The organism is Polaromonas sp. P3_B4 (assembly GCF_056402835.1).
Genome location: NZ_JBFUGQ010000002.1, coordinates 504084 through 559400, shown reverse-complemented (window position 1 = coordinate 559400; position 55317 = coordinate 504084). Strand labels below are relative to the sequence as shown.

Annotated in this window: 54 protein-coding genes and 2 tRNA genes (2 of these 56 running past the window's edge); 19 read left to right on the top strand and 37 right to left on the bottom strand. The window is 61.6% G+C overall.

Translation table 11 applies throughout. From position 1 onward, the window contains the following. From aspS to AC1DVV_RS19350, 9 genes are all read right to left on the bottom strand, one after another. Nucleotides 1-1406, bottom strand: the 5' portion of a protein-coding gene (aspS, locus tag AC1DVV_RS19390; RefSeq protein WP_457279652.1) for an aspartate--tRNA ligase. 400 nt of this gene lie to the left of the window's left edge; the window shows 1406 of its 1806 coding nt (coding positions 1-1406); the start codon lies at nt 1404-1406; its stop codon lies beyond the left edge, outside the window. Nucleotides 1407-1458: 52 nt separating this feature from the next. Further along, a complete protein-coding gene (locus tag AC1DVV_RS19385; RefSeq protein WP_457279653.1) occupies nt 1459-2088 on the bottom strand; it encodes a DUF502 domain-containing protein in 630 nt (209 codons plus the stop codon). Beyond that, the gene (locus AC1DVV_RS19380) at nt 2088-2462 is read right to left on the bottom strand and encodes an FmdB family zinc ribbon protein (RefSeq protein ID WP_457279654.1); all 375 of its coding nucleotides are present in this window, start codon (nt 2460-2462) and stop codon (nt 2088-2090) included. Before AC1DVV_RS19380 ends, AC1DVV_RS19385 begins: the two co-directional genes overlap by 1 nt. Nucleotides 2463-2588: 126 nt before the next feature. After that, on the bottom strand, nt 2589-4142 hold the full coding sequence (gene ubiB, locus AC1DVV_RS19375; protein WP_457279655.1) for a ubiquinone biosynthesis regulatory protein kinase UbiB: 1554 nt from the start codon (nt 4140-4142) through the stop codon (nt 2589-2591). Further along, nucleotides 4139-4774, bottom strand: a complete 636-nt coding sequence (locus AC1DVV_RS19370) for a hypothetical protein (RefSeq protein ID WP_477666076.1) — start codon at nt 4772-4774, stop codon at nt 4139-4141. Before AC1DVV_RS19370 ends, ubiB begins: the two co-directional genes overlap by 4 nt. 251 nt (nt 4775-5025) lie before the next feature. Then, nucleotides 5026-6015 carry a Tim44 domain-containing protein gene (locus AC1DVV_RS19365; protein ID WP_477701738.1) on the bottom strand — a complete coding sequence of 330 codons (990 nt, stop codon included), beginning with the start codon at nt 6013-6015 and terminating at the stop codon, nt 5026-5028. Between the two features lie 39 nt (nt 6016-6054). Beyond that, entirely contained in the window at nt 6055-6786 is a 732-nt protein-coding gene (gene ubiE / locus AC1DVV_RS19360) for a bifunctional demethylmenaquinone methyltransferase/2-methoxy-6-polyprenyl-1,4-benzoquinol methylase UbiE (protein ID WP_477666074.1), read from the bottom strand. Nucleotides 6787-6943: 157 nt separating this feature from the next. Next, on the bottom strand, nt 6944-7357 hold the full coding sequence (locus tag AC1DVV_RS19355) for a gamma-butyrobetaine hydroxylase family protein (protein ID WP_477666073.1): 414 nt from the start codon (nt 7355-7357) through the stop codon (nt 6944-6946). Nucleotides 7358-7458: 101 nt separating this feature from the next. Beyond that, on the bottom strand, nt 7459-11391 hold the full coding sequence (locus AC1DVV_RS19350; protein WP_477701737.1) for a DUF3683 domain-containing protein: 3933 nt from the start codon (nt 11389-11391) through the stop codon (nt 7459-7461). A 220-nt stretch (nt 11392-11611) separates the two neighbouring features. Between AC1DVV_RS19350 and ugpB the strand changes: the two genes are divergently transcribed. From ugpB to ugpQ, 5 genes are all read left to right on the top strand, one after another. After that, nucleotides 11612-12925, top strand: coding sequence for a sn-glycerol-3-phosphate ABC transporter substrate-binding protein UgpB (gene ugpB, locus AC1DVV_RS19345; RefSeq protein WP_457279661.1), 1314 nt, complete (start codon nt 11612-11614; stop codon nt 12923-12925). 131 nt (nt 12926-13056) lie between these two features. Further along, nucleotides 13057-13938, top strand: coding sequence for a sn-glycerol-3-phosphate ABC transporter permease UgpA (ugpA, locus tag AC1DVV_RS19340; protein WP_457279662.1), 882 nt, complete (start codon nt 13057-13059; stop codon nt 13936-13938). A gap of 207 nt (nt 13939-14145) precedes the next feature. After that, complete coding sequence (gene ugpE / locus AC1DVV_RS19335; protein WP_457279663.1) at nt 14146-14997, top strand: sn-glycerol-3-phosphate ABC transporter permease UgpE; 852 nt, start codon at nt 14146-14148, stop codon at nt 14995-14997. A 50-nt stretch (nt 14998-15047) separates the two neighbouring features. Then, on the top strand, nt 15048-16067 hold the full coding sequence (locus tag AC1DVV_RS19330; protein WP_457279664.1) for a sn-glycerol-3-phosphate import ATP-binding protein UgpC: 1020 nt from the start codon (nt 15048-15050) through the stop codon (nt 16065-16067). Between the two features lie 42 nt (nt 16068-16109). Next, nucleotides 16110-16865, top strand: coding sequence for a glycerophosphodiester phosphodiesterase (ugpQ, locus tag AC1DVV_RS19325; protein ID WP_477701736.1), 756 nt, complete (start codon nt 16110-16112; stop codon nt 16863-16865). A gap of 150 nt (nt 16866-17015) precedes the next feature. On the opposite strand, the gene AC1DVV_RS19320 is transcribed toward ugpQ, so the two are convergent. After that, complete coding sequence (locus tag AC1DVV_RS19320) at nt 17016-17306, bottom strand: hypothetical protein (RefSeq protein WP_457279666.1); 291 nt, start codon at nt 17304-17306, stop codon at nt 17016-17018. Nucleotides 17307-17443: 137 nt separating this feature from the next. Between AC1DVV_RS19320 and hemA the strand changes: the two genes are divergently transcribed. The 4 genes from hemA to grxD all read left to right on the top strand — a co-directional run bounded on the left by hemA (nt 17444) and on the right by grxD (nt 21384). Then, a complete protein-coding gene (hemA, locus tag AC1DVV_RS19315) occupies nt 17444-18733 on the top strand; it encodes a glutamyl-tRNA reductase (protein ID WP_457279667.1) in 1290 nt (429 codons plus the stop codon). 107 nt (nt 18734-18840) lie between these two features. Further along, nucleotides 18841-19962, top strand: coding sequence for a peptide chain release factor 1 (prfA, locus tag AC1DVV_RS19310; protein WP_477666071.1), 1122 nt, complete (start codon nt 18841-18843; stop codon nt 19960-19962). 90 nt (nt 19963-20052) lie between these two features. Then, on the top strand, nt 20053-20910 hold the full coding sequence (gene prmC, locus AC1DVV_RS19305) for a peptide chain release factor N(5)-glutamine methyltransferase (RefSeq protein ID WP_477666070.1): 858 nt from the start codon (nt 20053-20055) through the stop codon (nt 20908-20910). 141 nt (nt 20911-21051) lie between these two features. After that, nucleotides 21052-21384 carry a Grx4 family monothiol glutaredoxin gene (grxD, locus tag AC1DVV_RS19300; RefSeq protein ID WP_457279670.1) on the top strand — a complete coding sequence of 111 codons (333 nt, stop codon included), beginning with the start codon at nt 21052-21054 and terminating at the stop codon, nt 21382-21384. 45 nt (nt 21385-21429) lie between these two features. Here grxD and AC1DVV_RS19295 read toward each other — a convergent pair whose 3' ends face one another. The 9 genes from AC1DVV_RS19295 to AC1DVV_RS19255 all read right to left on the bottom strand — a co-directional run bounded on the left by AC1DVV_RS19295 (nt 21430) and on the right by AC1DVV_RS19255 (nt 28551). After that, the gene (locus AC1DVV_RS19295) at nt 21430-21702 is read right to left on the bottom strand and encodes a hypothetical protein (protein ID WP_457279671.1); all 273 of its coding nucleotides are present in this window, start codon (nt 21700-21702) and stop codon (nt 21430-21432) included. Nucleotides 21703-21763: 61 nt separating this feature from the next. After that, a complete protein-coding gene (locus AC1DVV_RS19290; protein ID WP_457279672.1) occupies nt 21764-21979 on the bottom strand; it encodes a DNA gyrase inhibitor YacG in 216 nt (71 codons plus the stop codon). 61 nt (nt 21980-22040) lie between these two features. After that, nucleotides 22041-22796, bottom strand: a complete 756-nt coding sequence (zapD, locus tag AC1DVV_RS19285) for a cell division protein ZapD (protein WP_457279673.1) — start codon at nt 22794-22796, stop codon at nt 22041-22043. 45 nt (nt 22797-22841) lie between these two features. After that, entirely contained in the window at nt 22842-23453 is a 612-nt protein-coding gene (gene coaE, locus AC1DVV_RS19280) for a dephospho-CoA kinase (RefSeq protein WP_457279674.1), read from the bottom strand. A 4-nt stretch (nt 23454-23457) separates the two neighbouring features. Continuing rightward, entirely contained in the window at nt 23458-24309 is an 852-nt protein-coding gene (locus AC1DVV_RS19275; protein WP_457279675.1) for a prepilin peptidase, read from the bottom strand. Beyond that, nucleotides 24309-25529: a type II secretion system F family protein gene (locus tag AC1DVV_RS19270; protein WP_457279676.1), complete on the bottom strand. Its 1221-nt coding sequence runs from the start codon at nt 25527-25529 to the stop codon at nt 24309-24311. The genes AC1DVV_RS19275 and AC1DVV_RS19270 overlap by 1 nt, the downstream gene beginning before the upstream one ends. A gap of 80 nt (nt 25530-25609) precedes the next feature. Then, on the bottom strand, nt 25610-27343 hold the full coding sequence (pilB, locus tag AC1DVV_RS19265; RefSeq protein WP_457279677.1) for a type IV-A pilus assembly ATPase PilB: 1734 nt from the start codon (nt 27341-27343) through the stop codon (nt 25610-25612). A 135-nt stretch (nt 27344-27478) separates the two neighbouring features. Further along, nucleotides 27479-27555, bottom strand: a tRNA-Pro gene (locus tag AC1DVV_RS19260). Nucleotides 27556-27567: 12 nt separating this feature from the next. Beyond that, nucleotides 27568-28551, bottom strand: a complete 984-nt coding sequence (locus AC1DVV_RS19255) for a polyprenyl synthetase family protein (RefSeq protein ID WP_457279678.1) — start codon at nt 28549-28551, stop codon at nt 27568-27570. A 184-nt stretch (nt 28552-28735) separates the two neighbouring features. Between AC1DVV_RS19255 and rplU the strand changes: the two genes are divergently transcribed. From rplU to proB, 4 genes are all read left to right on the top strand, one after another. Then, the gene (rplU, locus tag AC1DVV_RS19250) at nt 28736-29047 is read left to right on the top strand and encodes a 50S ribosomal protein L21 (protein WP_122955355.1); all 312 of its coding nucleotides are present in this window, start codon (nt 28736-28738) and stop codon (nt 29045-29047) included. Between the two features lie 27 nt (nt 29048-29074). Beyond that, on the top strand, nt 29075-29332 hold the full coding sequence (gene rpmA, locus AC1DVV_RS19245) for a 50S ribosomal protein L27 (protein ID WP_457279679.1): 258 nt from the start codon (nt 29075-29077) through the stop codon (nt 29330-29332). Between the two features lie 119 nt (nt 29333-29451). Next, nucleotides 29452-30528, top strand: a complete 1077-nt coding sequence (gene cgtA, locus AC1DVV_RS19240; protein ID WP_457279680.1) for an Obg family GTPase CgtA — start codon at nt 29452-29454, stop codon at nt 30526-30528. A 106-nt stretch (nt 30529-30634) separates the two neighbouring features. After that, on the top strand, nt 30635-31771 hold the full coding sequence (gene proB / locus AC1DVV_RS19235) for a glutamate 5-kinase (protein ID WP_457279681.1): 1137 nt from the start codon (nt 30635-30637) through the stop codon (nt 31769-31771). Between the two features lie 32 nt (nt 31772-31803). On the opposite strand, the gene AC1DVV_RS19230 is transcribed toward proB, so the two are convergent. Continuing rightward, entirely contained in the window at nt 31804-32313 is a 510-nt protein-coding gene (locus AC1DVV_RS19230; protein WP_477690021.1) for a CNP1-like family protein, read from the bottom strand. Beyond that, on the bottom strand, nt 32310-33014 hold the full coding sequence (locus AC1DVV_RS19225) for an RNA pyrophosphohydrolase (RefSeq protein WP_457279683.1): 705 nt from the start codon (nt 33012-33014) through the stop codon (nt 32310-32312). The genes AC1DVV_RS19230 and AC1DVV_RS19225 overlap by 4 nt, the downstream gene beginning before the upstream one ends. 160 nt (nt 33015-33174) lie before the next feature. On the opposite strand from AC1DVV_RS19225, the gene AC1DVV_RS19220 reads away from it, so the two are divergent. Beyond that, nucleotides 33175-34917, top strand: a complete 1743-nt coding sequence (locus AC1DVV_RS19220; RefSeq protein ID WP_477666066.1) for a proline--tRNA ligase — start codon at nt 33175-33177, stop codon at nt 34915-34917. 7 nt (nt 34918-34924) lie between these two features. Continuing rightward, nucleotides 34925-35596: a lytic transglycosylase domain-containing protein gene (locus AC1DVV_RS19215; protein WP_477701735.1), complete on the top strand. Its 672-nt coding sequence runs from the start codon at nt 34925-34927 to the stop codon at nt 35594-35596. A gap of 511 nt (nt 35597-36107) precedes the next feature. Here AC1DVV_RS19215 and AC1DVV_RS19210 read toward each other — a convergent pair. From AC1DVV_RS19210 to AC1DVV_RS19190, 5 genes are all read right to left on the bottom strand, one after another. Next, the gene (locus tag AC1DVV_RS19210; protein ID WP_457279686.1) at nt 36108-36548 is read right to left on the bottom strand and encodes an NUDIX domain-containing protein; all 441 of its coding nucleotides are present in this window, start codon (nt 36546-36548) and stop codon (nt 36108-36110) included. Further along, on the bottom strand, nt 36545-37519 hold the full coding sequence (locus AC1DVV_RS19205; protein ID WP_477707238.1) for an ATP-binding protein: 975 nt from the start codon (nt 37517-37519) through the stop codon (nt 36545-36547). The genes AC1DVV_RS19210 and AC1DVV_RS19205 overlap by 4 nt, the downstream gene beginning before the upstream one ends. Before the next feature lie 11 nt (nt 37520-37530). Then, nucleotides 37531-38772: a bifunctional glutamate N-acetyltransferase/amino-acid acetyltransferase ArgJ gene (gene argJ, locus AC1DVV_RS19200; protein WP_477701733.1), complete on the bottom strand. Its 1242-nt coding sequence runs from the start codon at nt 38770-38772 to the stop codon at nt 37531-37533. A 57-nt stretch (nt 38773-38829) separates the two neighbouring features. Further along, nucleotides 38830-41595, bottom strand: coding sequence for a preprotein translocase subunit SecA (gene secA / locus AC1DVV_RS19195; RefSeq protein WP_477701732.1), 2766 nt, complete (start codon nt 41593-41595; stop codon nt 38830-38832). Nucleotides 41596-41807: 212 nt separating this feature from the next. After that, entirely contained in the window at nt 41808-42788 is a 981-nt protein-coding gene (locus AC1DVV_RS19190; RefSeq protein WP_457279690.1) for a M23 family metallopeptidase, read from the bottom strand. Nucleotides 42789-42841: 53 nt separating this feature from the next. Between AC1DVV_RS19190 and AC1DVV_RS19185 the strand changes: the two genes are divergently transcribed. Then, a complete protein-coding gene (locus tag AC1DVV_RS19185) occupies nt 42842-43159 on the top strand; it encodes a hypothetical protein (protein ID WP_477649133.1) in 318 nt (105 codons plus the stop codon). A gap of 124 nt (nt 43160-43283) precedes the next feature. Here the strand turns inward: AC1DVV_RS19185 and AC1DVV_RS19180 are convergent. From AC1DVV_RS19180 to petA, 6 genes are all read right to left on the bottom strand, one after another. Next, nucleotides 43284-43359: transfer RNA gene (locus AC1DVV_RS19180), tRNA-Thr, on the bottom strand. 11 nt (nt 43360-43370) lie between these two features. Beyond that, nucleotides 43371-43922: a ClpXP protease specificity-enhancing factor gene (locus AC1DVV_RS19175; protein WP_477707237.1), complete on the bottom strand. Its 552-nt coding sequence runs from the start codon at nt 43920-43922 to the stop codon at nt 43371-43373. 138 nt (nt 43923-44060) lie between these two features. Then, entirely contained in the window at nt 44061-44672 is a 612-nt protein-coding gene (locus tag AC1DVV_RS19170) for a glutathione S-transferase N-terminal domain-containing protein (RefSeq protein ID WP_007868077.1), read from the bottom strand. An 85-nt stretch (nt 44673-44757) separates the two neighbouring features. Next, a complete protein-coding gene (locus AC1DVV_RS19165; protein ID WP_477666063.1) occupies nt 44758-45513 on the bottom strand; it encodes a cytochrome c1 in 756 nt (251 codons plus the stop codon). Nucleotides 45514-45529: 16 nt separating this feature from the next. Further along, nucleotides 45530-47071, bottom strand: coding sequence for a cytochrome b (locus AC1DVV_RS19160; RefSeq protein ID WP_477666062.1), 1542 nt, complete (start codon nt 47069-47071; stop codon nt 45530-45532). Nucleotides 47072-47199: 128 nt separating this feature from the next. Next, nucleotides 47200-47835, bottom strand: a complete 636-nt coding sequence (gene petA, locus AC1DVV_RS19155) for a ubiquinol-cytochrome c reductase iron-sulfur subunit (RefSeq protein ID WP_457279695.1) — start codon at nt 47833-47835, stop codon at nt 47200-47202. A 291-nt stretch (nt 47836-48126) separates the two neighbouring features. Between petA and mscL the strand changes: the two genes are divergently transcribed. Beyond that, on the top strand, nt 48127-48552 hold the full coding sequence (gene mscL, locus AC1DVV_RS19150; RefSeq protein ID WP_457279696.1) for a large conductance mechanosensitive channel protein MscL: 426 nt from the start codon (nt 48127-48129) through the stop codon (nt 48550-48552). A gap of 280 nt (nt 48553-48832) precedes the next feature. Here the strand turns inward: mscL and pdxA are convergent, their stop codons facing one another. After that, nucleotides 48833-49867: a 4-hydroxythreonine-4-phosphate dehydrogenase PdxA gene (pdxA, locus tag AC1DVV_RS19145; RefSeq protein ID WP_457279697.1), complete on the bottom strand. Its 1035-nt coding sequence runs from the start codon at nt 49865-49867 to the stop codon at nt 48833-48835. Nucleotides 49868-50090: 223 nt separating this feature from the next. On the opposite strand from pdxA, the gene AC1DVV_RS19140 reads away from it, so the two are divergent. Beyond that, a complete protein-coding gene (locus AC1DVV_RS19140; protein WP_457306555.1) occupies nt 50091-51416 on the top strand; it encodes a hypothetical protein in 1326 nt (441 codons plus the stop codon). An 18-nt stretch (nt 51417-51434) separates the two neighbouring features. Here AC1DVV_RS19140 and AC1DVV_RS19135 read toward each other — a convergent pair whose 3' ends face one another. Together AC1DVV_RS19135 and AC1DVV_RS19130 are read right to left on the bottom strand one after the other, a co-directional pair. Next, a complete protein-coding gene (locus tag AC1DVV_RS19135; protein ID WP_477701729.1) occupies nt 51435-52196 on the bottom strand; it encodes a Nif3-like dinuclear metal center hexameric protein in 762 nt (253 codons plus the stop codon). Nucleotides 52197-52230: 34 nt separating this feature from the next. Next, nucleotides 52231-52836 carry a chalcone isomerase family protein gene (locus AC1DVV_RS19130; RefSeq protein WP_457279700.1) on the bottom strand — a complete coding sequence of 202 codons (606 nt, stop codon included), beginning with the start codon at nt 52834-52836 and terminating at the stop codon, nt 52231-52233. A 243-nt stretch (nt 52837-53079) separates the two neighbouring features. Here AC1DVV_RS19130 and AC1DVV_RS19125 point away from each other — a divergent pair, with 243 nt between their 5' ends. Then, on the top strand, nt 53080-54237 hold the full coding sequence (locus AC1DVV_RS19125) for a S1C family serine protease (RefSeq protein ID WP_457279701.1): 1158 nt from the start codon (nt 53080-53082) through the stop codon (nt 54235-54237). Nucleotides 54238-54397: 160 nt separating this feature from the next. Here AC1DVV_RS19125 and tatC read toward each other — a convergent pair whose 3' ends face one another. Both tatC and tatB read right to left on the bottom strand, forming a co-directional pair. Continuing rightward, on the bottom strand, nt 54398-55198 hold the full coding sequence (gene tatC, locus AC1DVV_RS19120) for a twin-arginine translocase subunit TatC (RefSeq protein ID WP_457279702.1): 801 nt from the start codon (nt 55196-55198) through the stop codon (nt 54398-54400). A 70-nt stretch (nt 55199-55268) separates the two neighbouring features. After that, nucleotides 55269-55317 carry the final stretch of a Sec-independent protein translocase protein TatB gene (gene tatB / locus AC1DVV_RS19115; RefSeq protein ID WP_457279703.1) on the bottom strand. Its footprint extends 419 nt past the window's final position, so the window shows 49 of its 468 coding nt (coding positions 420-468); the start codon falls outside the window, past its right edge — the gene reads right to left on this strand; the stop codon is at nt 55269-55271.

Genomic DNA, 55317 nt, shown 5'->3' with positions numbered 1-55317 from the left:
CCGTCCTTGGGTGCGGTGAACGGGTGGTGCACCGCGCTCCAGCGCTGGCCTTCCTCGTCAAATTCGAACATCGGAAAATCAACCACCCACAGCGGCTTCCAGCCTTTGGTGAAGAGGCCGGTTTTCTTGCCGAACTCACTGTGACCGACTTTGAGGCGCAACGCGCCAATGCTGTCGTTGACGACTTTGGCCTTGTCGGCGCCGAAGAAAAGGATGTCGCCGTTCTGGGCCCCGGTGCGCTTGAGGATTTCCGCAATCGCCGCGTCATGGATGTTCTTGACGATGGGGCTTTGCAGGCCGTCACGGCCCTTGGTGATGTCATTGACCTTGATCCAGGCCAGGCCCTTGGCACCGTAGATCTTGACGAACTCGGTGTAGCCGTCGATCTCGCCGCGGCTCATTTCGGACCCGCCGGGAACGCGCAGGGCAACCACACGGCCGCCGGCAGTGGTGGCAGGCGTGCTGAAAACCTTGAAGTCCACCGTGGCCATGACTTCGGTGAGTTCCGTGAACTCCAGGTTCACGCGCAAATCAGGTTTGTCGGAACCGAAGCGGTGCATGGCTTCGCTGTAGGCCATCACCGGGAATTCGCCCAGGTCGGTGTTGAGCACGGTCTTGAAAATGTTGCTGATCATGCCCTGAAACAGGTCACGGATGTCCTGCTCGCCCATGAAGGACGTCTCGATATCGATCTGCGTGAATTCGGGCTGGCGGTCGGCACGCAGGTCTTCGTCACGGAAGCACTTGGTGATCTGGTAGTAGCGGTCAAAGCCCGCCACCATGAGCAGCTGCTTGAACAGCTGCGGGCTTTGCGGCAGCGCGAAGAACATGCCTTCGTTGACACGGCTGGGCACCAGGTAATCGCGCGCGCCTTCAGGCGTGCTCTTGGTCAGCATCGGGGTTTCGATGTCGATGAAGCCGTTGGCATCAAGGAACTTGCGCGTTTCCATGGCCACGCGGTAGCGCAGCATCAGGTTGTTCTGCATGTAGGGGCGGCGCAAATCCAGCACACGGTGCGTGAGGCGCGTCGTCTCCGACAGGTTGTCGTCGTCAAGCTGGAACGGCGGCGTCACGCTCGGGTTCAGCACGATCAGTTCGTGGCACAGCACCTCGACCTTGCCGCTTTTGAGGTTGTCGTTGGTCGTGCCTTCAGGGCGGGCCCGCACCACGCCTTTGACCTGCACGCAGAATTCGTTGCGCACGCCTTCAGCAGTTTTAAACATGTCGGCGCGGTCCGGGTCGCAGACCACCTGGACATAGCCTTCGCGGTCGCGCAGGTCGATGAAAATCACCCCGCCATGGTCGCGGCGGCGATTGACCCAGCCGCACAGGCTCACGGTTTGGCCCAGCAAGGCCTCGGTCACCAGACCGCAATAGTTCGAACGCATTTGGGAAACGATAGCCATAAAAAATCTCGGACTTTCAGCGCCTCGCGCGCAATGTTGCAATTTTCGCGGTTTACAGGGGAGGAGTCAGCGGCCGCGGTACAGGTTTGGAGGGCACCACGACGCCCATGGAAATCACGTAGGTCAAAGCCTCATCGACGCTCATCTGGAGCTCAATGCAGTCGCTTCTTTTCAGCATCACAAAATAGCCACCGGTGGGATTGGGCGTGGTGGGTACATAAACACTCAGGTAATCGCCCTGCAGGTGATTGACCACATCGCCGCCGGGCAGTCCCGTCAGAAAGCCGATGGTCCAGACACCTTCACGCGGCCACTGAACCAGCAAGGCCTTGCGAAAGGCATTGCCGTTTTCCGAAAACACCGTATCGGAGACCTGCTTTACGCTGGAATAGATGGATCGGACGATGGGAATGCGGCTCAGGAACGAGTTGCCCCAGCGGACCAGTTTCTTGCCGAAGAAATTGCTGGCAACCGCGCCCATCAGCAGCACGATCAGCAGCGTCAGCAACACGCCGAAACCGGGGATATGGAAACCCAGCAGCTTGTCGGGATGCCAGGCGCCGGGAAGAATCAGCAGCGTCTGGTCCAGCGTGCCGACGATCCAGTCGAGCACCCACAGCGTGATGGCCAGGGGCACCAGCACCAACAGTCCGGCCAGAAGCCATCGGCGGATCGAAGCCATCACGAGGAAGTCTTGGAAGAGGAGTCGCTGGCCGAAGTCTTGGCGGGCGCGGCCGGCGCGGGAGCGGGGGCTGCTGCGGTGCTTGCCGGCGCGGCTGCACCGGAATCGGCCGGCTTGCTGTCCGAACCGTTGCCGCTGGCAGTGCCGGCTTCGCCGCCGTCGGTCTTGGGTGCTGGCACACCCGTGCTGTTGCCGCCGCGGAAGTCCGTCACGTACCAGCCCGAGCCCTTGAGCTGGAAACCCGCCGCCGTGACCTGCTTTTTGAACGCGGGTTCGCCGCATTGCGGACACACCGAGAGGGGCGCATCGGAGATTTTTTGCAGAACGTCCTTGGCATGCCCACAGGACTCGCATTTATAGGCGTAGATTGGCATAGTGCTTAAGGCTTTGAGGGGCTGTCCCCGGGGTATTCCCGGGAATATCCCGGGGAATTTGCCTGGAAAAGGCTCCCAGATGCAAAGCCCTCAATTATAGGCCGTTGAGACCTTCCCCGGCCGGCCCTAAAACACCCGTACCCGCAGGACAACCTGCATGGCAATCAGCCCCAACACAAAGCCCAAACCGCCATAAATCAGGCTTTGCAGCAGCTTGTTGGTACGCTTTTGCTCATACAGCAGTTCCTCAAGCTCTCGTCGGTTGATTCCGGGGGGCGATTTCAGGTACTGGGACAGCAGGCGCGGCAAACCGGGGAGCAGCTTGGCATAAGCAGGCGCCTCCGCCTTGAGCTGCGCCAGCAATTTTTCCGGACCCACCTGTTCGAGCATCCATTTTTCGAGAAAGGGCTTGGCGGTGCTCCAAAGGTCCAGGTCAGGATCCAGCTCGCGGCCCAGGCCCTCGATGTTCAACAGGGTCTTTTGCAGCAGCACCAGCTGGGGCTGGATTTCGACATGGAAACGGCGCGAAGTCTGAAACAGCCGCATCAGCACCAGGCCCAGCGAAATTTCCCTGAGCGGCCGGTCGAAGTAGGGTTCGCAGCACGCGCGGATGGCGGCTTCCAGCTCGTCCACCCGAGTCTCGGGCGGAACCCAGCCGGATTCCAGATGCAACTCGGCCACCCGTTTGTAGTCGCGCTGGAAAAACGCGCTGAAATTCTGTGCGAGGTATTCCTTGTCGACCTCGGTCAGGGTGCCCACGATGCCGAAATCCAGCGAGATGTACCGACCGAATGTTTCCGGCGCCAGGCTGACCTGGATATTGCCGGGGTGCATGTCTGCATGGAAAAAACCGTCGCGGAACACCTGGGTGAAAAAAATGGTGACGCCGTCGCGCGCCAGTTTTTTCATGTCGACACCGGCATCGCGCAGGCGCTGGGCCTGGCTGATCGGAACGCCTTTCATGCGCTCCATCACCATGACGTCGGGCATGCAGAAGTCCCAGACCATTTCAGGGATCATCACCAGGTCGAGGTTTTGCATGTTGCGGCGCAGCTGGGCCGCATTGGCCGCCTCACGCAGCAGGTCCAGCTCGTCGTGCAGGTATTTATCGAACTCGGCCACCACCTCGCGGGGCTTGAGGCGTTTACCATCAGCAGACGCGCCTTCCACCCAGCCGGCCATCATGTGCATCAGCGCCAGGTCTTTCTCAATGGCAGGCAGCATGTTGGGCCGCAGCACCTTGACGGCCACTTCGCGGCCATTTGGCAAGGTGGCGAAATGCACCTGGGCAATCGAGGCGCTGGCTACGGGAATTTGTTCGAAGCTGGCAAAGATGCGGTCCAGCGGCCGGCCAAAGGCTTTTTCGATGATGGCGACGGCGACGGCGGACTCAAAAGGCGGCACCCGGTCCTGCAGGCGCGCAAGCTCGTCGGCGATGTCGGGCGGAAGCAGGTCGCGCCGGGTAGACATGACCTGGCCGAACTTGACAAAGATGGGGCCCAGGCTTTCAAGCGCTTCGCGCAGGCGCTCGCCACGCGGAGCCTTCAGGTTGCGGCCCAGCGAGACGATGCGGGTCAGCAAACGGATCCAGGGACGTTCGAAACTGGAGAGCACCAGCTCATCCAGGCCAAACCGGAGCACGGTCCAGACAATAAAAACACCTCTGAAGAGGCGACTCATGCAGCAGGTGCTTTCACTGGCTCGGCATCGCCGCCTGCCGCAGAAGGACCCGCCTTGGGCGCCGTTTCAGAAGGTTGGGCGCCGGAGGTTGCTGCCGCGGACGAAGGAGGAACCGACGCAAGAGGTGTACTTGCCAAAAATTGCTTGAGCCCGGCAAAGATTCGCCGCCCGGCATCGGCCACTGCATGCGCAGGAGCATCACCGATCAGCCGGGAAAGGTCCTCTTCGGCATCCCAGCGCAGGTTTTCAGCCAGCCAGCCCAGTTCGGCGGCCAGCTGCACATCACCCTCAATTTTCACCGGCGGCGGCTTGCCGGCCAGCACAGACTGCATCACGGTCAGCGGCGATTCAGTAGCCACAGCCAGCAACAGGTCCGGCTTGGCAGCGGGCTGGGCCCGGTCCACCAGGCCCGCGGGTGTCACCACCAGGTCAATCGCAAACAGGCCCCAGCGCAGATGCACCACGCGCCCCTTTTGCCGCAGCAGACGGTCCTGCGCCTGCTTTTCCTGCATCAGGACATGGTTCAGGAAGAGCACCAGCCGTTGCTGCCCCTCATCCACCACCCAGGCGGGCGGCTGAAAGCGGGTGGCAATGGATTCCAGAAAAGAAAATGGGGACGTCGTGGTATTCATACGTCCCCGATTTTGACAGCAATGTGGCCCCCACGGTCGCTCACTTCGTGTAGCTCCCTGCCCCCCGAGGGGGCCGCCCGCCTGCGGTCCGGCGAAGCCAGTCCCGCGGCTCATGCTGGCTTGAAGAATTCTTTGGGCACTACCACTGGAGGTATTTCACCAGCGGGGGCCGCGGAACCGGCTTTGCCGGGCCGCAGGCGCCGCCCCCTGAAAGGGGGGAACAGGCTACAAGAAGTGAGCCTGGACGGGGGTTATTGGAGAGCTTGCACGCCGGCGACCAGCCAGCCGCTGCCGCCGCTGCGTGGCTTGGTCATGTTCCAGACTTCGCGGAAGGGGCTGGCGCCTGCGGAGGCGTCTTCGCGGATCATGCCGGAAAACTCCACGCTGGCCATGTAGACATCGCTCAGTTCCTCGATGCCCAGCAATTGCGCATCCAGCATCACGACCTCGGTCTTGTTGACCACACCGCCGGTGTGTGACTCGCGGTCGGCGAGCTGGGTCTTGATCTGCTCGAGCATGTCGTCCGTCATCATGGCGCGCAGGTTCTGGATGTCGGAGCGATCCCAGGCATCCTGCAGCGTGACGAAGTTGGCCTTGCTGGCCTTGAGGAAGCCTTCGGCGTCAAAACCGGCCGGAACGCCCCAGGACTGCGCACCCAGCAAGGCCGAGCCGATCATGGAACCGCCTGCGGGCGCTGCCGCATCGTATTTGTTGGCATCAAAAGCCATGCTGCTGCGTTCCCAGGGGCGCGCGGATGCATCGTTGCCGACGTTCTCAGGGCTGTAGTTCTTGGGGGTGGTGGCGTTGCCCGCACCCTGGAAGGCAAAAGGCGCCTGCCCGGGCGCAGAGCCTTGCGCGCCAGCCGCTCCGCCCTTGAATTTGCGCATGATGAAGCCGATCACCAGCATGACCACCAGCGCCAGCAAGGCAAACATGATGATCTGGCCGAAGGCGCCGCCCAGGCCCAGCGATGAAGCCAGCCAGGCCAGGCCCAGACCTGCGGCCAGGCCGCCCAGCATGGCGCCCCAGGGTTTTTTGGGCGCAACAGGCGCCGGCGTTGCCGCAGGGGCCGCCGGTTTGGCGGCATTGGCGCCACCAGGCGCCGCCTCACGCTTGGTCACGTTGGACGACTGCTTGCCAAATGACGAACCACCGCCCAGTCGTTTGGCGTCAGCAGGCGCTCCCCCCAAAGTCAGGGTTAACGCAAGCGCTGCGGAAAAAATTGCCGACCAGATTTTCATATCGTCTCCTTGATCACGGTTTTGAGGCCGTTTGACTTTTCAACACTTGATTCCAACATGCAATGCCACAACTCCGCCTGTCATGTTGTGATAGTCCACATGGCCGAAACCACTTTTATGCATAAGGGCTTTCAGTTCGTCCTGGCCGGGGTGCATGCGAATTGATTCGGCGAGGTACTGGTAGCTTGAATCGTCATTGGCCACCAGCTTGCCCAACCGCGGCAACACCTTGAAGGAATACCAGTCGTAAATCTTTTCCAGCGGCTTGGCGACTTTGGAGAACTCCAGCACCAGCAGCTTGCCACCGGGCTTGAGCACGCGGTTCATCTCGCGCAGCGCATCTTCCTTGTGCGTCATGTTGCGCAGCCCGAAGGCGACCGTCACCACGTCGAAGCTCGCATCGGGAAACGGCAGATGTTCGGCGTCGCACACCAGGGTGGGCAAGCTGACACCAGCATCCAGCAGGCGGTTCCGGCCTTCGCGGAGCATCGCCTCGTTGATATCGGTATGCACCACGCGGCCCGTGCTGCCCACCTTGGGGGCAAAGGCCAGCGCCAGGTCACCCGTGCCGCCGGCGATGTCCAGCACCTGGTAGCCCTCTTTAACGTTGGCCACCAGCACCGTGTAGGCCTTCCACGCCCGATGCAGCCCCATCGACATCAGGTCGTTCATCACGTCGTACTTGGGCGCCACGGAGTCAAACACCCCGCGCACGCGGCGTGCCTTGTCTTGCTCGTCAACGGATTCAAAACCGAAATGGGTACTGCTCATACCATCAATGCTAGAGGGCAAAGGTGTAATTGCTCTCGACAACCCTGAGCTGACATGGGGCATTGCGGCTTATTGCCCGCTTTTATGCTGGAAAAACAACAGTGGCGCGAAATGCCCATTCGCCGCCGCGTCGCGGCCGCGCACCGCTCGCGCGGAATCAGTGGCTTGCACAGCCGTGGCCGCCGGGCGCGGCCATGGGTGCATCGCGCTCAACTCCGGCCGCCTGCAGGCGCCTCTGGTACTCGTCCCATAACTGGGCCTGGTCGGCGCCCAGTTTGTAGAGATAGTCCCACGAGAAGATTCCGCTCTCATGGCCATCGGAAAACACGGGCTTGACCGCGTAATTGCCAATAGGCTCAAGCTCAACCACATTCACTTCGCGCTTGCCAGTTTGCAAAATTTCCTGGCCAGGGCCATGGCCCTGCACCTCTGCCGAGGGCGAATAGACGCGCATGAGTTCAAACGGAATCCTGAACTCGGCGCCGTCGGAGAACGCGATTTCAAGAATGCGCGACTGGCTGTGAACCGTCAATGCGGTGGGCGTGGGTGAACCGGGTTGAAGGCCTGCCATGGGAAATCGCTTTCTGAAAAGAAAAGGCCGGACGCATCAGGCCTTCGTGAGGATTCGGCATTCTGGCAATAAGCCCGTTGACATCAAAGCCAGAAATTGCCCTAGACCAGCACCCGTTCGATGCCACCGTGGTTGGCCGCCTCCACATACGTGGGCAGCCACTCCTTGCCCAGGATCTGATTGGCCATTTCCACGACGATGTAATCCGCCTCGAGCAGGCCGTTTTGCAGATCGTTGCCGTAGCGCGAGAGCCCTTGCAGGCAACTCGGGCAGCTGGTGAGTATCTTGACGTTTCCCGCCTCGGCAACGGCACCCGCCTCGCGAAGCTGGGCTTCGCCCTTGCGCAGCTCTTCTTCCTTGCGAAAACGGATCTGCGTGGAAATGTCCGGCCGGGTAACGCCCAGCGTGCCCGACTCACCGCAGCAGCGGTCATTCTTGAGCACGTTGTCACCCAGCAGCGCCTTGACGGTCTTCATTGGCTCCTGCAGCTTCATCGGGCTGTGGCAGGGGTCGTGATAGAGGTAGCCAGCGCCGGGCTGGTCGGTGCGCAGGGTGATGCCTTTTTCAAGCAGGTATTCGTGGATGTCGATGATGCGGCAGCCCGGGAATATCTTGTCGAATTCGTAACCCTGCAGCTGGTCATAGCAGGTGCCGCAGCTCACCACCACCGTCTTGATATCCAGGTAGTTCAGCGTGTTGGCGACGCGGTGGAACAGCACCCGGTTGTCGGTGATGATTTTCTCGGCTTTGTCGAACTGGCCGCTGCCGCGCTGCGGATAACCGCAGCAGAGGTAACCCGGCGGCAGCACAGTTTGCACCCCCGCATGCCAGAGCATGGCCTGCGTCGCCAGGCCCACCTGGCTGAAAAGGCGCTCGGAGCCGCAGCCGGGGAAATAAAACACCGCCTCGGTTTCCGACGTGGTGCTCTTGGGGTTGCGAATGATCGGGACGTAGTCCTTGTCTTCGATGTCCAGCAGCGCACGTGCTGTCTTCTTGGGCAGGCCGCCCGGCATCTTCTTGTTGATGAAGTGGATCACCTGCTCTTTCACAGGCGCCTTGCCGACCGTGGCCGGCGGCAGCGCCGTCTGCTTGCGTGCCAGCCGGCGCATCAGGTCGTTGGCCAGGCGCTGGGCCTTGAAGCCCACGTCCACCATGGCGCTGCGCATGAACTTGATGGTCTGCGGGCTGGTGGCGTTCAGGAAGATCATGGCGGCAGCGTTGCCGGGCCGGAAAGACTTCTGCCCCATCTTGCGCAGCAGGTTGCGCATGTTCATGGAGACTTCGCCGAAATCGATGTCCACCGGGCAAGGCGTCAGGCACTTGTGGCACACGGTGCAGTGGTCGGCCACGTCTTCGAATTCTTCCCAGTGCTTGATGCTCACGCCGCGCCGGGTCTGCTCTTCATAAAGGAAAGCCTCCACCAGCAGCGAGGTGGCCAGAATTTTGTTGCGTGGGCTGTACAGCAGGTTAGCGCGCGGCACATGGGTGGCGCACACCGGTTTGCACTTGCCGCAACGCAAGCAATCCTTCACGCTGTCGGCAATGGCGCCGATGTCCGACTGCTGCATGATCAGCGACTCATGCCCCATCAAGCCGAAGCTGGGGGTATAGGCATTGGTCAAGTCGGCATGCAAGATCGGCTTAGCATCATTTTTGGACTGAAGACCGCTCCCCTCTTGCGCGAGCAGCTCCTGATTTCGTAGCAGCTTGCCTTTGTTGAAGCGCCCTTCCGGATCGACTTTTTGCTTGTATTCGGTAAAGGGCCGCAGCTCTTCGTCGGTCAGGAACTCCAGCTTGGTGATGCCAATGCCGTGTTCCCCGGAGATAACGCCGTCCAGCGAACGAGCCAGCACCATGATGCGCGCCACCGCCACATGCGCGGTCTGCAGCATCTCGTAGTCGTCGCTGTTGACGGGCAGGTTGGTGTGCACGTTACCGTCGCCGGCGTGCATGTGCAGCGCCGCCCAGACACGGCCCTTGAGCACACGCTTGTGGATGGCATTGCACTCCTCCAGGATGGGCAAAAACGCGCCGCCCGAGAAAATCGCCTGAAGCTGGGCCCGGATATCGGTTTTCCAGCTGGCGCGCAGCGAATGGTCTTGCAACTGCGGGAACATGGTCGCTACACCCGCCAGCCAGCCGGACCATAGCGCTCGTACCTCAGCTATCAGCGCCAGCGCCTGGCCCACACGGTCTTCCAGCAGTTCTGCCGAAGGAATATCGTTGGCATCGTCCGATTTGCCCAAAGGCAGGTTGCCCTTGAGGAAAAAAGCCTCCAGCTCGTCGCACAGCCGTATCTTGTTGGCCAGGCTGAGCTCGATATTGATCTGCTCGATGCCGTCGGTATATTCGGCCATGCGGGGCAGCGGAATCACCACGTCTTCATTGATCTTGAAGGCATTGGTGTGCTTGGAGATCGCGGCGGTGCGCTTGCGGTCCAGCCAGAATTTCTTGCGGGCGTCGGGGCTGATGGCGATAAAACCTTCGCCGTGGCGCGAGTTGGCAATGCGCACAACTTCCGAGGTGGCACGCGCCACCACATCGGCGTCGTCGCCGGCAATGTCGCCAAAGAGCACCATCTTCGGCAGGCCGCCGTGCTTTTTCGATTTGGTCGCATAGCCGACCGCCTTCAGGTAGCGGTCGTCCAGGTGTTCGAGCCCCGCCAGGATGGCGCCGCCGCGCTTTTGCTCGGCGAACATGAAATCCTTGATCTCGACGATGCTGGGCACCGCGTCCTTGGCATTGCCGAAAAATTCGAGGCAAACCGTGCGGGTATGTGCCGGCATGCGGTGCACGATCCAGCGCGCGCTGGTGATGAGACCGTCGCAGCCTTCTTTCTGGATACCCGGCAAGCCGCTCAGGAATTTGTCGGTGACATCTTTGCCCAGGCCTTCCTTGCGGAAAGTCTTGCCGGGAATATCCAGCCGCTCGGTGCGGATAGGCGTTTTGCCGTCGGCTTCGAAATACTGAAGATCGAAGCTGGCCATCTCGGCGTCGTGGATCTTGCCGAGGTTATGGCCCACGCGCGTGACTTCCAGCCACTCGGCCTGGGGCGTGACCATCCGCCAGGAAGCGAGGTTGTCCAGTGCGGTGCCCCACAGCACGGCCTTTTTGCCGCCTGCATTCATCGCGATGTTGCCGCCTATGCAGGAGGCTTCGGCAGAGGTCGGGTCGACCGCGAAGACGAAGCCGCCGCGCTCGGCCGCGTCGGCCACACGCTGGGTGACCACGCCGGCTTCAGTCCACACGGTAGCCACTGGCTTGTCAACGCCGGGCAACGAAACCATTTCGACCTCGGTCATGGCTTCGAGTTTTTCGGTATTGATGACAGCCGACTTCCAGGTCAACGGAATCGCCCCGCCGGTGTAGCCGGTGCCGCCACCACGCGGCACGATTGTCAGGCCAAGCTCGATACAGGCCTTGACCAGGCCGGCCATTTCGACTTCAGTGTCGGGCGTGAGCACCACAAAGGGGTATTCGACACGCCAGTCAGTCGCATCGGTGACATGTGACACCCGCGAGAGGCCGTCGAACTTGATGTTGTCTTTGAGCGTCAGCTTGCGCAGCTTGCGTTCCGTCAGGCGGCGAAGGTCGTACATCTCGCTGAAGGAGGTGTAGAAGCGGGCGACGGCGCCGCGAGCGGCGTCGAGCAGTTCGCCCACAATGGCGTCGCGCTGTTGATCTGCATCCGGGGTGCGGCGTTTTTCGACTTCAGTCAGCCGGTGCTGCAAGGCGTCGACCAGCAGCTTGCGCCGCTTGGGGTTGTCCAGCAGGTCGTCCTGCAAATAGGGGTTGCGCTGCACGACCCAGACATCGCCCAGCACTTCATACAGCATGCGCGCGGAGCGGCCGGTGCGGCGCTCGTCGCGCAGGCGGTTCAGCAAGTCCCAGGCACGCTCGCCGAGCAGGCGGATGACCACCTCCCGATCGGAAAACGAGGTGTAGTTATAGGGAATCTCGCGAATGCGGGCTTCGCCAGCCTTTGCGTCATCGGCAAAGACGTTCAATTCTTGGAGGGTAGTAGGGGCGTTCATCGTGAAAAGCCAGCGGCTTCGGACCCGTGTCCAGCGCTGTTGCCCTATATTACCGCAGCGCAACATTTACCCGTGGCGCCATGGAAGTCGTATGTGTCCTTATGGAAATCCCGCTTGTCGGGAAGCCCGCAAATCGATTAAATCGCTTGTCACAAACAGTTTTTACACTGTCCCGTTTAACGTGGCGCGCCCCGGTGCGCGTCCAATCCCAGGAGTTTTAATGAAAAACCGTCTCTCAGCATTCGCCTTCGCGGCCCTCGGCCTGTGCGCGCCGCTGGCCAGCCAGGCCCAGACCGAGATCCAGTGGTGGCATTCAATGACGGCCGTCAACGGCGAATGGGTCAATGACCTGGCCAAGCAATTCAATGAGAGCCAGAAGGAATACAAGGTAGTGCCCACGTTCAAGGGCACGTACGATGAGTCCATGACGGCGTCCATCGCGGCCTTCCGCGCCGGCAATGCGCCACATATCCTTCAGGTGTTTGAAGTGGGCACCGCCACGATGCAGGCCAGCAAGGGAGCCATCGTCCCGGTCGGCAAGATCATGCAGGACGCCGGGGAAAAGTTCGATCCGAAAGCCTACATACCCGCTGTTGCCGGCTACTACACCGCGCCGAACGGCCAGATGTTGAGCTTCCCGTTCAACAGCTCCACCACCATCTTCTATTTCAACAAGGACGCGTTCAAGGCTGCGGGCCTGCCGACCGACAAGGCCCCCGTGACCTGGCCTGAGGTCGTCAACGCCGCCGCCAAACTGAAGGCATCCGGTCACAAATGCCCCTTCACGACCGCCTGGCAGAACTGGACACAGGTGGAAAGTTTCTCGGCCTGGCACAACGTCGAGTTCGCCACCAAAGCCAACGGCCTGCAAGGCATGGATGCGCGCCTGAAGGTGGATTCGCCGCTGCACGTGCGCCACATCGAGAATCTGGCCAACATGGCCAAACAGGGGCTCTTTATCTACAAGGGCCGCGGCAACGTACCGGAAGCCAGCTTCGTGTCGGGCGAGTGCGCCATGATCAACACCTCGTCGGGCTTTTACGGCAATGTGGCGAAAAACGCCAAGTTCGCTTACGGCCTGGCCCCGCTGCCCTATTACCAGGACGTTCCCGGCGCGCCACAGAACACCGTGATCGGCGGCGCCAGCCTCTGGGTCATGTCGGGCAAGAAGCCCGCTGAATACAAGGGCGTGGCCAAATTCTTCAGTTTCATCTCGACGCCTGAAGTGCAGTCCGCCAGCCACAAGCGCACCGGTTACCTGCCTGTGACGATGGCTTCGTACGACCTGACCGAAAAGTCCGGCTTCTACAAACAGAACCCGGGCACCGACGTCGCGGTGACGCAAATGATCCGCAAGGTCACGGACAAGAGCCGCGGCATCCGTCTGGGCAACTATGTGCAGATTCGCGCGATCGAGGACGAAGAACTCGAGCAGGTCTGGAACGGCAAGAAAACGGCCAAAGAAGCGTTGGGCTCCATCGTCAAGCGCGGCAATGAGCAGCTTGAGCGCTTCCAGAAGGCCAACAAGGGCTGATCGCCCAAGAGACAGAGCAGGCCCGCACGGCGGGCTAAACTCGGCCCGCTGCGCCCTCTCCCCCTCATCGGGGAAGGCCAGGCGGGTTTTTATGTTTTAGCACTCACAAGTTTTTGCCCACTGAAGGCCCTATGGAAAAACGCGTTGTCTTTCGATCCAGCTGGCTGCCCTGGCTGCTGCTGCTGCCGCAAATGGCGGTCATCCTGGTGTTTTTCTTCTGGCCAGCGGCGCAGGCGCTTCTGCAGTCGCTGCAACAGCAAGACCCTTTCGGCACCTCCATCGAATTCGTCGGCCTGGCCAATTTTCGGCAATTGCTGGACGACCCGAGCTATGTGGAGTCGTTCAAGACGACCGCGTTTTTCTCGGTGATGGTGGCTGGCATCGGCATCAGCCTGTCACTGTTGCTGGCGGTGTTTGCCGACCGCATCGTGCGCGGCGGCATGTTCTACAAAACCATGCTCGTGTTGCCCTACGCGGTTGCCCCGGCTGTGGCGGCCGTGCTGTGGGTGTTCATGTTTTCTCCCTCGCTGGGCGTGGTCGCCTACGCGCTGGGCAAGATAGGCATCAACTGGAATCATCTGCTCGACTCCGGCCATGCCATGACGCTGATCGTGATGGCCTCGGTGTGGAAGCAGATTTCCTATAACTTCCTGTTTTTTCTGGCGGGCCTGCAGTCGATTCCCAAGTCACTGATCGAAGCCGCCGCCATTGACGGTGCGAAACCCTGGCGCCGCTTCTGGACCATCCAGTTCCCGTTGCTGTCGCCCACGACCTTCTTCCTGCTGGTCATCAACGTGGTCTATGCCTTCTTCGACACGTTTGCCATCGTCGACGCCGCCACACAGGGCGGGCCGGGCAAGGACACGGCCATCCTGGTCTACAAGGTGTATTACGACGGCTTCAAGGCCATGGACCTGGGCGGCTCGGCTGCGCAGTCGGTGGTATTGATGGTGATCGTGGTGGCGCTGACCGTAATTCAATTCCGCTACGTCGAGAAAAAGGTTCAGTACTGATGACGCCCCCACGCTTTTCATTTCATGTAATGCGCGAGGCCTTGCAGGCCGCGACTCGCGAGACGCTTCGCCTCTGTCGCCCGTCCAAGCCTGCGCAGGCAGGCTTGGAGCTGCGGGCTCCAGCCCCTCGGGGGCGCTTTTTTCCTTGGGGCGGCCCGGCGGAAAAACATGTCTATCCCTCACACATACAGTTCAAGGTGAACGCCAATGGTTGAAAAACGCGGAACCCACGGCATCCTCGCCCACGTCATCGTGATCCTGGGCGTCTTTATCGTCGCCTTCCCCCTCTACCTGGCTTTCGTGGCCTCGACCCACACGGCGCAGGAAATCGTGCAGGCGCCCATGCCGCTGCTGCCGGGCACCAACATGATCGACAGCTACAAGGCGGCGCTGTTCGGGCGCGAATCCGCCGTCGGCTCCAATGCACCGGTGGCGCACATGATGTGGGTCAGCTTCGTCACGGCGATGGTGATCGCGATCGGCAAGATCACGATCTCGCTGCTGTCGGCATTCGCCATCGTGTACTTCCGCTTCCCCTTCAAGAAGACCTGCTTCTGGGCCATTTTTGTGACGCTGATGCTGCCGGTGGAAGTGCGCATTCTGCCCACCTACAAGGTGCTGTCGGATCTGAACATGCTCAACACCTATGCGGGCCTGACGGTACCGCTGATTGCCTCGGCCACGGCGACTTTCTTGTTCCGCCAGTTCTTCCTGACGGTGCCTGACGAGCTCACCGAAGCCTCACGCATGGATGGCGCCAGCCCCATGCGCTTTTTCTTCGACGTGCTGCTGCCGCTGTCGAAGACTTCGATCGCCGCGCTTTTTGTCATCCAGTTCATCTACGGCTGGAACCAGTACCTCTGGCCGCTGCTGGCCACGACGAGTGAAGACATGTACCCGGTCGTCGTGGGCATCAAACGCATGATCGCCGGCGGTGACGGCCAGAACGAATGGAACGTGGTCATGGCCACTGCAATTTTGGCGATGCTGCCGCCCGCCCTCGTGGTGGTGCTGATGCAGAAATGGTTCGTCAAGGGCCTGGTCGACACCGAAAAATAGAGCCAGCCCAAACCAGCCAAGAACAACCAAGACACAACGGAAATACAGACATGGCATCCCTTTCATTCAATAACGTCATCAAGCGCTACGGTTCCGGCAAGGACGCACTGCAAGTGCTGCACGGCGTGAACGCCGAGATCAACGACCACGAGTTCATCGTCATCGTCGGGCCCTCGGGTTGCGGCAAGTCCACCCTGCTGCGCATGGTGGCCGGGCTGGAGGAAGTCAGCGACGGGCAGATCTCCATTGGCGGCAAGGTCGTCAACGAGCTGGAACCTTCCGAGCGTGACATCGCGATGGTGTTCCAGAACTACGCGCTCTACCCGCACATGAGCGTATTCGACAACATGGCTTACGGCCTGAAGATCGCCAAGGTGCCCAAGGATGAGATCAAGACGCGCGTCGACAAGGCCGCCAAAATCCTGGAGCTGGGCCACCTGCTGGACCGCAAGCCCCGCGCGCTCTCGGGCGGACAGCGCCAGCGCGTGGCCATGGGCCGCGCCATCGTGCGCCAGCCGCAGGTGTTTTTGTTTGACGAGCCGCTATCCAACCTGGACGCCAAACTGCGCGTGCAGACGCGTCTTGAAATTCAGAAGCTGCACCGCGAACTCGGCATCACATCCCTCTTCGTCACGCATGATCAGGTCGAAGCCATGACGCTGGCCCAGCGCATGATGGTGATGAACGCCGGCCGCATGGAACAGTTCGGTACGCCCGAAGAGGTTTACAACCGGCCCGCCACCACCTTTGTGGCCAGCTTCATGGGCTCGCCTCCCATGAATTTGCTCAAGCAGGCCCCGAATGCCGACTTCGGCGGCAAGCCCGGCGCCATTCTGGGCATACGCCCCGAGCACCTGACGGTGGGTCCCACCGGCTGGGCAGTGCAGGTCGACACGATCGAAATGCTGGGCGCCGAGCGCCTGTTGTACTGCCGCATGGGCAGCGAAGCCATCATCGTGCGCACCGACGAAAGCCTGTCAACGGCACCCGAGATCGGTGCGACCATCCACGTTACGCCGCGCGCAGATCGCCTGCACTGGTTTGACTCGGAAACGGGCAAACGGATCTAATTTCCGGCTTTCGTCTCGTCTCCACAGGTCCTGAGCACACCCATGACAAACCCCGTATCAGCTGCCAACTGGCCCTACCCGCGCTGGGTAGCGCATCGCGGCGCCGGCAAGCTGGCGCCGGAAAACACCTTGGCCTCCTTCATGTTGGGCGCCAGCCATGGCTACCGCATGTTTGAGTGCGACGTGAAACTGAGCGCCGACGGCGTTCCCTTTTTGCTGCACGACGCCACGCTGGAGCGCACCAGCAACGGCAAAGGTGTGGCTGGCGAGTTAAGTTGGGAGGCGCTGGCCAAGCTTGACGCCGGCGGCTGGCATTCCCCGGCGTTTGCCGCGGAGGGCCTCGCCAGCTTTGAGCGCATCGCCCGCTTTTGCCTGGACAAGGGCTACTTCCTCAATATCGAGATCAAGCCCACACCGGGCATCGACAGTCACACCGGCACCGTGGTGGCCAACGAAGCGGCCCGGCTGTGGCAGGGCCAAGCCATTCCCCCACTGCTGACGTCCTTCCAGCCGCTGTCGCTGGAGGCGGCTCGAAATGCCCAGCCCCAGTTGCCACGCGGCCTGCTGCTCGACCAACTCCCCGCCAACTGGCTGGAAACAGCGGCTCAGCTGGGCTGCGTGGCCATCGTCTGCAACCACAAACTCTGGAACGCCGATACGGTGGCCCAGGCCAAAAAAGCCGGCTTCAAGTTGCTGAGCTATACGGTGAATGACGAAGCGAACGTGCAGCGGCTGCTGGCCCTGGGCACCGACGGCATCATCACCGACGCAGTGAACGTCTTCAAGCCCGATTTGTAGTCGCTATTCGAAGGGACTTTAGAAATTCAATTACCGGGTGCAGGGCAAGGCGCACGGAGCGCAGGACACCGGAATGCACTTGGGTGCATGAGGATTCCGAGCAGCGCGCAACGCAGCCATGCGCCCGGCAATTGGATTTATAGAACCCCTTCAGGCCCGCCAGGCGCCCAGCAAAACCCACTGGCAGACGGCCGCGCCGACCACCATGGCGGCATACGTCAGCATCTTCCCGTCATGGCCGAAGAACACAAGCCCGGCCACCAGCACCACCACGTTTGCTACAAAAACAATAGCTGCTTGCGCATACCAGGTCTGGGCTAAAGGCATTTTTGATCTAAATAATCCACCCATAAGCTGAGTTGCCAGCACCAGCAGCAGGGCCACCGCGGCGGCCGGCAGGACAAGATTGAGCAGGTGGTTCGCCAGCAGGTAAAAGGTCATGCGCGTAGGGATAGTTAAAAACTCGCCTGGCTTCAGAGCAAATCCAAAACAAGCTTCAAAACGGCCAAAAAAAGGACTATCAGGGCGATTGTCCGGCCTTTGTACCGTCCTGACCGCTTCAATTTTATAATCGGAGGATGTCAGTCTGGGCCCTTGGGCTAAACCACAACACCGCACCGCTCGATTTGCGCGGCCGGTTCGCCTACGCCCTGGACCAGGTCGAGCCCACTTTGCGCGGTTTGCGCGAGTCGCTGGCCCGCCAGCCCGAGGCCACGCTGCTCTCTACCTGCAATCGCACTGAGATTTACTGCGCTGGCGAAAAGAACGACCTGGACCACACGCTGGACTGGCTGGCGCACAGTGGCGGCGTCTCGCCCGCCTTGCTGCGCTCACATGCCTATACCCTGCACGACGATGCAGCGGCCCGTCATGCTTTTCGCGTGGCCAGCGGGCTCGATTCCATGGTGCTGGGCGAGCCCCAGATTTTGGGCCAGATGAAGGACGCCGTGCGCGCCGCCGAAGACGCGGGCGCCATGGGCACCACCTTGCACCAGCTGTTCCAGCGCTCCTTTGCCGTGGCCAAGGAAGTGCGCAGCAGCACCGAAATCGGCGCGCACAGCATCAGCATGGCGGCGGCCAGCGTGCGGCTGGCCGGCCAGCTGTTTGAAGACCTCGGCGACATCAAGGTGCTGTTTGTCGGCGCCGGCGAGATGATTGACCTCGCGGCTACCCACTTCGCCGCCAAAAACCCCAAAGCCATGGCCATCGCCAACCGCACGCTGGAGCGCGGCGAGAAGCTGGCCGGCCGCTTCGGCGCCGAAGTGATGCGCCTGGCCGATTTGCCCAGCCGCCTGCATGAGTTCGACGCCGTGATCAGCTGCACCGCCAGTACGCTCCCCATCATCGGCCTGGGCGCGGTCGAGCGCGCCGTCAAGCTGCGCAAACATCGCCCGATGTTCATGGTCGACCTGGCCGTGCCGCGCGACATCGAACCCGAAGTCAAGGCCCTGCCCGACATCTACCTCTACACGGTGGACGACCTGGCCCACGTGGTGCAGACCGGCAAGGACAGCCGCAAGGCCGCCGTGGCGCAAGCCGAGGTCATCATCGACGCGGGCGTGCAGAACTTCATGCACTGGCTGGGCCAGCGCCGCAGCGTGCCGCTGATCCAGCAGCTCAATGCGCAGACCGACGAGTGGCGCGCTGCCGAAATCGTGCGGGCCAAAAAGCTGCTGGCCCGGGGCGAGCCCATCGACACGGTGCTGGACGCGCTGACCCGCGGCCTCACCCAGAAAATGCTGCACGGCGCGCTGGCCGAGCTGCATGCGGGCGACGCCAACAGCCGCGAAGCCACGGCACAGACCGTATCCAGGCTGTTTTTGCGCGGCCAGCTGCCCAAAATCCAGTCCGACGACAAAGAGCGTTAGCGGCCGCCAAGGCACTGACTTCCTGTGCCGGCCACAGCCGGTTGCTCCGCTGACGGAGCGTCGTTGTTGACGGCCTTCCGGCCCCCTTTTTCCAGTCCTCCATTCCCATGAAACCTTTTCTTCGCCAAACCCTGGACCGCCAGCTGCTGCGGCTGCACGAGCTGGACGCGCTGCTGTCTGCCAGCGACGTGGTCAGCGACCTGGACCGCTTCCGTTCGCTGACCCGGGAGCACGCCGAAGCCAGCGTGATCGCCGACCAGTACTTGCGGCTCACCAGTCGCGAGGCCGACCTCGGCAGTGCTGAAGGCATGCTGACTGAAGCCAAAGATGACCCGGAAATGGCTGCGATGGCGGAGGAAGAAATCGCCGCCGCCAAAGCCGATATCGCGAAGATCGACGAGGCCCTGCAGCTGATGTTGATTCCGAAGGACCCGGACGACGCGCGCGCGGCTTTCATCGAAATCCGTGCCGGCACCGGCGGTGATGAATCAGCGCTGTTCGCCGGTGACCTGTTCCGGATGTACACCCGCTTTGCCGAACGCAACCGCTGGCAGGTGGAAATCATCAGTGAATCCTCCAGCGAACTGGGCGGCTACAAGGAGGTCGTGCTGCGCATTGACGGCGCCACGGACGCCCTGGGCGTCGGTGTGTACGGCAAGCTGCGATTTGAGTCAGGCGGCCACCGCGTACAGCGCGTGCCCGCCACCGAAACGCAAGGTCGCATCCACACCAGCGCCTGCACGGTGGCCGTGATGCCGGAGCCGGACGAAGCCGTAGCCATCCAGATCAACCCGGCCGACCTGCGTATTGACACGTACCGCGCCAGTGGTGCCGGCGGCCAGCACATCAACAAGACGGATTCGGCCGTGCGCATCACGCACATTCCGACCGGCATCGTGGCGGAATGCCAGGAAGGCCGGAGCCAGCACAGCAACAAGGCCCAGGCGCTCAAGGTACTCACCGCACGCATCCACGAAAAAGACCGCTCCGAGCGCGCCGCCAAAGATGCCGCCCTGCGCAAGGGGCTGGTGGGCACAGGCGACCGCAGCGACCGCATCCGCACCTACAACTTCCCGCAGGGGCGGTTGACCGACCACCGCATCAACCTGACGCTGTACAAGCTTCTGGCCATCATGGAAGGCGACCTGGGCGATGTGGTCACGGCCCTGCAGGTGGCGCGCGGCGCCGAGCTGCTGGCGGAGCTTGAGACCGCCAACAATGGCGCCTGAACATCAGCAGTTGAGCAACAAAAAGGCCTCCAGCCCAATCAGGATGTGCGCAAGCAGCTACTATTTTCATAGCACTTCAAGGGGGTTCAGTTGAGCGGGCTTACCTGCGCGCAAGCCCTGGCTGCCGCCCAGGCATTGGGGCTGGACCGCCTGGATGCCCAGTTGTTGTTGTTGCATGCGCTGGGCAAACCGGAGCATGCCCGCGCCTGGCTGCTGGCCCACGATACGGACGAGCTGGCAGAAGATGCCGCGCAGCGTTTCCAGGCGCTGTGCCTGCGCCGCGCCAGCGGAGAACCGCTGGCTTACATCGTGGGCAGCAAGGAGTTTTTCGGCCTGACGCTTCAGGTGGATGCCCGTGTGCTGGTACCGCGCCCCGACACCGAAACGCTGGTGAGCTGGGCGCTTGAGCTGCTGCAGGTGCCCGGCGCACCGGCCGACCCGCGAATTCTGGACCTTGGCACGGGCAGCGGGGCCATTGCCCTGGCCATTGCCCACAGCCTGCCCAAGACGGGCCGACAGGGCCGCGTGACGGCGGTGGATGCGAGTGCGGACTCGCTGGATGTCGCCCGGGATAATGCGACCCGCCTGAACCTGGAGATCGATTTCATTCAAAGTCACTGGCTGCAGGAAGTTAGCGGACACTTTCACCTGATCGCCAGCAATCCGCCTTACATTGCCAGCGCTGACCCACATCTGGCTGCCCTGATTCACGAGCCCCTGGCCGCCCTGACTGCCGGCCCGGACGGGCTGGAGGACATCCGGGAGATCACCCGGAAGGCGCCCGCCAGCCTGCTGCCAGGCGGCTGGCTGTTGCTGGAGCATGGCTACGACCAGGCAGAAGCCGTGCGGTCACTGCTGGCGCAAGAGGGCTTTGTACAGGTTCAGAGCCGGCGCGACCTGGCGGGCATCGAACGCTGTTCTGGCGGGCTGTGGCCGGGCGAACGATGAATCCACACGGGAAATCAAACGGCAGGATAATCGGGAGGTTGAATTCTGGTTTCCAGATTCCATGTATTTGAAACAGCCTCGCCGAAACGCGTTTTTCGGCCCGGTACAGGCGCTTCGGCCCACACCCCAAAAGGATTCACCATGAGCACGACAGACCCTACCCAGCAACGCATCGCCGAAATCGTCAAATCGAGCGATGTGGTCCTTTTCATGAAAGGCACGGCCCAATTCCCGATGTGCGGTTTTTCCGGCCGTGCCATCCAGGTGCTGAAGGCCTGCGGCGTGAACAAGCCCGCCACCGTGAACGTGCTGGAAGACGAGGAAATCCGCCACGGCATCAAGGAGTTCAGCAACTGGCCGACCATTCCACAGCTCTACGTGAAAGGCGAGTTCATCGGCGGCTCGGACATCATGATGGAGATGTACCAGAACGGCGAGCTGCAACAGGTGCTGGGAACCCCCACCACCAACTGAGCGTTGCAGGCGTTGTGCCGGCTTTGCACCGGCGCCATCGATGGATCAGCGCGTGTAGCCCGCGCAGGCGCCTGCATCTACCGCGCCCTTGCATTCGCGTTTGAGCCGGGCATCGCGCTGGCCGGGTGTCTCGCCGGACCCTGAGATGAATTTGACTTTGCCGCCTGAATTTACCGCACCGGATTGAGCGGCGGTCTTCTTGGTTTTTTTGGCCTTGGCGGGCTTTACCCCATCCTGGGCCGATTGAGCCTGCACATTACCGCCCAGCAGCGCCATGGCCAAGACGGCAGCCAGCGCATTGCAAAAATTCCTGTTCATACTTTTTCCTCCCTTTTTATTCTTTCGCAAACGCAGGTGACACCGCGTTTCGCCTCAAGCTTTATTGCAGCTTGGGGTCGCCAAATTGTTCATCATCAGGTGGCACATCCGCCGGCAGGCGGAACCCTTCGCTGGCCCAGGCGCCCAAGTCTATGTTCTTGCAACGCTCGCTGCAAAATGGGCGAAAAGGGTTGCTGGGTGCGTAAATGCTTTCACCGCCGCAGCCCGGGCATACGACCCGTTTGAGGGGCGGGGAATCGTTCTTCATCGCAGGCATGTTTGTAGACAGGTCTGGGGATCAATCGGGTGTGATGGCGGGGAGGCTGCAAGTCCTGAAATCAGGAGCAAAGCGTCAGCTCAAACGCAGAATCTTCGGTGCTGGCGTGCAGCCGGTCGTCACTGCCGTGACGCATGAGGCGCACCGACACAATCAGCCGGTTACCGCTGATTTCGGGAATCAGCCCCAGAGCCGGGTCTATCCGCAGGCGCAACAGCTGGAAGGTACGCCCCTGCGGCAACGTCTGCTGGTATTGCCCGCCGGGCGCCACCACTTTTTGAGGCGCCCCGGAGTCACGCAACAGCGTTAGCAGTACACGTATGGATTCGGCCAGCGGCACCAGCGGTGTGATCCAGCGCTGCAGGTCTTGCTGGCGTGTTTCGGTGTCCAGGTGTTGCCATGCATAGTAGGCCGGCAAATCAAACTCACAGGTCCCGCCCGGGATGCCGACACGGCTGCGAATGCTCATCAGCCAGTCGTTTTCCGTCAGGGAATGACCGGCTTTGCCCGGCAGGTTGTTCAAGGCGGAAAAACAGCCCTCAAGCTGGCCGGTCACCTCGTCCAGAACGGCTTCGGAAATGGCCGGGTTGCCGCGGTAGCCGTTGAGGACATGTTTTTGCTTCTCAAGGTCCTTGAGCACGTCGGTCTTCAGGTCGGCCCGCGCGCCGACATCCATGATTTCAAAAATGGTCGTGATCGCGTAATGATGATCCGTCGGGCTCTCACGCTCCACCAGTTCACCGAGACGGCGAAACAGGTGCTCAAGTCGCAGGTAAGTGCGTATTCGTTCGTGAAAAGGATACTCGTAAAGGATCACAGCGCTAGATTTCGTCAGCTTTGAATGAGGAGGTTTGTTTGCGCATCATAGCCCGAAGCGCCTGGCAAGCTGTCGGACCAGGGCTTCCAGGCTCGCCAGAGACAAGCCATCGTTATAGAGGCATATGTCAGCCGCAGACAGGCGCTGCGCGCGGCTTGCCTGGCCAGCCATGATTTTCTCCACAACCTCCCGTGGCCAGCCGTTTCGGGTCATCACGCGGTCAATCTGGGTCACCTCGCTGCAATCCACAACCAGAACCTGGTCAAGCTGCTGTCGCCATCGTCCCGACTCCACCAGCAACGGGACGTCAAAAATGACACAAGCACTGCCGCCCGCGACCGCCTGCTCATATTGATGCAGGGTTTCCCGGCTTACCCAGGGGTGCACGATGGACTCGAGCCTGCGCCGTGCAGACGGGTCGTCAAAGACCAGCTGCCGCATCCGTTCCCTGTGCATGGCGCCTTCGGGGGTGATCAGTTCTCCGCCGAACAGCGCTGCAATTTCCGGCACAGCCGCCCCACCGGCTGCCGTGACCGCACGGGAGATGGCATCAGCATCCACCAACGCCGCGCCGTGAGCAACCAGAATACCGGCAAGCGTGCTTTTACCGCTGCCTATGCCACCGGTCAGTCCAATACGCAGGGCTGCACGGGACATGGCATCACAAGCCCACAAATCGCAAAATGGATTGCGGCCCAAAAATCATGGCCGTGAAACCCGCACCGGCCAGGAAAGGTCCAAAGGGCACATAACCGCCCTCGCGCAAGCCGGTGGAGAACTTCAACGCAATACCTATGACAGCACCAATCACCGAAGCCATCAGGATCATGGGAACCAGCGCAGGCCAGCCGAACCAGGCACCGAGTGCGGCGAAAAGCTTGAAGTCGCCATAGCCCATGCCCTCCTTGCCGGTGGCCAGTTTGAAGGCCCAGTACACGAGCCATAGAGACAGGTAGCCAGCGACGGCACCCCATAAGGCCGTTGGCAGGCTAACCGAAGGGTTCCACTGCAGGGCGGCAACGATCAGGCCGGCCCACAGCAAAGGCAAGGTGATATCGTCCGGCAGCAGCGTGGTGTCCCAGTCGATCATCGCCAGGGCCAGCAGTGCGGCCGAAAAGCCGCACCAGCCCAGCGCAGTCAGCGACCAGCCCCAACGCCACACACAAAAGAAGAACAAGGCGCCCGTCACTGCCTCCACGACGGGGTAGCGCATACCGTAGGGCGAGCCGCATACCGAACACTTGCCTCGCAGGAACACATAACTGACCACCGGAATGTTCTCGTACCAGCGGATGGCATGGCCGCAACTGGAGCACCGTGAGCGTGGCACCAGCAGATTGAACTTGTCGGAAGGTTCTGCTGCATGCCCAGCCAGTTCCGCGCATTCCTGCGCCCACTGCCGCTCCATCATTTTGGGGAGGCGGTAAATCACAACATTCAGGAAACTGCCAATCAGCAGGCCCAGGATGCCGGCCAGCGACGCATCAAACGCCGGGCCCATACCCGTACCCATCAAACGACTTGACCCAGCTTGAAAATGGGCAGGTACATCGATACCACGATGCCGCCAATAAGGGTACCCAAAAACACAATGATGATGGGCTCCATCAGGCTCGAAAGGCCGGCCACCATCTCGTCGACTTCCGCCTCATAAAAGTCGGCGGCCTTACCGAGCATGTGATCGACGGAGCCGGATTCCTCACCAATGGCGCACATCTGCAACACCATGGTCGGGAACAGATTCGCATTGCCCATCGCGGCGGTCAGGCTGGTGCCCGTGGAGACTTCCTGCTGGATTTTTTCGGTGGCATCGGCATAGAGGGAGTTACCAGACGCTCCACCGACGGAATCCAGCGCTTCAACCAATGGAACGCCGGCGGCAAACATGGTGGACAAGGTACGGGTCCATCGGGCAATGCACGATTTTTCAATCAGGGAGCCAAAGACAGGCACCTTGAGCAAGGCTCTGTCCATGAACTTCTGCATTTTTTCGTTGCGCTTCCAGGCCTGGAAGAAAAAGTAAAGGCCACCACCGATGCCGCCAAAAATGAGCCACCAATAGGCTACGAAGAATTCACTAACGGCAATCACAAACAGCGTTGGTGCCGGCAAGTCAGCGCCAAAAGATTTAAACACTTCCTTGAAAGCCGGGATCACAAAAATCATGATGACCGCGACCACCACAAAGGCCACAATCACCACCGAAATGGGATACATCAGGGCCGACTTGATTTTCGATTTGATGGCTTCCGTTTTCTCCATGTAGACCGCAAGGCGGTCCAGCAGGGATTCCAGAATACCTGCAGCTTCACCGGCCTCGACCAGATTGCAGTACAGCGCATTGAAATACATCGGGTATTTGCGAAAAGCCGCGCTCAAGGAGGTACCGGTTTCCACGTCAGTGCGCACATCGTTGAGAAGCTTGGTGACGCTGGCGTTCGGATTGCCGCGACCCACAATATCAAACGACTGCAAAAGCGGAACGCCCGCTTTCATCATCGTAGCCAGCTGGCGGGTAAAGATAGCGATATCCCTCGGCCTGATCTTCTTGCCGGAGCGCATGCTGCGCTTTTTGATCTTGGTGGGCAAAACGCCCTGGCGGCGCAGGGAAGCCTTGACCTGGTTTTCTCCGGCGGCCCGGGTTTCGCCCCGAACCTGTTTGCCGCCGCGGTCTTTGCCCTCCCACTCAAAAACAAATTCCTTGACGCCTTTGACAGATGCTGCAGTTGCCATGATGGTTTTCTCGTTTTATCGATGGCCCAAGCCACCTTTCGCTACAGACGCCGATTAATCAGCACTTTGCGTGAGCAAATTTAAACATTCGTGCAACCCAAAACCTCTTCCAGTGAGGTCATTCCGAGTTTAACTTTTTGCAATCCGGACTGGCGCAGGCTTCGGACCCCTTCGAGTTCAGCCTGCGCAGCGATTTCAAGCGCACTTCCGTCGCGAAGGACAATACGCTGGATTTCCTCGGAAATCGGCATCACCTGATAAATACCGACACGCCCCTTGTAACCATTTGTGCACATGGAGCAACCCACAGGCCGATACGGCGTCCACGAGCCGTCGACGTCATCCTCTTTGAAACCGGCCTCCAGCAATGTCTCGCGAGGGATATCAGCAGGAGACTTGCAGTTGGGGCAAAGCCGGCGCGCAAGGCGCTGGGCCGTGATCAGGATCACGCTTGAGGCAATATTAAAAGGAGCAATGCCCATGTTGCGCATACGCGTCAACGTGGTGGGTGCGTCGTTCGTATGCAGCGTGGACATGACCATGTGGCCGGTCTGCGCGGCCTTGATGGCGATATCAGCCGTTTCAAGATCGCGAATCTCACCGACCATGATGATGTCCGGATCCTGCCGCAAAAAGGCTTTGAGCGCGACAGAAAAAGTCATGCCGGCCTTGTCATTCATGCTGACTTGGTTGACACCGGGCAATGTGATTTCGGCGGGATCCTCAGCGGTGGCAATGTTGACACCCGGCTTGTTCAGAATATTCAGGCAGGTGTACAGCGACACGGTTTTACCGGAACCCGTGGGCCCCGTCACCAGCACCATGCCGTAGGGTCGCTGAATGGCGGCCATCAGGCGCTCTTTTTCAATCGTTTCATACCCCAGTGCATCAATGCCCAGCTTGGCGCTGCTCGGATCCAGAATACGGATAACGATTTTTTCGCCATACATGGTCGGCAAGGTGCTCACCCGGAAATCGATGACCCGGTCGGGGCCGATCTTGAGTTTCATTTTGCCGTCTTGCGGTACGCGTTTTTCCGAGATATCCAGCTTGGAGATAACCTTGATGCGCGCGGCGAGCTTTTCCTTGATGGCGACCGGTGGTGACGCGATTTCGCGCAATTCGCCGTCCACCCGGAAGCGCACCCTGTAGGTATGCTCAAACGGCTCGAAATGCAGGTCGGAAGCGCGCATGCTGAAAGCATCAAGCAGCATCTTCTGGAGAAATTTGACAACCGGAGCGTCCTCAACTTCGGAGACACCCGCTTCATCTTCGGTTGCGCCAGAATCCACACTGGTTTCATCAAACTCAAAGTCATCGCCGATGATGCTTTCCATCGCCTCAGAGGCGCTGGTGTTGGATACTTCCGACAGCTTGGACAGCTTGTCGTATTCGGCGATGACCCAGTCGACCCCCATCTGGGTGGAAAACTTGATTTTTTCGGCCGCCTCCTGGTCAGATGGATCTGCCGTTGCAACAATCAGCCGGTTATTGCGTTTGCTCAGAACAACGATACGGTACGTTGCACAGATTTTGGAATCGAGCAGTCCCTTGGGCAGGCGCTGTATGTCTATGGCGTCCAGGTCAAGCAAAGGCGCCGCGAAGGCGGTCGACATGGTGTGCGCCAAGTCAGACGCGGAAACCGCTCCGGAGCCCGTCAGTTCGGCGATGAAGCTGGTGCGCCCCGTTTGGGCTTTGCGAAAGATGTCTTCAGCAGCCTTTTGACCCAGCTTCCCCGCAACCACCAAGGCCCGACCCAGACCTGGCAATGCCATGGATGGTGGTTGGTTAATAGCAGTGTCGACAGCGGCCATGGATTCTCTGGATAGGCTTAAATAGGTATCATCGCTTATAGATTACAAGGTGTAAATCGAAAACGCGCCAGAGGCCTGCCCGGCGTTGGAAGTATGCGAAGAAACGCACACATACGGCCAAGGCCAGGATATTTTTGGTCGGGGTGAGAGGATTCGAACCTCCGGCCTCTACGTCCCGAACGTAGCGCTCTACCAGGCTAAGCTACACCCCGATCCGGCAGCCGTCAGAAACGCCTTTCCAGCAATTGGGAGGCCAGCTGCATCAGGGCATTACTGTAAATGTTTTGGGGCAGGGCCTGCAAGGCATTCAGCGCGCGCTGTGCTTCTACAGCCGCAGCATCCCGGGTGGCCTGCAGCGCTCCGGTCTGTTGCACGATGGCGATGATCTGTGTCATCTGGTCCGTGCCACCCGTCTCAATTGCCTGCCGGATGGTCGTACGCTCAGCCCCGGTACCTCGCTGCATGGCGATGATCAGCGGAAGTGTCGCCTTGCCTTCGCGTAAATCGTCGCCCAGGTTCTTCCCCATCTCAGACACATCCCCGTCGTAGTCCAGCACGTCGTCGATCACCTGGAATGCGGTGCCCAGTGCCTGGCCGTAGTCTGCGCAGCTTTGCTCAATGGCTGGCGGCGACTGGGCCAGCAAGGCCGCCAGGCGGGCGCTGGCTTCGAACAGCTTGGCCGTCTTGGAGCGGATCACCCGGAGGTAGCCCTCCTCCGACAGTGTCGCGTCGTGCATGTTCATAAGTTGCAGCACCTCGCCCTCGGCGATCACGTTGGTTGCCTCGGCAAGGGTTTGCATGACACGCATATCGCCAGCTTCGACCATCATCTGGAAGGCCCGGGAATACAGAAAATCACCCACCAGAACGCTGGCAGGGTTGCCAAAGGCTTCGTTGGCGGTTGCTCGCCCGCGGCGCAACGTGGACTCGTCCACCACATCATCATGCAGAAGCGTTGCGGTATGGATGAACTCGACGACGGCGGCGAGGTTGTAGCGCTGAGCCTCTTTGTATCCCAAAGCGCCGCACATCAAAAGCAACAGAGCCGGCCGCAACCGCTTGCCGCCGGCCGCAACGATGTACCGGGAGACCTGGCTTACAAGGGGCACCTCGGACTTCAGGCGAAGCTCGATGACGGCGTCCATTCCCCGCATGTCGTCTGCAATCAGGGCGAGGGCTGCGGCGGTGCTTGAAGAATTGGCAGACAAAAGGCGGATCCAGACGTAAGTTTGGGCAGATTATAGGAAGACCCCCGCCCGCCATACCCGGCCCAGTCCCCACATTCGGCCCGAAAAAGCCCGGAAAACGGGCGGCTGGCCAATTTTGGCCCGGCATGCTAGAATATTGGGCTCTGCGGAAATCCGTCTGCAGAACTCAATAAAGAGGTCTTACATGTACGCGGTCATAAAAACCGGTGGCAAACAATACAAGGTTGCTACTGGAGAAAAAATTAAAGTAGAACAGATTGCTGCGGACGTAGGCCAAGAGATCGTTATTGACCAGGTATTGGCTGTCGGCACCGGCAGCACAATCACGGTTGGTACGCCCTTGGTGTCCGGCGCCACTGTTACAGTCACTGTCCTTTCCCAGGGTAGGCACGACAAGGTTCGCATTTTCAAAATGCGCCGTCGCAAGCACTACCAAAAGCGTCAGGGCCACCGGCAAAACTACACGGAACTGCAAATCGGCGCCATCGCCGGTTGAACAGGGACGTACCAGGAGTAACGAAAAATGGCACAGAAAAAAGGCGGCGGCTCTACGCGAAACGGGCGTGATTCACAGCCCAAAATGCTCGGCGTCAAGAAATTTGGCGGTGAAGTCATTAACGCAGGCAGCATCATCGTGCGCCAGCGCGGCACCAAGTTCCACCCAGGCGTCAATGTCGGCATCGGCAAGGACCACACGCTGTTCGCGCTGGTTGACGGCTCGGTCTCGTTTTCCATCAAGGGTGCGCTGAACAAGCACACCGTGAATGTGACCCCGGCGTAAGCTGATCACTTCGATAAGTCACTTCGACTGAAACGAAGCCCCGACCTGTCGGGGCTTTTTTGTTTGTAAACTTGATCTCCGGCCCCTGACGCCCCCTGTTTTAACCGCAGCACTCCATCATGAAATTTGTTGACGAAGCCTTTATTGACATTGCCGCAGGCGATGGCGGGAGTGGCTGCGTCTCCTTCAGCCACGAAAAGTACAAGGAGTTCGGCGGCCCAAACGGCGGCGACGGCGGACGCGGCGGTCATGTGTACGCGGTGGCCGACATCAACCTGAACACGCTGGTGGACTTCCGGTTTTCACGCCGCCACGAGGCCCGTAACGGCCAGCATGGCATGGGTTCGGACATGTTCGGCGCCAAGGGCGACGACATCATCCTGAAGATGCCGGTCGGAACCATCCTGACCGATGGCGAAACCGGGGAAGTACTTTACGAATTGCTGGTTCCCGGTGAACAGGTGCTGATCGCCAAGGGCGGCGACGGCGGCTTCGGCAACCTGCGCTTCAAAAGCTCGACCAACCGCGCGCCACGCAGCAAGACACCCGGCTGGCCCGGCGAGCGCAAGAGCCTCAAGCTCGAACTCAAGGTACTGGCCGACGTCGGCTTGCTGGGCATGCCCAATGCCGGCAAGTCCACCTTCATTTCGGCCGTGTCGAACGCGCGCCCGCGCATTGCAGACTACCCTTTCACCACCCTGCATCCCAACCTCGGCGTGGTACGCGTGGGCCCGGAACAAAGCTTCGTGGTGGCCGATCTGCCCGGCCTTATCGAGGGTGCTTCGGAAGGCGCCGGCCTGGGCCACCTGTTCCTCCGGCATCTGCAGCGCACCCGCCTGCTGTTGCATATTGTCGATATGGCGCCTTTCGATGAAGGCGTGGACCCGGTGGCGCAAGCCAAGGCAATTGTGGGCGAACTCAAAAAATACGACGAAGCCCTTTACGACAAACCACGCTGGCTCGTCCTCAACAAGCTCGACATGGTGGACAAGGACAAACGTGCCGCGCTGGTGAAGGATTTCGTCAAGCGCTTCAAGTTCAAGGGCCCCGTCTTCGAAATCTCGGCCTTGACGCGCGAGGGTTGCGAGCAGCTGGTCAAAACCATTTACCAGCACGTCAAGCAAGTCCAGAAAAGCGAGCAGCCGGTGGAAGAGGTTGATCCGCGATTTGCCGAACTGCCGCCGGAATCCCCGTAACGGCCTTTCCCCGCTGATTTCCGGGCAAACGCCGCCGGCATTTGCTATATAAACGATAGCTGCTTGCGCCCGCCCTGATTGGGCTAGAGCCCTAAAATACACTTAAATGCAAGAACAAACCGGCTCCTTGGTCCTGCGCAACGCCAAACGCATCGTGGTGAAGGTGGGCTCCAGCCTGGTCACCAACGAAGGGCGCGGGCTGGATTCCGTGGCCATCGGCCAGTGGTGCGAGCAGCTGGCAGCCCTCGTGAAGGACGGCCGGGAGGTCATCATGGTCAGCAGCGGCGCCATTGCCGAGGGCATGAAACGCCTCGGCTGGGCAACGCGGCCCAAGGCCATCCATGAGCTGCAGGCCGCCGCCGCCGTGGGCCAGATGGGTCTGGTACAGGTTTATGAAACCAAGCTGCGCGAAAACGGCATCGGCAGCGCCCAGGTCCTGCTGACGCACGCCGATCTGGCAGACCGCGAACGCTACCTCAATGCGCGCTCCACCCTGCTGGCGCTGTTGCAGCTTGGCGTGGTGCCTGTCATCAATGAAAACGACACCGTCGTCAATGACGAGATCAAGTTTGGCGACAACGACACGCTGGGCGCACTGGTCGCCAACCTGGTGGAAGCCGACGCGCTGGTCATCCTCACAGACCAGCGCGGCCTCTACACCGCCGATCCGCGCAAGGACCCGGCCGCGCAGTTTGTGCATGAGGCCAAGGCCGGCGACGCAGCGCTGGAGACCATGGCGGGAGGCGCAGGTTCCAGCATCGGCAAGGGCGGCATGATCACCAAGATCCTGGCCGCCAAACGCGCCGCGGGCTCAGGCGCATCGACAGTTATCGCCTGGGGCCGCGAGCCGCAAGCACTGGTCCGGCTGACCCGAGGCGAGCCCATCGGCACGCTGCTGGTGGCGCAAACCCAGAAGATGCAGGCACGCAAACAATGGATGGCCGATCACCTGCAAATGCGGGGCTCAGTCACGGTGGACGCAGGCGCCGTGGGCAAGGTGCGCGATGAGGGCAAAAGCCTGCTGCCCATCGGCATGACGGCCGTTCAGGGGGAGTTTTCGCGCGGCGATGTCATCGCCATCAGGGACCCCGGAGGCGCCGAGATCGCGCGCGGCCTGGCCAATTATTCGAGCGCCGAAGCCCGCATGATCTGCCGCAAGGCATCGTCAGAGTTCGAAAAACTGCTGGGCTACACCGGCGAGCCCGAGATGGTTCACCGCACCAACCTGGTATTGACCCGCTAGGCTTTGCCGGCTGCGGCCCTGCTTCCTGTGCCTTATTCCCGGGTCCTGAAGTTCGGGTTCTTCAGCCGCGACACCATCAGGTCCACTGTTTGCACAGGTGCCGCGCTGTCGCAGGCGCCGGCCCTGGCCAAACGAAAGGCATGCTTGGACGGCATGTTGCCGAACACCGACTTCCATTCGGGCTTGCTGACGTTGGTCCATTTGCCGTCTGAATAACGGGCGTATGTCTTGAATTCACCGGTGCTGCAGCGTATGCCTTCGTACATCACATTGCGCGCGCCGCTGGCATTGGAGGCCACGATCACGTAGCGCACGACGCTGTCCTTGTTCGAAATCTGGATGGTCGCAGGGTCCACACCGTACACCAGCTGGGAATTGGGCGACACCTCAAACGTGACGAGTTTGGTGAGGTCGAAGGCCGGCGGCGCCGAGACGCTGTCTTCTTTCCACTCTTCGGGATCTTCCAGCGGGGCGACGGCCCACGATGTACAGCTGATGCCCAGCAAAAGTGCGGCGGCCACAAGGGCGGGTTTGAGATTCATGGTTTGGTTGGTTGGCTGTTCGCATCCAGGCTGGTCTGCGGATCGGGTTCAAAAGTGGCGCCGGGCGGCAGTTCGAAAGACGCTCCCAGCCGTGTCATTGGTGCATGAAAGGGCTCGCCAGCGGTCGGTAAACCGCCCTCGCCGGCCTGGCCCGCATGGTCACGCTGATGCAATCCCCCGCGCAAATAACGGTTGCGGTGGTCGGGGCGTTGCTCGAAACGCGCGTCCGTGCGCGGAACGAACCGCGACAGCTCGGTCAGGGCCATTTCGTACACGCCACGCTTGAACTCGACCACCACGTCCAGCGGCACCCAGTAGTCGTTCCAGCGCCAGGCATCGAACTCCGGATGGTCTGTGGCGCGCAGGTTCAAGTCCCAGTCGTGGCCAACCAGTTGCAGCAGGAACCAGATTTGTTTCTGGCCTTTGTAATGTCCGCGCGCATCGCGGCGGATGAACCGGTCAGGCACCTCATAGCGCAACCAGTCTCGGGTTCGGGCCAGCACATTCACATGCTGCGGCATCAGCCCCACTTCTTCATGCAACTCGCGGTACATGGCCTGCTCGGGATTTTCGCCCCGGTCAATGCCACCCTGCGGAAATTGCCACGAGTGGGTACGGATACGTTTGCCCCAAAATACCTGACTTCTCTGGTTGAGCAAGATGATGCCGACGTTGGGCCTAAAGCCGTCCCGGTCAAGCATAATCAAACCTCAATTTTTTAAACTGAGTCCATTATGCACAGCGAAGGCCCCAGCGCCAAGCGCACAGCGGGCTGCAGCACCCCTTTCCCGTTCCTTTCCTGCCCCCTTTTCGACTCTTTTCCATCCCTTTTTCCAACCCCGGAATCCCCGAAAACCGCCCATGAAAGCCTCCCAGTTCTTTATTTCCACCCTCAAGGAAGCGCCTGCCGACGCGGAAGTCGTCAGCCACCAGCTCATGATGCGGGCCGGCATGATCAAGAAACTGGGCGCCGGCGTGTACAACTACATGCCGATGGGCCTGCGCGTGATCCGCAAGGTCGAGGCCATCGTGCGCGAGGAAATGAATCGCGCCGGCGCGATCGAAATGACCATGCCGGTGATCCAGCCGGCCGAGCTCTGGCAGGAAACCGGCCGCTTTGAAAAAATGGGCCCCGAGCTGCTGCGCATCAAGGACCGCCACGGCCGCGACTTTGTCGTCCAGCCGACCAGCGAGGAAGTCGTCACCGATGTGATGCGCCAGGACATCAAGAGCTACAAGCAGCTGCCCAAAAACCTGTACCAGATCCAGACCAAGTTCCGCGACGAGCGCCGGCCGCGCTTCGGCCTGATGCGCGGACGCGAGTTCATCATGAAGGATGCCTACAGCTTCGACCGCGACCAGGCGAGCGCCAAGGCCAGCTACCAGGTCATGGCCGCGGCCTACCGCAAGATTTTTGACCGCTTCGGCCTGACCTACCGCGCCGTCGCGGCGGACAGCGGCGCCATTGGCGGTGACCTCAGCGAAGAGTTCCAGGTGATCGCCGCCACCGGCGAAGACGCCATCGTGTATTGCCCCGGCAGCGACTACGCCGCCAACATGGAAAAAGCCGAGGCGCTGGCGCCCCAGGGCGCACGCAAGGCCGCTTCCCAGGCGCTGACCAAAACCGCCACGCCCGGCAAAGCCACCTGCGCCGACGTGGCGGAACTGCTGGGCATCCCGCTCGCTTCCACCGTCAAGTCGCTGGTACTGGCCACCGACCAGATGGATGAAACCGGCAAGGTCATCAAGACGCAGGTCTGGCTGCTGCTGCTGCGCGGCGACCACGACATGAACGAGGTCAAGGTTGGCAAGGTGCCGGGCCTGGCGGACTTTCGCTTTGCCACCCTGCCGGAAATTGAAGACCATTTCGGCTGCAAGCCTGGCTACCTCGGCCCGCTCAACCTGAAGAAACCCGTCAAGCTGGTGGCGGACCGCGAAGTCGCGGCCATGGCCGACTGGGTGTGCGGCGCCAACGAAGTGGACTTCCACACCACCGGCGTCAACTGGGGCCGCGACCTGCCCGAGCCCGAACTGGTGGCCGACATCCGCAACGTGGTTGCGGGCGACCCTTCGCCCGACGGCAAGGGTGCGCTGGTGATTGAGCGCGGCATCGAGGTCGGCCACGTGTTCTACCTCGGCACCAAATACAGCCAGGCCATGAACGCCACCTTCCTCGGTGAAAACGGCAAGCCCCAATTCCTGGAAATGGGTTGCTACGGCATCGGCATCACGCGCCTGCCGGCCGCCGCCATCGAACAAAACCACGACGAGCGCGGCATCATCTGGCCCGACGCGATTGCGCCTTTCACCGTGGTGCTGTGCCCCATCAGCCCCGACCGCTTTCCCGAAGTCGAAGCGGCCGCCAGCAAGCTTTACGCCGAACTGCTTGCAGCCGGCGTGGACGTGATCCTGGACGACCGCGGCGAACGGCCCGGCGCCATGTTTGCCGACTGGGAACTGATTGGCGTGCCGCACCGCGTCACCATCGGCGACCGCGGCCTCAAAGACGGCCAGCTCGAATACCAGCACCGGCGCGATGCGGCTTCGAGCAAGATCGACGTTGCCGGCGCCTTTGATTTCCTCAAGGGAAAGCTGGCGCTTTGACGGCCCAATGGTTTCCGTGCGCTCATTGACCCTGTCCGCATCCGGTGCCGCCCCGGCCATGGCGCAGGGGATTTCCAGGCGAAGCTGCCTGCAGGCCCTGCCCATCGCCCTCAGCCCGCTGCTGCTGGCACAGCAGGCGCATGCCGGCGCGCAGGTGGAAGAGCCGCTGATCGACTCGGTGCGCACGGCTTTGAGTTCGGCGATTGCCAACCAGGCACCTCCCGTGCCCGAGTTCAAGGACACCGAAAGCCGGCTCGCCTACCTGCGCTGGCTGGGCGCCATGAGCGAGCGGCTCAAGAAGAAAAAACCCGAGTGGCAAATCCGCAAGGAGTTTTTGCAAACCGTCTGGTACGAAAGCCGCCGCGCCGGGCTGGACACCACACTGGTGCTGGGCCTGATCCAGGTCGAAAGCAATTTCCGCAAATTCGCGGTTAGCAACGTCGGCGCGCGCGGCTACATGCAGGTCATGCCTTTCTGGACGCGTGTGATCGGCGACGGCGACCCCTCCAAACTCTTTCACATGCAGACCAACCTGCGCTTTGGCTGCGTGATCCTGCGCCACTACCTGGACCGCGAACGCGGCGACCTCTTCATGGGCCTGGGCCGCTACAACGGATCGCGGGGCAAGTCGCCCTACCCCAATGCCGTGATGGGGGCGAGCAAAGCCTGGGAGTTCTAGGCACACCCCCATCGGGGCTCACTGCGTGTAGCCCCTTTCCCCCTTGCAGGGGGCGGCGCCTGCAGGCCGGCAAAGCCGGACCTGCGGCCCCTGCTGGCAAAACACCGCTATCAATTCAATAGCTGCTTGCGCTTGCCACTATTGGGCTGAGGCGCTATTTGATGCCTGAAAACCGGGTCTTAGCGCCGTTTGGCGGCCGACACAACGGGTCTTGAAGGCATTTTGGTGCCTAAAAGGGGCTTTTTGGCCTCTTTTTACCCATGAATAGTGCCTCTAGCCCAATACTGGCAAGCGCAAGCAGCTATAAATTTAATAGCGGTCGGCTGCCTTGCCAGCAGGGGCCGCGGATCTGGCTCTGCCAGTCCGCAGGCGCCGCCCCTGGAAGGGGGAAGGCGCTACACGCAGTGAGCGTCCGACGGGGTGAACTTAGTTTTCGGCTTTGCCGGGCCGCAGGCGCCGCCCCCTGCAAGGGGGGAGCAGGCTACACGAAGTGAGCCTGAACGGGGGTGTTCTATTTTTCTGCGGCAAACCAGTCCAGCACAGGCACCGTGCCCGGCAGCACTGGCTGCACTGTCACCGGCAGGTTTTGCCAGGCAAAGGACTGGCCTTCGTGCATGTGGAGTTCGCCGGTCCAGTCGAAGACCTTGCAGAAGTTGAGGCGGACCAAGGCGTGCGGATAGTCGACCATTTCGACTTTCCAGGGTTGGGCGGCGCCTATGGTGACGCCGATTTCTTCCTGCAGTTCGCGGCGCAAGGCTTCTTCGACCGTTTCACCGGCTTCGAGCTTGCCGCCCGGAAATTCCCAATAACCTTCGTAGACCTTGCCCGGTGGGCGTGAGGTGAGGAGGAAATCGCCATTGGGCCGGATCAGCACGCCGACGGCCACGTCGACCACCTTGCGGTCCACACCGCCCTCGCGCGGGCGCTCGCCGTCGGCGACCAGCACGCTCATGTCGAATGGTCGGGAGCGTGGTCGCCGTCGGGCGACGCAGCAGCCACCGCAGCGCCCGGCCGCTCATACGCCGCGATGGGTGCAGCCGCCACGGGCCGGCTGGCACTATCGCGGCCGGCGTAGTCGCGGGCGAACTGGTAGGCCACGCGGCCGCTGCGTGAGCCGCGCTCCAGCGCCCAGACCAGCGATGCGGGCCTCGCGGCCGCAATTGCGTCGGGGCCCACGCCGAAGGACGACAGCCACTGCGCGACGATGGTCAGGTATTCGTCCTGGGTGAAGGGGTAAAAACTGACCCACAGGCCAAAGCGCTCGGACAGCGAAATCTTTTCTTCGACCACTTCACCGGGATGCACCTCACCATCGTCGCCGTGGGTGTAGGTGAGGTTTTCGGTCATGTACTCGGGCAGCAGGTGGCGCCGGTTGCTGGTCGCGTAGATCAGCACATTGGGCGTCGCCGCTGCCACAGAACCATCGAGGATGGACTTGAGCGCCTTGTAGCCGGGCTCGCCTTCTTCAAAACTCAGGTCGTCGCAAAAGACGATGAATTTTTCGGGCAGTCCGGACACAACGTCGACGATGTCCGGCAGGTCAGTCAGGTCGGCTTTGTCGACCTCGATCAGCCGCAGGCCGCGCGCCGAATATTCATTGAGGCAGGCCTTGATCAGCGAGGACTTGCCGGTGCCGCGCGCGCCGGTCAGCAGCACGTTGTTGGCGGGCTTGCCGCTGACAAACTGCTCGGTGTTGCGCCGGATCTTTTCCTTCTGGTCCTCGATTTCCTTGAGGTCGCCCAGGCTCATGTTGCCGATGTGGCGCACCGGCTCCAGCGAGCCGTGGCCGGAGCTGCGCTTGCGGTAGCGGTAGGCAATCGAAGCGCTCCAGTCCGGCGCGGTGAGCGGTTGCGGCAGCACGGATTCAATCCGCGCCATCAGGGACTCGACGCGGGTGATCAGGCGTTCAAACTGCTCGTTCATGCTCGGCCGGACTAGCTGCGGTAATCCGCGTTGATTTTGACGTAGTCATAGGAGAGATCGCAGGTCCAGACGGTGTCGGCTGCATCGCCCCGGCCCAGCACCACGCGCACAGTGATCTCGCTTTGTTTCATCACACGCTGGCCGTCGGCCTCCACGTAGCCAGGGTGGCGGCCACCGTTTTTGGCGACCAGCACATCGTCCAGGTACAGGTCGATGCGGGTCTGGTCCAGGTCGTCGATCCCGGCGTAACCGACGGCCGCCAGGATGCGGCCGAGGTTGGGGTCGCTGGCGAAGAAGGCGGTTTTCACCAGCGGCGAATGCGCGATCGCATAGGCCACCTTGCGGCACTCTTCGCCGGTCTTGCCGCCTTCGACGGCGACGGTGATGAACTTGGTGGCGCCTTCGCCGTCGCGCACGATGGCTTGGGCCAGCTTGCGGGCAATGTCCAGCATGGCAGCGCGCAGGGCCTTGCCTTCTGCGCTGTCGAGTGAAGTGATGGGCGGGTGCTTCGCCTTGTTGGTGGCCATCACGACGAACGAGTCGTTGGTTGAGGTGTCGCCGTCGACAGTCACGCGGTTGAATGACCCTTCGGCCAGTTCTGTGGCCAGCTGCGCCATGAGCGGCTGGGCAACGCAGGCATCGGTGGCCATGAAGCCCAGCATGGTGGCCATGTTGGGCCGGATCATGCCGGCGCCCTTGCTGATGCCGGTGATGGTGACGTCGGCGCCTGCAATCTTCACGCGCGCGGAGAAAGCCTTGGCGACCGTATCCGTCGTCATGATGGCTTCGGCGGCGTTGCCCCAGTTGTCGGCCTTGGCAGCCTCCAGTACGGCAGGCAGGCCGGCCGCGATGCGGTCGTTCGGCAGCGGCTCCATGATGACGCCGGTGGAAAACGGCAGGATCTGCTCAGGTGCAATGTCCAGCAGCCGGGCAAGTGCGATGCAGCTGGCGTGCGCGCGGCTCAGGCCGTCGTCGCCGGTGCCGGCGTTGGCATTGCCGGTGTTGATGAGCATGGCGCGTATGCCGGCCGTCTTGCCGCCATTTTTGGCCAGGTGCTCACGGCAGATCTGCACGGGCGCCGCACAAAAGCGGTTTTGCGTAAAGACGGCCCCGACCGAGGCACCCTCGTCGAGCAGCAGTACCGAAAGGTCTTTGCGATTGGCCTTGCGGATGCCCGCTTCGGTGATGCCCCAGCGCACGCCGGGCACAGGGTAAAGGTCCGCGGCGGGCGTGGCAACCAGATTGACGGGCATGTTCCAGGACTCCGGAAAATCAGGGTTAAATCGGCAGTGTTCAGCGCAGCGCGGTGCTCAGTTCAGTCGGCCGTGGCAGTTTTTGTACTTCTTGCCCGAGCCGCAAGGGCAAGGGTCGTTGCGGCCCACACGCGGCACTTCGTCAGCCGGTATGGACGACGCGCGGCGCTGCGATTCGCTGTCCAGCGTCGTTTCCACCTCACCGGTTTCAGTGGGTGCGGTGTAGGTGACGTTGGTGATGTTCTCGGCCCGGCTTTCCATTTCCTCGGCGGCCTGCTCCAGCTGTTCACCCGACTGGATCTTGACCGTCATCAGCACCTTGGTGACTTCGTTCTTCACGCTGTCGAGCAGCTGGCCGAAGAGCTCAAACGCTTCGCGCTTGTATTCCTGCTTGGGCTGCTTCTGCGCATAGCCGCGAAGGTGAATGCCCTGGCGCAGGTAGTCGAGGGCGCTCAGGTGTTCACGCCAGTGGCTGTCGATGCTCTGCAGCAGGACGATGCGTTCGAACTGCGTGAAGTTTTCTTCGCCGATTTTCTCGACCTTGTCGGCGAATGCGGCGTTGGCCGCGGCAATGACTTTTTCCACGACTTCGTCGTCGGTGATGGCGGTCGCGGCTTCCAGCTCCTGGCGCAGGGGCAACTCGATCTGCCATTCGTCGCGCAGCACGTTCTCGAGCCCGGCGATGTCCCACTGCTCTTCAACGCTTTCAACCGGCACATACTGCCGCGCCAGGTCGGTAAAACAGCCTTCGCGCAGGGAAGCGATTTGCGCCTGCAGGTTGGCCGCATCCATGATGTCGTTGCGCTGCTGGTAAATCACCTTGCGCTGGTCATTGGCTACGTCATCGTATTCCAGCAACTGCTTGCGGATGTCGAAGTTGCGCGCTTCCACCTTGCGCTGGGCCGACTCGATGCTGCGGGTCACAATGCCCGCCTCGATAGCCTCGCCATCGGGCATCTTGAGCCGCTCCATGATGGCCTTGACGCGGTCGCCCGCGAAGATGCGCATCAGCGGGTCGTCCAGGCTCAAATAAAAGCGCGATGAACCGGGGTCGCCCTGGCGGCCCGAACGGCCGCGCAGCTGGTTGTCGATACGGCGCGATTCGTGGCGTTCGGTCGCGATGATGCGCAAGCCGCCCAGGGAGGTAACCTGCTCATGCTCTTCTTTCCAGACCGCGCGCAGACGGGTGATTTCCGCTTCCCTGGCCGCCACATCGAGCGACTCGTCCGTTTCAACCGCTTCAATCAATTTTTCAACATTGCCGCCCAGCACGATGTCGGTGCCGCGGCCCGCCATGTTGGTGGCGATGGTGATCATTTTCGGCCGCCCGGCCTGGGCAATGATGTCGGCCTCGCGGGCATGCTGCTTGGCGTTGAGCACCTGGTGCGGCAGGTTCTCCTTGATCAGCAACTGGTCGATGATTTCGGAGTTCTCAATGGACGTCGTGCCGACCAGCACGGGCTGGCCGCGCTCATAGCATTCACGGATGTCCTTGATCGCGGCTTCGTACTTCTCGCGGGTGGTCTTGTAGACGCGGTCCAGCTGGTCGTCGCGGCGGCTGACGCGGTTGGGCGGGATGACCGTGGTTTCGAGGCCGTAGATTTCCTGGAATTCGTAGGCTTCGGTGTCGGCCGTTCCGGTCATGCCGGCCAGCTTGCTGTACAGGCGGAAATAGTTCTGGAAGGTGATGGAGGCCAGCGTCTGGTTCTCAGCCTGGATCTGCACGCCTTCCTTGGCTTCGACAGCCTGGTGCAGGCCGTCGCTCCAGCGGCGGCCCGACATCAGGCGGCCGGTGAACTCGTCAACGATCACGACCTCGCCGTCCTGAACCACATAGTGCTGGTCACGGTGGTACAGCAGGTTGGCGCGCAGCGCTGCATACAGGTGGTGCATCAGCGAAATATTGGCCGGATCGTACAGCGTGGCGCCTTCGGGAATCAGGCCCAGGTTGAACAGCAGGCGCTCGGCGTTCTCATGGCCTTGCTCGGTCAGGAAGACCTGGTGGGTTTTCTCGTCGATGGTGTAGTCGCCGGGCTTGGTCACGCCTTCGCCGGTGCGCGGGTCGGCTTCGCCTTCCTGGCGCGTCAGCAAGGGCACAACCTTGTTCATCGCCAGATACATCTCGGTGTGGTCTTCAGCCTGGCCGCTGATGATGAGCGGCGTGCGGGCTTCGTCGATCAGGATCGAATCGACCTCGTCAACGATGGCGTAATTCAGGCCGCGCTGCACGCGGTCAGCCACCTCGTAGACCATGTTGTCGCGCAGGTAGTCAAAGCCGTACTCGTTGTTGGTGCCGTAGGTGATGTCGGAGCCGTAGGCTGCCTGCTTTTCCTCGCGCGACATGTTGGGCAGGTTGATGCCTACGGTGAGGCCCAGGAAGTTGTAGAGCTTGCCCATCCAGCGCGCGTCGCGGCTGGCCAGGTAGTCATTGACCGTCACCACATGCACGCCTTTTCCGGTCAGTGCGTTGAGGTAGACCGGCAGCGTGGCGGTAAGGGTCTTGCCCTCCCCGGTGCGCATTTCGGAAATCTTGCCGTTGTGCAGCGACATGCCGCCCAGCATTTGCACGTCAAAGTGACGCATCTTCATGACGCGTTTGCTGCCCTCACGGACCACGGCAAAAGCTTCGGGAAGAATGGCATCGAGTTCTTCGCCTGCGGCCACCCGGTCTTTGAATTCCTGGGTTTTGGTGCGCAGCTGGTCGTCGCTCAGTTTCTCATACTCGAGTTCCAGCGCATTGATGCGTTCTACGGTTTTGCGGTAGGTTTTGAGCAGGCGGTCGTTGCGGCTGCCGAAAATTTTGGTCAGGATGTTGGAAGCCATAAATGCGAGGCCGCCTTTGACCGCTCCCGCGAGCTAGGCAATGCGGCCGAAATCCCTTTTTGTGTACGGAACCTAGGTGTGGGCGCCAACAGTTACTTCAACTGGGCCCAAACCCCTGATTTTAACTCTGCCAAGGGAGTCGCATGGCCCGCCGCCGTAAAACCTCAGCGGCAAACCAAAAGCCGTGCACGTGGCACGGCAACGGCAAGCGCCTAGTGGGGGCGCGGCAGCTGGGGAGCCGGCACAGCCGGACGCGGAGAAACCGCTGCCACCGTGGGCCCGGGCAGTTTTTGCCCTGCGGTCAGGAATTTTTGCGGGTCCTGGAAGACACCCTGGACCAGCACCTCGAAATGCAGGTGCGGACCGGTGGAACGGCCCGTGGTGCCCACTTCTGCAATCTTCTGGCCACGCTTAATCAGGTCGCCTTTTTTGACCAGCACGCGGGACGCATGGGCGTAGCGTGTGACGAGTTCGTTGCCGTGGTCGATTTCCACCATGTTGCCGTAGGCGGGGTGGTATTCCTGCGTGACGACCACACCGCCTGCGGCGGCCAGTATCGCGGTACCCGGCTCGGACGGGAAATCCAAGCCGGTGTGCAAGGCCGAGCGCCCGTTCATCGGGTCAATGCGCCAGCCGAAAGGTGAGCCCAGATTGCCACCGGCCACCGGTTCCTGGGTGGGAACCATCATTTTCTTGATCTTCTGGTCGAAGAGGCGCGACTCCATCACGGTCATGAGGTCCACGCGCTGGTCAGTCAGTTTGTCCAGGTCAGCCAGGGTGGCTTGCAGCTCTTCCATGGTCAGCGAGGGACCCGCCACCAGCACGCCACCGCGGCCGGGCGTCACCTTGATGTCATTCGGGCTGACCCCTGCCAGGCCCGACACCCGCTCGCCGAGCGCTTCGAGCTGCATCATCTTGGCCTGCATTTCGCCGACCCGCCTGGCCATGACGTCGAGGTTTTCGCGCATGAAGCGGTCGCGCTGGTCGAATTCGTCCTTGACCATGAGTTTGACCAGTGAGCCGACGACCGGCCAGCCCTCCCGGGCTCCCTTGAGGAACACCCAGTGATAGAGACCCGCAGCCACGAGCATGAGCGCCAGGGCGGCGACAAAGCCGGCCAGCACCAGTTTGGTACCGCTTAAATAAATGGCCCGGCTTTTCGCCAGCCACGCATCCGTGATAATCAAATGCACTTGTCTACCTCTTTTTTTTCAGCTTGCGCTTGCCAGGCTGCTATCTGCCCATCATGACCACTGACCGGCGCCTTCCCCAGGCGCTTTCCGTTTACCAGGCGGCCGGGAATTCACCTTCCCTGGCACGGCTGACGGAGCTCGTTCAGGAGTCCGGCGAAAGGCTCAAGGCCATTGAATCGCTGCTTCCTGAAGCCCTGCGGCCCGCCGTCCAGGCCGGACCGATTGACGGTGAAACCTGGTGCCTGCTGGTAAATGGCAATGCGGCTGCTGCAAAAATCCGGCAGTTGCTCCCCCTGATCCAGGCGCGCCTTCTCGGCAAAGGTTGGAAGGTTACATCAATTCGGCTCAAGATACTAATAGCCAAAAAGTAGTCGTCCAGACCGGCTCACAGAAGCCTCAATACGTCCTGGCCCGCATGTTGATCACATTGCCTGCTACCAATTTCGTAGCGTATGGTACCCATATGGCATGGGGAAGGCAACAGGAAAGGGGAAATGGTGCCGCTTGTCGGAATCGAACTGACGACCTACCGCTTACAAGGCGGTTGCTCTACCAACTGAGCTAAAGCGGCACAAAGCTATTTTACTTGACCCGTTTCAGTGAAGGCCGTGTGCGCGGCGACTTGGGCGGATCCGGCGGCTCGGAACCGTCATCGGCTTGCGTATCAGCGTTGCTTTCGGGCACCAGCTGCATGATCTTTTCCGGGCCTTCCGCCGGATTGTGCGGATGCGCAGCCGGCGCGGCAGCCACCGGAGGTGCGCCATGAGGGCCTTCGGCGCCCGCCTCAGCGCCGGAAACCGGACCGGCGGAAGCCGCAACCATGGGAAAGGCCATGCCTTGCCCGTTTTCACGGGCATAGATCGCAATCACGTGGCTGATGGGCACCATGATTTCCCGGGCACTACCGGCAAACCTCGCCTTGAACTCGATGAAATCGTTGCCGAGCTTGAGCGACGAGGTCGCGTCAAAACTGATGTTGAGCACGATCTCGTTGTTCTTGACGTACTCGCGCGGCACCTGCACGGTGTCGTCCACCGACACGGCCACATAAGGCGTGAAGCCGTTGTCGGTGCACCACTCGTACAAGGCCCGTATCAAATAAGGGCGGGTCGACGTGGAGTCCAGGGCGTTCATGAATTCGGCCAAGTTAAATCCGAAACAGCGTGTCACACTCTTCGCCAGCCGGGGCCGCGGAACCGGCTTCGCCGGGCCGCAGGCGCAGCGCCCCCTCGGGGGGCAGCGCAGTACGCGAAGCGACAAGCGTGGGGGCCATTACTTTCGCATGACCTTTTCGGACGGCGTCAGTGCTTCGATATAGGCGGGGCGCGAAAAAATGCGTTCCGCATACTTGAGCAGCGGTGCGGCATTTTTCGACAGGTCAATGTCGTAGTAGTCCAGTCGCCACAGCAACGGAGCAATCGCCACGTCCAGCATGGAGAAGTTGTCGCCGAGCATGAACTTGTTTTTCAGGAAGATCGGTGCGAGCTGCGTCAGGCGGTCGCGGATGTGCGAACGGGCTTTTTCAAGCGCCTTTTCGTTGCCTTTGGAGGCGCGCGATTCCAGCGTGCTGACATGGACGAACAGTTCTTTTTCGAAGTTCAGCAGGAAGAGGCGCACGCGCGCACGGTCAACCGGGTCGCCGGGCATGAGTTGCGGGTGCGGAAAGCGCTCGTCGATGTACTCGTTAATGATGTTCGATTCGTACAGGATCAGGTCGCGCTCGACCAGGATAGGTACCTGCCCGTATGGGTTCATCACATTGATGTCTTCCGGCTTGTTGTACAGGTCAACATCGCGGATTTCGAAATCCATGCCCTTTTCAAACAGCACAAAACGGCAGCGGTGCGAGAAGGGGCAGGTCGTGCCTGAATAAAGGACCATCATGGTGCGGAACTCCTAAATGCAAAGGAGTGGATACATTGAAAGCATCCACTCCAGAAGGTGCCGGGAGCTTAGCCCCGGCGAAAAATTACTTGACGTCTTTCCAGAACGCCGCATTCAGGCGCCAGGCAACAAAGGTCAAGCCGAGAAGGAAAATCAGCACCCAGACGCCGACACGAATACGGGTGTTCTGGGCCGGCTCGCCCATCCATTGCAGGTAGCCCACAAGGTCGCCCATCGCCTCGTCATACTGCAACTGCGTCATGGTGCCGGGGGTGAGCTGCTTCCAACCTTTAAAAATCTCCACTTTGTGGCCGTGCTCTTCCTTGTAGTCGTACTGCGGCTCGCGCGTACCCTGCAGTTCCCACAGCACATGCGGCATGGCCACACTCGGGAAAGCGCGGTTGTTCCAGCCCGTGGCTTTGGTGTTGTCGGGGTAGTAGCTGCGCAGGTAGGTGTAAAGATAGTCGGCACCCGTGCCGCCGGCACCCGATCGCGAACGTGCAATCACGGTCAGGTCGGGCGGATTGCCGCCGAACCAGTCCTTCGCCTGCTTGGGATCAATCGCGGCCTTCATGGTGTCGCCGACTTTTTCGGTCGTGAACAGCAGGTTGTCCTTGATTTGCTGCTCGGTCAGGCCGATGTCTTTCAGGCGGTTAAAGCGCATGAAAGCAGCGGAGTGGCAGTTCAGGCAGTAATTGACGAACAGCTTGGCACCGTTTTGCAGCGAGCCCAGGTCATTCGTGTTGTTCGGTGCCTTGTCCCAGGCAATACCGCCTTCGGAAGCGTGTGCACCGGCAACCAGGCCGAGGGCCGCGATCAGGGAAAAAATCAGTTTTTTCATTGTTGTTATCTCCTGCTTAGTGACCGTGGAAAATAATACGGTCAGGCGGCGTTTTGGGCGTACCCAGGCGGCTCCACCACGGCATCAAAAGGAAGAAACCAAAATAGAACAGGGTGCCGAGCTGGGACACGCGCTCACCGATGGCCGATGGCGGCTGAACGCCCAGGTAACCGAGCACCAGGAAATTCACGACAAAAATGCCGTAGAGGTATTTGTGCCAGTCAGGGCGGTAGCGGATGGACTTGACCGGGCTATGGTCCAGCCATGGCAGGAAGAACAGGATGATGACCGCACCACCCATCACGACCACGCCCCAGAACTTGGCGTCGATACCCTTGATCATCATGCCCCAGAGCTCGCCCAGGAAAGGCACGCCGGCCAGCGGTTTGGCCAGCGCATCCAGGCCTTGCGCGATGCCGGCGCCGGCGGAGGGAATGACCAGGCCGATCCAGTTGGCGATGGAAGGCAGCAGGCCCAGCAGCAAGGCCGCGCCAATGGCAATCACCAGCACCGCCGGTTTGAAGATGCCGGAGAGTTTGCGGGCGGCAAGCACTGCGGCGACGATCGCGATGATGCCCAGCGCACCGGCCATTTCACCGGTGATGGCGCGCAGCATGGAGTAGTAAGGCGTGAAGTACCAGACCGGTGCGATGTGTGCCGGCGTCTTCAGCGGGTCGGCCGGGATGAAGTTGTTGTACTCCAGGAAGTAGCCGCCGAACTCGGGCGCGAAAAAGATGATCGCCGTGAAGATCATCAGGAAGACGCTCACACCAAAGATGTCGTGCACCGTGTAATAAGGGTGGAAGGGAATGCCGTCGAGCGGGTGGCCTGCGGCGTCCTTCGGTGCATTCGGGCCCTTGATTTCAACGCCGTCAGGGTTGTTGGAGCCGACTTCATGCAGTGCGATGATGTGCGCAGCCACCAGGCCCAGCAGCACCAGCGGCACGGCGATGACGTGGAAAGCAAAGAAGCGGTTCAGCGTCGCGTCGCCGACCACATAGTCGCCGCGGATCAGCAGCGCCAGGTCAGGGCCGATGAAAGGGATGGCGGCAAACAGGTTGACGATCACCTGGGCACCCCAGTAGCTCATCTGGCCCCATGGCAGCAGGTAGCCCATGAAGGCCTCGGCCATCAGGCACAGGAAAATCGCGCAGCCGAAGATCCAGACCAGCTCACGCGGCTTGCGGTAGCTGCCGTAGAGCAGGCCGCGGAACATGTGCAGGTAGACCACCACGAAGAAGGCCGAAGCACCGGTGGAGTGCATGTAGCGGATCAGCCAGCCCCAGGGCACGTCGCGCATGATGTATTCGACAGAGCCGAAGGCCAGCGCGGCATCGGGCTTGTAGTTCATCGTCAGGAAGATGCCGGTGACGATCTGGATGACCAGCACCAGCATGGCCAGCGAGCCGAAGACGTACCAGAAGTTGAAGTTCTTCGGTGCGTAGTACTCGCTCATGTGCTCTTTGTAGAGCTTGCTGGCGGGAAACCGGTTGTCGACCCAGTTCATCGCCTTGACGGCGAGCGGGGCATCGGGGGAAATTTCTTTGAATTCAGCCATAACTGATCCTGGTTCGGTGGGATTCTTTGGCAAGCACCTGGTACGCGGCAGAAAGGTCGGCGGGTATCAGGTGCTGGCTACAGGGTCTTGTGAAGGAGCTTGGTTAACGCGGGTTACGGCAAGCGCCTTCAGGCCTTCTTGTCTTCACCAATCAGCAGACGGGTGTCCGAAAGGTACATGTGCGGCGGCACTTCCAGGTTGTCCGGCGCGGGCTTGTTCTTGTACACGCGGCCAGCCATGTCGAAGGTCGAGCCATGGCAGGGGCACAGGAAACCGCCGGCCCAGTCGTTGGGCAGCGAAGGCTGCGCGCCAGGCTGGAACTTGTCGGAAGGCGAGCAGCCCAGGTGCGAGCAGATGCCCACCACCACAAGCGTTTCGGGCTTGATGGAGCGGTTTTCGTTGCGGGCGTATTCAGGGGTCAGTTCGTCGGGCTTGCGCTCGGATTTGGGGTCGGCCAGGAGGGCGTCGACCTTGGGCAGCTCGGCGAGCTGCTCGGGCGTGCGTTTGATGATCCAGACGGGCTTGCCGCGCCATTCCACCGTGATCTTTTCGCCGGGCTTCACGCCGGAAATATCGACCTCGACGGCCGCACCGGCAGCCTTGGCTTTTTCGGAGGGCTGGAAAGTGCTGACAAAGGGGATTGCGGTGGCTGCAACGCCTGCGCCGCCTACAGCGCAGGTGGCCACGAGCCAGTTTCTTTTATCTTTATCGACGGGGGCGCCGTGGGGCACACCGTTCGCGCTTGCTTCGCTTGCTTGGGTCATGAGAGTCCTTCAAGAACTGGCTTGAAATAGGCTTGGTGGGAGGCTTAGTGGGGTCAACCCGCAATTGTAGCGGAGCGCGATGTCGTTTTTCAAGGCGGAGGGCCCGGCCCGGGCGGTGGCGGCCCGCATGGCTGGGCTGGAAGTGCCTGTTTTTAAGGCAGTCGGCCGCCTTCGCATACTTTGTTGCAAGCCGCCCCTTCCGCGCCGCCCGAAAACACGGCCAGCCTTCATAATCATTTTTTTCAGAACGCCGGTACGGCCGGCAACCGCTGCCAATAACAGGAGAGACTCATGGGAATGATGCAGGAATTCAAGGAATTTGCCGTCAAGGGCAATGTGATCGATCTGGCCGTAGGCGTGATCATTGGCGCCGCTTTCGGCAAGATCGTCGACGCCGTGGTGAGCGACCTGATCATGCCGCTGGTGGGCCTGGTCTTCGGCAAGCTGGACTTTTCCAGCATGTACGTATTGCTTGGCACCGTGCCGCCGGGCACCGACATGTCGCTTGAAGCCCTCAAAAAAGCCGGCGTCCCGGTCTTTGCCTATGGCCACTTCCTGACGGTGAGCGTCAACTTCGTCATCCTGGCCTTCATCATTTTCCTGATGGTCAAGCAGATCAACCGGCTCAAACGCCACCACGAAGCCGCGCCACCGCCCGCCGCGCCGCCTGAAGACATCGTGCTGCTGCGTGAAATCCGCGACAGTCTGAAAAAGTAACCCCCCTGTGGCTCGCTCACTTCGTGTAGCGGACCTCTCCCCTACAGGGGACGGCGCCTGCGGACTGGCAAAGCCAGATCCGCGGCCCCTGCTTGAAAGATATCTACCCCCCTGTTGCCCGCTCACTTCGTGTAGCGGGCCTCTCCCCTACAGGGGACGGCGCCTTGCGGCTGGCAAAGCCAGACCGCGGCCCCCGCTTGCGAAGAGACGGTGCTTGCTATTGATTCAATAGCTGCTAGCGCAGACTGCTATTGGGTCAGAGCCCGATTTCGCTTGATTTTTAGCCGACAACAAGCTGGCGCGCCATGCGAACAGCCGCCAGCAAGCTGGATGCGTCCGCGCGCCCCGTGCCGGCGATGTCAAACGCCGTGCCGTGGTCTGGGCTCGTGCGCACCAGCGGGAGGCCCAGCGTCACATTCACGCCCTGCTCCACGCCCAGGTACTTGACCGGGATCAGCCCCTGGTCGTGGTACATCGCCACCACCACGTCAAACTCGCCGGGCTTGCCGGCGGCATGGCGCGCGCGCATGAATACCGTGTCGGGTGCGAAGGGACCGCTCACATCCAGCCCTTCTGCGCGGGCGGTAGCGATGGCCGGCGCGATGATGGCCTGCTCTTCGCTGCCGAACAGTCCGCCTTCACCGGCGTGCGGATTCAGCCCCGCCACCGCAATGCGCGGTGCCCGGCCCAGGCTGGCAGCCACTGCGCGATGGGTGATGCGCAAGGTCTGCAACACGTTGTCAAAGGTGACGGCCTCAATGGCGTGCCGCAGTGACATGTGAATGCTCACCAACACGGTCTTGAGTTCGTCGTTGGCCAGCATCATGCGCACCGGCACGTCCGCCGCCGATTTACCCAGAAAAGCGGCAGCTTCAGCCTGGAGCATTTCGGTGTGGCCCGGAAAGGCCGCTGCCCAGCCGCCGGCCGCCGCCAATGCTTCCTTGTGGATGGGCGCTGTCACCATGGCGCACGCCTCACCGGCCAGCACGCTGCGGGCAGCCCAGACGATGCAGTCGGCCGCGGCCTGGCCCGCCTGCGCATTGACCTGGCCGTAAGGCACGGCCTCCAACTCGCATTTTTGCAACACCCCGATGCAATGGGGCGGCACCCCCACCGCATCGGCCAGGGCGTCCAGCCGGGCCACCGGCAGCGCCAGCGGGGACGCTGTCAGCGCGGCAGCGCGGCGCATCGTGGCGACATCACCCACCACGGTGCAGCCCGCCATTTCAACGGGTGCATCGCGAAAAGCCCTGGCGATGATCTCCGGGCCGATGCCGGCGGCGTCACCCATGGTGATGAGCAGCGGCTTGTTCACAAGCCGGGCGCCGCCGCGGTGAATTGCGGCCGCAGGGTGCATTTGGTTACAGGACAGCCCATAATCACAAAGAAACAGGTCAACACACCGGCTGCACAGCGCGGCGCCGGATCAATGAATTCAGGGGGGTCGGTCAGATGCATGCTGGGGGTATTTTGGCGCAAACCACATCGCAGCGGCAGCCCGCCAGCGCACAGGACATCAGCCTGCCATGAATGCTGCCATGCCCGTCCTGATGTCCGACGGTGAAATGATGCTGTGGAGTGCTGCGGCCGGCGCACTTGGCCTGGTGCTGCTGCTGGCCCTGGCCGATGCCCTTTACAGCCGCACCCGCGCTGCCTGGCAGACCCTGGCTTACCTCGTGCTTTGCTGGCTGGTGGTGATGCTGCTGTGCGGCCTGCCCATGGAGCTCTGGCCGGACGGCAAGGAGTCGCTGGGCATTGCGCAACTCCTTGTCGGGCCGGCTTGCGCGTCGATGGGCAGCTTCGGCGCCAGCAAATGGCTGTCGGCCCACCAGCGCGACCACCTGATGAAGGTCAGCCTGTTAACCATCACCCTGGTCTGCATCGCCGGCGGGCCGCTCTGCCTGCTGCTGGAGCCGCAGTGGGCCCTGCCCGCCTCGGCAACGCTCGCCGTCGTCAATCTTTCCGTGGTGCTGTGGCTGTCGGTTCGCGCCACGCAACTCGGTGACCGGATGGCCTGGGGCCTGGCGCTGGGCTGCCTGCTGACGCTGCCCGCGCAGATCGGCCTGTACGGCCTGGCGCTGAGCCCCACCCGGTTTTCACTGCCGCTGCAGGCCGGCGTGGCCATGGCAGCCTTGCTCAGTGTGGTCATCACGGCCGCCATGCTGTGGCTGCGCAACCGGCAGACGCGGCAATTGAAGCACGGCGAAGCGTCGGGGCACGACCCGATCACCCAGCTCTATGACGGCGTGGCGATGGTGCAGAAAATCATCCGTGCGCAGCGCCGGCGTCTGCGCACGCGGCGCGACGGCGCGCTGATGGCCGTGCTGCTGTTCGAGCCCGAAGGCCTGCTGCCCCAGATCGGCCAGGCCGGCCTGAACGAAATCTATATCCAGATGGCGCGCCGCATTCAGCGTCACACCGGCGCCGTCAACCCGGCCGGCCGCTACTATGACCGCTGCTTTGTCGTGCTGCTGGAAACCATGCATTCGCCGCGCTGGATACGCACACTGGGCCTGCGCGTGGCCTCCGACCTGCGCCGGCCGATGGACGTGACGGCCCTGGGCGGGGGGCGTGCCCGGATCAAGCCGGACATTGCCGTCGGCATCGTTCATCTGTCGGTCGCCGGCAAGGACGTCGCCCAGCTGCTGCACGAAGCGCAGTCTGTGGCGCAGGCTGCCCGCGCCATGCGCTCCCGCGCCGCGCTGCTGGACCCGGAAACCCGCACCGCCGTGCCGGTGGAGCATGCCGAGCTGGGCTCCAGCTGGCATGCGCTGCGAAACGCCGCGCCGCAAACACCGCTGCGGGCCAAACCCGCCAGTTCCAACACCGGCCGCGCCGGGCGGCAGCGCCACAAGCCGGCCTGATCCTCTCGGGAAAAAGCTTCAGGCCGGGTTGTCGATGTCGATGAACTGGTGGGCAAGGCCCAGCTGCGTGGCAACCTGCGCCGCCACGGCCGGTGCACCGTAGCGCTCGGAGGCGTGGTGCCCGCAGGCAATAAAGACCACGCCCATCTCGCGCGCGTAGTGCGCCTGGGGTTCGGAAATCTCGCCGGTGATGAAGGCGTCGGCGCCTGCGGCAATCGCCGCCTCAAAATACCCCTGCGCGCCGCCCGTGCACCATGCTATGTTTTTAATAGCTGCTTGCGCTGGTCCTGCTTTGGTTACAGCCCGATTAAGTACTTTTTCCAGATGTGTTGCCAGTGCGCCGGCATCTGGAAACTGCCCTCCGTCGACGCGCCCACCGATAAAACCCAGGTCCTGTTCGCCGAAACGCCCCGTCGCCGTGAGGCCCAGTTGCAAGCCCAGCTGGGCGTTATTGCCGAGCTCGGGGTGCGCGTCCAGCGGCAGGTGATAGGCGTAGAGGTTGATGTCGTGCGCCAGCAACAAGGCCAGGCGCTGCTTCATCCAGCCCGTGACGCGGCCGTCCTGGCCACGCCAGAACAGGCCGTGGTGCACAAAGATGGCGTCGGCCTGCGCCGCAATGGCCGCTTCGATCAGCGCCAGGCTGGCGGTAACGCCGGAAACAATCTTGCCGACCGAGGGTTTGCCTTCGACCTGCAGACCGTTGGGGCCGTAGTCCTTGAAGCGCGCGGGCTGCAAAAGCGTGTCAAAGGCCTGCAGCAAGTCCTGTCGTGTGGTGCTCATGGCCCCATTGTCTCAGGGCGCTGCCTGAGGATGCTCAGCTTTTCTCGAGGCCCAGCAAAGCGTCCTTGAGCATGAAGTCCGCCGGAACGGACCCCAGCCAGATGCCCAGCACCATGCGAAAGAACTCCGCATCACCGACCGCTGCGCCCTGCGGCTGCTCGGCGATGAAAAAGCTGGTGCCCTTGCCCGGAACAAACTCCATCGCGAACGAATCGCCGGGCATCAGCTTGCTGCGGCCCGAGAAGATATCGATCAGACGGTTGCTCGACACCGAGTGGCGGCTGACCGCATCGCGGCTTGAGTTGTCGGCCATGCCGCGCAGGAAGAGCCGGCCCAGGTCGGTGCCGGAGACTTCGCGCAGCGCCACAAAAGCCAGGCGGATGGGCGTGCCCAGCTTCATCGCCTCGTCGGCCGACGAGACCTTGCGGCTCGTGTACAGGGCCATGTCATAGACCTTGAAAATGGCCTTGAAGCGGGTGCCGGCGCCGTTGAGCTGCAGTGTGGTGCCCTGCGCCACCACACTGGCCGGAAATTTCGTCGCCGTGGGTGCGGCCAGAACCGGCAATGCCAGTCCCGCCGAACCCGCTGTCAATGCGGCCGCGCCACGCGCGAGCCAGGTCCGCCTTGAACACTGATGCATGTTGTCACCTCCGTTATGGTTGTTGACCGCGGGCGGCGGTTCAGGCTGCCCGCGGCTGCGGCCTTGCGGCAGCCAGGAACATGGTACCGGAGCCAGCCGGCGTGCTTCCTTACAGCGAGCGGGGACCCGAAGCGATAAACTCCATCAGTTGGCGCCGCGCCCCTTCCGGCCCTGTGCCGCCCCGGATTCCCGCCCCCTTTCGTCTTCCGCACCTTCGTACCGGCACGCCGACCCTCACGCCTCATGAAACGCACCTGGCTTCTTTTTTCCCAAACCGTCACCGTCCTGCTGGCGGCCTACTTCGTGGTGGCCACGCTCAAGCCGCAGTGGCTGGACCGCGGCAACATGCCGGGCGTGTCCGTCATCGAGGCCCCGGCCGGCACCGCACCGCGCAGCGGCGGTGCCGGAAGCGGCTTCGCATCGGCGGCCAAAGTTGCCTCGGCAGCGGTGGTCAGCATCAACACCAGCAAGGCCGCCGCCAAAAACCCGCATGCCGAAGACCCGTGGTTCAAGTTTTTCTTCGGCGACCAGAGCCCCAATGAACCGCAGGGCGGACTGGGCAGCGGCGTCATCATCAGCGCCAGCGGCTACATCCTGACCAACAACCACGTGGTGGAAGGCGCCGACGAGATCGAAGTCATCCTCAACGACACGCGCAAGGCAAAAGCACAGGTCATAGGCACCGACCCGGACACCGACCTGGCCATCCTCAAGATCGACCTGGACAAGCTGCCCGTCATCGTGCTGGGCAACTCCGACGCCTTGCAGGTGGGCGACGCCGTGCTGGCCATCGGCAACCCGTTTGGCGTGGGCCAGACGGTCACCGGCGGCATCGTGAGCGCACTGGGGCGCAACCAGCTGGGCATCAACACCTTTGAAAATTTCATCCAGACCGACGCCGCCATCAACCCCGGCAACTCGGGCGGCGCGCTGGTCGACGTGAACGGCAACCTGATGGGCATCAACACCGCGATTTATTCGCGCTCGGGGGGCTCCATGGGCATTGGTTTCGCCATCCCGGTGTCGACTGCCAAGCTGGTGCTCGACGGCATCGTGAAGGACGGCCAGGTCACGCGGGGCTGGATCGGCGTGGAGCCGCAGGACCTCAACCCCGAACTCGCTGAAACATTCGGCCTTCCGGCGGCTGCGGCCAAAGAGGGTGGTGTCATCATCACCGGCGTTCTGCAAAACGGCCCGGCCGCGCAGGCCGGCCTTCTACCCGGCGACGTGATCACCGCCGTGAACGGCAAGGGCGTACGCAACGTGAGCCAGTTGTTGACCGCTGTGGCAGCCCTCAAGCCCGGCACGCCGGCGCCGTTGACGGTGCTGCGCAAGGACAAGCAGACCGAGATCCCGGTGACGCCCGGCAAGCGCCAGCGGCCCAAGGTACAGCAGCGCTGACCGGCCGGGGCGGCGTCAGCACGCTGCAATCGTGCATGAAGATGCTACCAAATTAATAGCGACTTGCGCACGGCCACATTGGGCCGTGGCCGTTTTTTTCCAAAAAGATTTGACGTCCCGTGCATGCGGGAGGGGCTGAGCCGGCGAGCGCCGGCGGAAGTCAGGGTTTGGCTACTTCGGTGTCGCTGTCAGTCTCTGGCACCTTGGTGTGCTTGACGAACAACAGGGCCGCCAGGATGCCGACCTCATACAGTCCGCCCACCACCATCAGCAGCATGATCATGGAGCCGGCGTCGGGCGGCGTGACCAGGGCGGTGCCGATGGCGGCGATCACCCAGAAATAGCCGCGGTACTGGCGCAGCTGGGCCACGGTGAGTATGCCCATGCGCACCAGCAGGATCACCGCAATCGGCACTTCAAAGGCCAGCCCGAACGCGAGGAACATGCCCAGCACGAAGCTCAGGTATTCCTCGATGTCCGGCGTCGCCGTGATGGACTTGGGCGCAAAGCTCTGGATGAAGGCGAACACCTGGCCAAACACGAAGTAATAACAAAACGCCACGCCGATGAAAAACAGCAGGGTGCTGGAAACCACCAGCGGCATGACCAGTTTTTTCTCATGCGAATACAGGCCCGGTGCGACAAAGGCCCACACCTGGTACAGCACCACCGGCAGCGCGATCATGAAGGCGGCCATGAAGAGGATCTTGATGGGCACCACGAACGGCGTGATCACGCTGATGGCGATCAGCGTGGCGCCCTTGGGGAGCGTGGCCACCAGCGGGGCGGCCATCAGGTCATAGAGTGCGCTGGCGCCGGGGTATACCGCCAGCACGGCGGCCGCAATGCCGATGGCAATCACCGCTTTGATCATCCGGTCGCGCAGCTCCACGAGGTGCTGCACAAAAGGCTGCTCGGTGCCCGCGAGTTCGTCGGGCTTGTCGGTGTGGGGATCGCTCATGAGGGGAATTTGCGCTGGTGGGGCTGCGCGGGGAGGCACGCAAACAGGAAGGAATCAGCAGGAAAGCAGCTCAAGGCATGCGGCCCGGCTGCGGACGGAAGCGCGCCACGCGGGCCGCG

What these genes read in the sequence shown, in the direction of transcription:
- AC1DVV_RS19385 (WP_457279653.1), bottom strand. Translation starts at nt 2,088, where the DNA reads ATGGCTTCGATCCGCCGATGGCTTCTGGCCGGACTGTTGGTGCTGGTG.
- AC1DVV_RS19380 (WP_457279654.1), bottom strand. Translation starts at nt 2,462, where the DNA reads ATGCCAATCTACGCCTATAAATGCGAGTCCTGTGGGCATGCCAAGGAC.
- ubiB (WP_457279655.1), bottom strand. Translation starts at nt 4,142, where the DNA reads ATGAGTCGCCTCTTCAGAGGTGTTTTTATTGTCTGGACCGTGCTCCGG.
- AC1DVV_RS19370 (WP_477666076.1), bottom strand. Translation starts at nt 4,774, where the DNA reads ATGAATACCACGACGTCCCCATTTTCTTTTCTGGAATCCATTGCCACC.
- AC1DVV_RS19365 (WP_477701738.1), bottom strand. Translation starts at nt 6,015, where the DNA reads ATGAAAATCTGGTCGGCAATTTTTTCCGCAGCGCTTGCGTTAACCCTG.
- ubiE (WP_477666074.1), bottom strand. Translation starts at nt 6,786, where the DNA reads ATGAGCAGTACCCATTTCGGTTTTGAATCCGTTGACGAGCAAGACAAG.
- AC1DVV_RS19355 (WP_477666073.1), bottom strand. Translation starts at nt 7,357, where the DNA reads ATGGCAGGCCTTCAACCCGGTTCACCCACGCCCACCGCATTGACGGTT.
- AC1DVV_RS19350 (WP_477701737.1), bottom strand. Translation starts at nt 11,391, where the DNA reads ATGAACGCCCCTACTACCCTCCAAGAATTGAACGTCTTTGCCGATGAC.
- ugpB (WP_457279661.1), top strand. Translation starts at nt 11,612, where the DNA reads ATGAAAAACCGTCTCTCAGCATTCGCCTTCGCGGCCCTCGGCCTGTGC.
- ugpA (WP_457279662.1), top strand. Translation starts at nt 13,057, where the DNA reads ATGGAAAAACGCGTTGTCTTTCGATCCAGCTGGCTGCCCTGGCTGCTG.
- ugpE (WP_457279663.1), top strand. Translation starts at nt 14,146, where the DNA reads ATGGTTGAAAAACGCGGAACCCACGGCATCCTCGCCCACGTCATCGTG.
- AC1DVV_RS19330 (WP_457279664.1), top strand. Translation starts at nt 15,048, where the DNA reads ATGGCATCCCTTTCATTCAATAACGTCATCAAGCGCTACGGTTCCGGC.
- ugpQ (WP_477701736.1), top strand. Translation starts at nt 16,110, where the DNA reads ATGACAAACCCCGTATCAGCTGCCAACTGGCCCTACCCGCGCTGGGTA.
- AC1DVV_RS19320 (WP_457279666.1), bottom strand. Translation starts at nt 17,306, where the DNA reads ATGACCTTTTACCTGCTGGCGAACCACCTGCTCAATCTTGTCCTGCCG.
- hemA (WP_457279667.1), top strand. Translation starts at nt 17,444, where the DNA reads ATGTCAGTCTGGGCCCTTGGGCTAAACCACAACACCGCACCGCTCGAT.
- prfA (WP_477666071.1), top strand. Translation starts at nt 18,841, where the DNA reads ATGAAACCTTTTCTTCGCCAAACCCTGGACCGCCAGCTGCTGCGGCTG.
- grxD (WP_457279670.1), top strand. Translation starts at nt 21,052, where the DNA reads ATGAGCACGACAGACCCTACCCAGCAACGCATCGCCGAAATCGTCAAA.
- AC1DVV_RS19295 (WP_457279671.1), bottom strand. Translation starts at nt 21,702, where the DNA reads ATGAACAGGAATTTTTGCAATGCGCTGGCTGCCGTCTTGGCCATGGCG.
- AC1DVV_RS19290 (WP_457279672.1), bottom strand. Translation starts at nt 21,979, where the DNA reads ATGCCTGCGATGAAGAACGATTCCCCGCCCCTCAAACGGGTCGTATGC.
- coaE (WP_457279674.1), bottom strand. Translation starts at nt 23,453, where the DNA reads ATGTCCCGTGCAGCCCTGCGTATTGGACTGACCGGTGGCATAGGCAGC.
- AC1DVV_RS19275 (WP_457279675.1), bottom strand. Translation starts at nt 24,309, where the DNA reads ATGGGTACGGGTATGGGCCCGGCGTTTGATGCGTCGCTGGCCGGCATC.
- AC1DVV_RS19270 (WP_457279676.1), bottom strand. Translation starts at nt 25,529, where the DNA reads ATGGCAACTGCAGCATCTGTCAAAGGCGTCAAGGAATTTGTTTTTGAG.
- pilB (WP_457279677.1), bottom strand. Translation starts at nt 27,343, where the DNA reads ATGGCCGCTGTCGACACTGCTATTAACCAACCACCATCCATGGCATTG.
- rplU (WP_122955355.1), top strand. Translation starts at nt 28,736, where the DNA reads ATGTACGCGGTCATAAAAACCGGTGGCAAACAATACAAGGTTGCTACT.
- rpmA (WP_457279679.1), top strand. Translation starts at nt 29,075, where the DNA reads ATGGCACAGAAAAAAGGCGGCGGCTCTACGCGAAACGGGCGTGATTCA.
- cgtA (WP_457279680.1), top strand. Translation starts at nt 29,452, where the DNA reads ATGAAATTTGTTGACGAAGCCTTTATTGACATTGCCGCAGGCGATGGC.
- proB (WP_457279681.1), top strand. Translation starts at nt 30,635, where the DNA reads ATGCAAGAACAAACCGGCTCCTTGGTCCTGCGCAACGCCAAACGCATC.
- AC1DVV_RS19230 (WP_477690021.1), bottom strand. Translation starts at nt 32,313, where the DNA reads ATGAATCTCAAACCCGCCCTTGTGGCCGCCGCACTTTTGCTGGGCATC.
- AC1DVV_RS19225 (WP_457279683.1), bottom strand. Translation starts at nt 33,014, where the DNA reads ATGCTTGACCGGGACGGCTTTAGGCCCAACGTCGGCATCATCTTGCTC.
- AC1DVV_RS19220 (WP_477666066.1), top strand. Translation starts at nt 33,175, where the DNA reads ATGAAAGCCTCCCAGTTCTTTATTTCCACCCTCAAGGAAGCGCCTGCC.
- AC1DVV_RS19215 (WP_477701735.1), top strand. Translation starts at nt 34,925, where the DNA reads ATGGTTTCCGTGCGCTCATTGACCCTGTCCGCATCCGGTGCCGCCCCG.
- AC1DVV_RS19210 (WP_457279686.1), bottom strand. Translation starts at nt 36,548, where the DNA reads ATGAGCGTGCTGGTCGCCGACGGCGAGCGCCCGCGCGAGGGCGGTGTG.
- AC1DVV_RS19205 (WP_477707238.1), bottom strand. Translation starts at nt 37,519, where the DNA reads ATGAACGAGCAGTTTGAACGCCTGATCACCCGCGTCGAGTCCCTGATG.
- argJ (WP_477701733.1), bottom strand. Translation starts at nt 38,772, where the DNA reads ATGCCCGTCAATCTGGTTGCCACGCCCGCCGCGGACCTTTACCCTGTG.
- secA (WP_477701732.1), bottom strand. Translation starts at nt 41,595, where the DNA reads ATGGCTTCCAACATCCTGACCAAAATTTTCGGCAGCCGCAACGACCGC.
- AC1DVV_RS19185 (WP_477649133.1), top strand. Translation starts at nt 42,842, where the DNA reads ATGACCACTGACCGGCGCCTTCCCCAGGCGCTTTCCGTTTACCAGGCG.
- AC1DVV_RS19175 (WP_477707237.1), bottom strand. Translation starts at nt 43,922, where the DNA reads ATGAACGCCCTGGACTCCACGTCGACCCGCCCTTATTTGATACGGGCC.
- AC1DVV_RS19170 (WP_007868077.1), bottom strand. Translation starts at nt 44,672, where the DNA reads ATGATGGTCCTTTATTCAGGCACGACCTGCCCCTTCTCGCACCGCTGC.
- AC1DVV_RS19165 (WP_477666063.1), bottom strand. Translation starts at nt 45,513, where the DNA reads ATGAAAAAACTGATTTTTTCCCTGATCGCGGCCCTCGGCCTGGTTGCC.
- AC1DVV_RS19160 (WP_477666062.1), bottom strand. Translation starts at nt 47,071, where the DNA reads ATGGCTGAATTCAAAGAAATTTCCCCCGATGCCCCGCTCGCCGTCAAG.
- petA (WP_457279695.1), bottom strand. Translation starts at nt 47,835, where the DNA reads ATGACCCAAGCAAGCGAAGCAAGCGCGAACGGTGTGCCCCACGGCGCC.
- mscL (WP_457279696.1), top strand. Translation starts at nt 48,127, where the DNA reads ATGGGAATGATGCAGGAATTCAAGGAATTTGCCGTCAAGGGCAATGTG.
- AC1DVV_RS19140 (WP_457306555.1), top strand. Translation starts at nt 50,091, where the DNA reads ATGCCCGTCCTGATGTCCGACGGTGAAATGATGCTGTGGAGTGCTGCG.
- AC1DVV_RS19135 (WP_477701729.1), bottom strand. Translation starts at nt 52,196, where the DNA reads ATGAGCACCACACGACAGGACTTGCTGCAGGCCTTTGACACGCTTTTG.
- AC1DVV_RS19130 (WP_457279700.1), bottom strand. Translation starts at nt 52,836, where the DNA reads ATGCATCAGTGTTCAAGGCGGACCTGGCTCGCGCGTGGCGCGGCCGCA.
- AC1DVV_RS19125 (WP_457279701.1), top strand. Translation starts at nt 53,080, where the DNA reads ATGAAACGCACCTGGCTTCTTTTTTCCCAAACCGTCACCGTCCTGCTG.
- tatC (WP_457279702.1), bottom strand. Translation starts at nt 55,198, where the DNA reads ATGAGCGATCCCCACACCGACAAGCCCGACGAACTCGCGGGCACCGAG.